General features: G+C 68.6%; 56 protein-coding genes and 2 pseudogenes (2 of these 58 cut by a window edge). 24 read left to right on the forward strand and 34 right to left on the reverse strand.

What is annotated here, in order from left to right; genetic code table 11:
- On the reverse strand, positions 1-939 hold the 5' portion of the coding sequence (locus ACQPYS_RS24990; protein WP_433490976.1) for a mechanosensitive ion channel family protein. Its footprint begins 84 nt before the window's first position; only the first 939 of its 1,023 coding nucleotides appear in the window; the start codon lies at positions 937-939; its stop codon lies beyond the left edge, outside the window.
- Positions 940-1,099: 160 nt separating this feature from the next.
- Positions 1,100-2,491 carry a cystathionine beta-synthase gene (locus ACQPYS_RS24995; RefSeq protein ID WP_063037222.1) on the reverse strand — a complete coding sequence of 464 codons (1,392 nt, stop codon included), beginning with the start codon at positions 2,489-2,491 and terminating at the stop codon, positions 1,100-1,102.
- Between the two features lie 102 nt (positions 2,492-2,593).
- Between ACQPYS_RS24995 and ACQPYS_RS25000 the strand changes: the two genes are divergently transcribed.
- The 3 genes and pseudogenes from ACQPYS_RS25000 (at position 2,594) to ACQPYS_RS25010 (ending at position 4,908) form a co-directional block, all read left to right on the forward strand.
- Positions 2,594-3,055, forward strand: a complete 462-nt coding sequence (locus ACQPYS_RS25000) for a hypothetical protein (protein WP_063037220.1) — start codon at positions 2,594-2,596, stop codon at positions 3,053-3,055.
- 69 nt (positions 3,056-3,124) lie between these two features.
- Positions 3,125-3,529 (forward strand): annotated as a pseudogene (locus ACQPYS_RS25005) (SGNH/GDSL hydrolase family protein); the annotation flags it as partial.
- A gap of 161 nt (positions 3,530-3,690) precedes the next feature.
- A complete protein-coding gene (locus ACQPYS_RS25010; RefSeq protein WP_433490977.1) occupies positions 3,691-4,908 on the forward strand; it encodes an acetyl-CoA C-acetyltransferase in 1,218 nt (405 codons plus the stop codon).
- Positions 4,909-5,022: 114 nt separating this feature from the next.
- Here ACQPYS_RS25010 and ACQPYS_RS25015 read toward each other — a convergent pair whose 3' ends face one another.
- Positions 5,023-5,475, reverse strand: a complete 453-nt coding sequence (locus ACQPYS_RS25015) for a hypothetical protein (protein WP_431940166.1) — start codon at positions 5,473-5,475, stop codon at positions 5,023-5,025.
- A 253-nt stretch (positions 5,476-5,728) separates the two neighbouring features.
- The gene (locus ACQPYS_RS25020; protein ID WP_433490978.1) at positions 5,729-6,415 is read right to left on the reverse strand and encodes a DNA alkylation repair protein; all 687 of its coding nucleotides are present in this window, start codon (positions 6,413-6,415) and stop codon (positions 5,729-5,731) included.
- Between the two features lie 273 nt (positions 6,416-6,688).
- On the opposite strand from ACQPYS_RS25020, the gene ACQPYS_RS25025 reads away from it, so the two are divergent.
- From ACQPYS_RS25025 to ACQPYS_RS25035, 3 genes and pseudogenes are all read left to right on the forward strand, one after another.
- On the forward strand, positions 6,689-6,832 hold the full coding sequence (locus tag ACQPYS_RS25025; protein ID WP_433490979.1) for a hypothetical protein: 144 nt from the start codon (positions 6,689-6,691) through the stop codon (positions 6,830-6,832).
- 94 nt (positions 6,833-6,926) lie between these two features.
- Positions 6,927-7,614: pseudogene (locus ACQPYS_RS25030) on the forward strand (GAP family protein).
- Between the two features lie 363 nt (positions 7,615-7,977).
- Entirely contained in the window at positions 7,978-8,601 is a 624-nt protein-coding gene (locus tag ACQPYS_RS25035) for a PAS and ANTAR domain-containing protein (protein WP_433493125.1), read from the forward strand.
- Between the two features lie 112 nt (positions 8,602-8,713).
- Here the strand turns inward: ACQPYS_RS25035 and ACQPYS_RS25040 are convergent, their stop codons facing one another.
- Complete coding sequence (locus ACQPYS_RS25040) at positions 8,714-9,568, reverse strand: Bax inhibitor-1/YccA family protein (RefSeq protein ID WP_063037212.1); 855 nt, start codon at positions 9,566-9,568, stop codon at positions 8,714-8,716.
- Between the two features lie 344 nt (positions 9,569-9,912).
- On the opposite strand from ACQPYS_RS25040, the gene ACQPYS_RS25045 reads away from it, so the two are divergent.
- A complete protein-coding gene (locus ACQPYS_RS25045) occupies positions 9,913-11,088 on the forward strand; it encodes a hypothetical protein (protein WP_433490980.1) in 1,176 nt (391 codons plus the stop codon).
- 66 nt (positions 11,089-11,154) lie between these two features.
- Positions 11,155-11,664: a MarR family winged helix-turn-helix transcriptional regulator gene (locus ACQPYS_RS25050; RefSeq protein WP_433490981.1), complete on the forward strand. Its 510-nt coding sequence runs from the start codon at positions 11,155-11,157 to the stop codon at positions 11,662-11,664.
- On the opposite strand, the gene ACQPYS_RS25055 is transcribed toward ACQPYS_RS25050, so the two are convergent.
- Entirely contained in the window at positions 11,626-12,750 is a 1,125-nt protein-coding gene (locus ACQPYS_RS25055; RefSeq protein ID WP_433490982.1) for a serine/threonine-protein kinase, read from the reverse strand. The two genes, ACQPYS_RS25050 and ACQPYS_RS25055, sit on opposite strands and share 39 nt — an antisense overlap.
- Before the next feature lie 235 nt (positions 12,751-12,985).
- Here ACQPYS_RS25055 and ACQPYS_RS25060 point away from each other — a divergent pair, with 235 nt between their 5' ends.
- Both ACQPYS_RS25060 and ACQPYS_RS25065 read left to right on the forward strand, forming a co-directional pair.
- A complete protein-coding gene (locus tag ACQPYS_RS25060) occupies positions 12,986-13,777 on the forward strand; it encodes a hypothetical protein (RefSeq protein ID WP_084481113.1) in 792 nt (263 codons plus the stop codon).
- Between the two features lie 40 nt (positions 13,778-13,817).
- Complete coding sequence (locus ACQPYS_RS25065; RefSeq protein WP_433493126.1) at positions 13,818-15,356, forward strand: DNA polymerase Y family protein; 1,539 nt, start codon at positions 13,818-13,820, stop codon at positions 15,354-15,356.
- Between the two features lie 60 nt (positions 15,357-15,416).
- Here the strand turns inward: ACQPYS_RS25065 and ACQPYS_RS25070 are convergent, their stop codons facing one another.
- Positions 15,417-15,947 (reverse strand): hypothetical protein, encoded by a 531-nt coding sequence (locus tag ACQPYS_RS25070; protein ID WP_063037202.1) that lies wholly within the window; start codon positions 15,945-15,947, stop codon positions 15,417-15,419.
- Positions 15,948-16,104: 157 nt separating this feature from the next.
- On the reverse strand, positions 16,105-16,728 hold the full coding sequence (locus ACQPYS_RS25075; RefSeq protein ID WP_063037200.1) for an AMIN-like domain-containing (lipo)protein: 624 nt from the start codon (positions 16,726-16,728) through the stop codon (positions 16,105-16,107).
- Positions 16,729-16,897: 169 nt separating this feature from the next.
- Between ACQPYS_RS25075 and ACQPYS_RS25080 the strand changes: the two genes are divergently transcribed.
- On the forward strand, positions 16,898-18,055 hold the full coding sequence (locus ACQPYS_RS25080; RefSeq protein WP_063037198.1) for a class I SAM-dependent methyltransferase: 1,158 nt from the start codon (positions 16,898-16,900) through the stop codon (positions 18,053-18,055).
- A gap of 6 nt (positions 18,056-18,061) precedes the next feature.
- Here ACQPYS_RS25080 and ACQPYS_RS25085 read toward each other — a convergent pair whose 3' ends face one another.
- Both ACQPYS_RS25085 and ACQPYS_RS25090 read right to left on the reverse strand, forming a co-directional pair.
- A complete protein-coding gene (locus ACQPYS_RS25085; RefSeq protein ID WP_063037533.1) occupies positions 18,062-18,697 on the reverse strand; it encodes a response regulator in 636 nt (211 codons plus the stop codon).
- A 486-nt stretch (positions 18,698-19,183) separates the two neighbouring features.
- Entirely contained in the window at positions 19,184-20,653 is a 1,470-nt protein-coding gene (locus ACQPYS_RS25090; protein WP_431940157.1) for an ATP-binding protein, read from the reverse strand.
- Positions 20,654-20,813: 160 nt separating this feature from the next.
- On the opposite strand from ACQPYS_RS25090, the gene ACQPYS_RS25095 reads away from it, so the two are divergent.
- Complete coding sequence (locus tag ACQPYS_RS25095) at positions 20,814-22,385, forward strand: PspC domain-containing protein (RefSeq protein WP_433490983.1); 1,572 nt, start codon at positions 20,814-20,816, stop codon at positions 22,383-22,385.
- Positions 22,378-22,620, forward strand: a complete 243-nt coding sequence (locus tag ACQPYS_RS25100) for a hypothetical protein (RefSeq protein ID WP_433490984.1) — start codon at positions 22,378-22,380, stop codon at positions 22,618-22,620. The genes ACQPYS_RS25095 and ACQPYS_RS25100 overlap by 8 nt, the downstream gene beginning before the upstream one ends.
- A 58-nt stretch (positions 22,621-22,678) precedes the next feature.
- On the opposite strand, the gene guaA is transcribed toward ACQPYS_RS25100, so the two are convergent.
- The 3 genes from guaA to guaB form a co-directional block, all read right to left on the reverse strand.
- Positions 22,679-24,256 carry a glutamine-hydrolyzing GMP synthase gene (gene guaA, locus ACQPYS_RS25105; RefSeq protein WP_433490985.1) on the reverse strand — a complete coding sequence of 526 codons (1,578 nt, stop codon included), beginning with the start codon at positions 24,254-24,256 and terminating at the stop codon, positions 22,679-22,681.
- A 203-nt stretch (positions 24,257-24,459) separates the two neighbouring features.
- A complete protein-coding gene (locus ACQPYS_RS25110; RefSeq protein ID WP_433490986.1) occupies positions 24,460-25,641 on the reverse strand; it encodes a GuaB3 family IMP dehydrogenase-related protein in 1,182 nt (393 codons plus the stop codon).
- A 553-nt stretch (positions 25,642-26,194) separates the two neighbouring features.
- Entirely contained in the window at positions 26,195-27,736 is a 1,542-nt protein-coding gene (gene guaB, locus ACQPYS_RS25115; protein ID WP_433490987.1) for an IMP dehydrogenase, read from the reverse strand.
- 246 nt (positions 27,737-27,982) lie between these two features.
- Here guaB and ACQPYS_RS25120 point away from each other — a divergent pair, with 246 nt between their 5' ends.
- Positions 27,983-28,396: a DUF5319 domain-containing protein gene (locus ACQPYS_RS25120; protein WP_030522220.1), complete on the forward strand. Its 414-nt coding sequence runs from the start codon at positions 27,983-27,985 to the stop codon at positions 28,394-28,396.
- Positions 28,397-28,554: 158 nt separating this feature from the next.
- Here the strand turns inward: ACQPYS_RS25120 and ACQPYS_RS25125 are convergent, their stop codons facing one another.
- The 3 genes from ACQPYS_RS25125 to ACQPYS_RS25135 form a co-directional block, all read right to left on the reverse strand.
- Complete coding sequence (locus tag ACQPYS_RS25125; protein WP_433490988.1) at positions 28,555-29,733, reverse strand: anti-sigma-D factor RsdA; 1,179 nt, start codon at positions 29,731-29,733, stop codon at positions 28,555-28,557.
- Entirely contained in the window at positions 29,726-30,304 is a 579-nt protein-coding gene (locus ACQPYS_RS25130; RefSeq protein ID WP_063037189.1) for a sigma-70 family RNA polymerase sigma factor, read from the reverse strand. Before ACQPYS_RS25130 ends, ACQPYS_RS25125 begins: the two co-directional genes overlap by 8 nt.
- Before the next feature lie 126 nt (positions 30,305-30,430).
- The gene (locus ACQPYS_RS25135; protein ID WP_433490989.1) at positions 30,431-31,423 is read right to left on the reverse strand and encodes a hypothetical protein; all 993 of its coding nucleotides are present in this window, start codon (positions 31,421-31,423) and stop codon (positions 30,431-30,433) included.
- Positions 31,424-32,079: 656 nt separating this feature from the next.
- Between ACQPYS_RS25135 and ACQPYS_RS25140 the strand changes: the two genes are divergently transcribed.
- Both ACQPYS_RS25140 and sigK read left to right on the forward strand, forming a co-directional pair.
- Positions 32,080-32,373, forward strand: a complete 294-nt coding sequence (locus ACQPYS_RS25140) for a WhiB family transcriptional regulator (RefSeq protein WP_030522224.1) — start codon at positions 32,080-32,082, stop codon at positions 32,371-32,373.
- 109 nt (positions 32,374-32,482) lie between these two features.
- Positions 32,483-33,097, forward strand: coding sequence for an ECF RNA polymerase sigma factor SigK (gene sigK, locus ACQPYS_RS25145; RefSeq protein WP_084481048.1), 615 nt, complete (start codon positions 32,483-32,485; stop codon positions 33,095-33,097).
- Positions 33,098-33,160: 63 nt separating this feature from the next.
- Here sigK and groL read toward each other — a convergent pair whose 3' ends face one another.
- On the reverse strand, positions 33,161-34,768 hold the full coding sequence (gene groL, locus ACQPYS_RS25150; RefSeq protein ID WP_063037185.1) for a chaperonin GroEL: 1,608 nt from the start codon (positions 34,766-34,768) through the stop codon (positions 33,161-33,163).
- Positions 34,769-34,873: 105 nt separating this feature from the next.
- A complete protein-coding gene (gene groES, locus ACQPYS_RS25155; protein WP_030522227.1) occupies positions 34,874-35,176 on the reverse strand; it encodes a co-chaperone GroES in 303 nt (100 codons plus the stop codon).
- A 506-nt stretch (positions 35,177-35,682) separates the two neighbouring features.
- Here groES and ACQPYS_RS25160 point away from each other — a divergent pair.
- Positions 35,683-37,239, forward strand: a complete 1,557-nt coding sequence (locus ACQPYS_RS25160; protein ID WP_433490990.1) for an Hsp70 family protein — start codon at positions 35,683-35,685, stop codon at positions 37,237-37,239.
- A gap of 310 nt (positions 37,240-37,549) precedes the next feature.
- On the opposite strand, the gene tsaD is transcribed toward ACQPYS_RS25160, so the two are convergent.
- From tsaD to ACQPYS_RS25195, 7 genes are all read right to left on the reverse strand, one after another.
- Positions 37,550-38,593: a tRNA (adenosine(37)-N6)-threonylcarbamoyltransferase complex transferase subunit TsaD gene (gene tsaD / locus ACQPYS_RS25165; protein WP_063037181.1), complete on the reverse strand. Its 1,044-nt coding sequence runs from the start codon at positions 38,591-38,593 to the stop codon at positions 37,550-37,552.
- Positions 38,590-39,117, reverse strand: coding sequence for a ribosomal protein S18-alanine N-acetyltransferase (rimI, locus tag ACQPYS_RS25170; RefSeq protein WP_431940150.1), 528 nt, complete (start codon positions 39,115-39,117; stop codon positions 38,590-38,592). The genes tsaD and rimI overlap by 4 nt, the downstream gene beginning before the upstream one ends.
- A gap of 2 nt (positions 39,118-39,119) precedes the next feature.
- A complete protein-coding gene (gene tsaB / locus ACQPYS_RS25175) occupies positions 39,120-39,824 on the reverse strand; it encodes a tRNA (adenosine(37)-N6)-threonylcarbamoyltransferase complex dimerization subunit type 1 TsaB (RefSeq protein WP_433490991.1) in 705 nt (234 codons plus the stop codon).
- A gap of 85 nt (positions 39,825-39,909) precedes the next feature.
- Positions 39,910-40,377, reverse strand: a complete 468-nt coding sequence (gene tsaE / locus ACQPYS_RS25180; protein ID WP_063037175.1) for a tRNA (adenosine(37)-N6)-threonylcarbamoyltransferase complex ATPase subunit type 1 TsaE — start codon at positions 40,375-40,377, stop codon at positions 39,910-39,912.
- Positions 40,370-41,449, reverse strand: coding sequence for an alpha/beta fold hydrolase (locus ACQPYS_RS25185; protein WP_431940148.1), 1,080 nt, complete (start codon positions 41,447-41,449; stop codon positions 40,370-40,372). The genes tsaE and ACQPYS_RS25185 overlap by 8 nt, the downstream gene beginning before the upstream one ends.
- The gene (gene alr, locus ACQPYS_RS25190; protein ID WP_433493127.1) at positions 41,446-42,636 is read right to left on the reverse strand and encodes an alanine racemase; all 1,191 of its coding nucleotides are present in this window, start codon (positions 42,634-42,636) and stop codon (positions 41,446-41,448) included. The genes ACQPYS_RS25185 and alr overlap by 4 nt, the downstream gene beginning before the upstream one ends.
- A gap of 12 nt (positions 42,637-42,648) precedes the next feature.
- Complete coding sequence (locus ACQPYS_RS25195; protein ID WP_433490992.1) at positions 42,649-44,112, reverse strand: NAD(P)H-hydrate dehydratase; 1,464 nt, start codon at positions 44,110-44,112, stop codon at positions 42,649-42,651.
- 57 nt (positions 44,113-44,169) lie between these two features.
- Here ACQPYS_RS25195 and ACQPYS_RS25200 point away from each other — a divergent pair, with 57 nt between their 5' ends.
- On the forward strand, positions 44,170-44,574 hold the full coding sequence (locus ACQPYS_RS25200) for a cupredoxin domain-containing protein (RefSeq protein ID WP_063037524.1): 405 nt from the start codon (positions 44,170-44,172) through the stop codon (positions 44,572-44,574).
- A gap of 33 nt (positions 44,575-44,607) precedes the next feature.
- Here the strand turns inward: ACQPYS_RS25200 and glmS are convergent, their stop codons facing one another.
- Positions 44,608-46,491 carry a glutamine--fructose-6-phosphate transaminase (isomerizing) gene (glmS, locus tag ACQPYS_RS25205; protein ID WP_063037167.1) on the reverse strand — a complete coding sequence of 628 codons (1,884 nt, stop codon included), beginning with the start codon at positions 46,489-46,491 and terminating at the stop codon, positions 44,608-44,610.
- A 36-nt stretch (positions 46,492-46,527) separates the two neighbouring features.
- Between glmS and ACQPYS_RS25210 the strand changes: the two genes are divergently transcribed.
- Positions 46,528-47,412: a hypothetical protein gene (locus ACQPYS_RS25210; RefSeq protein WP_433490993.1), complete on the forward strand. Its 885-nt coding sequence runs from the start codon at positions 46,528-46,530 to the stop codon at positions 47,410-47,412.
- Positions 47,413-47,483: 71 nt separating this feature from the next.
- Here ACQPYS_RS25210 and ACQPYS_RS25215 read toward each other — a convergent pair whose 3' ends face one another.
- Entirely contained in the window at positions 47,484-47,630 is a 147-nt protein-coding gene (locus tag ACQPYS_RS25215) for a DUF397 domain-containing protein (protein ID WP_433490994.1), read from the reverse strand.
- Positions 47,631-47,646: 16 nt separating this feature from the next.
- Here ACQPYS_RS25215 and ACQPYS_RS25220 point away from each other — a divergent pair, with 16 nt between their 5' ends.
- Positions 47,647-47,937, forward strand: coding sequence for a hypothetical protein (locus ACQPYS_RS25220; RefSeq protein ID WP_169811912.1), 291 nt, complete (start codon positions 47,647-47,649; stop codon positions 47,935-47,937).
- Between the two features lie 16 nt (positions 47,938-47,953).
- Here ACQPYS_RS25220 and ACQPYS_RS25225 read toward each other — a convergent pair whose 3' ends face one another.
- Positions 47,954-48,292: a hypothetical protein gene (locus ACQPYS_RS25225; RefSeq protein WP_063037161.1), complete on the reverse strand. Its 339-nt coding sequence runs from the start codon at positions 48,290-48,292 to the stop codon at positions 47,954-47,956.
- A gap of 271 nt (positions 48,293-48,563) precedes the next feature.
- On the opposite strand from ACQPYS_RS25225, the gene ACQPYS_RS25230 reads away from it, so the two are divergent.
- Genes ACQPYS_RS25230 through ACQPYS_RS25240 form a run of 3 tightly spaced genes read left to right on the forward strand, consistent with a single transcriptional unit; the run spans position 48,564 to position 50,440 of the window.
- Positions 48,564-49,223 (forward strand): YbaB/EbfC family nucleoid-associated protein, encoded by a 660-nt coding sequence (locus tag ACQPYS_RS25230; protein ID WP_433490995.1) that lies wholly within the window; start codon positions 48,564-48,566, stop codon positions 49,221-49,223.
- A 3-nt stretch (positions 49,224-49,226) separates the two neighbouring features.
- The gene (locus tag ACQPYS_RS25235) at positions 49,227-49,565 is read left to right on the forward strand and encodes a type VII secretion target (RefSeq protein WP_063037157.1); all 339 of its coding nucleotides are present in this window, start codon (positions 49,227-49,229) and stop codon (positions 49,563-49,565) included.
- A complete protein-coding gene (locus ACQPYS_RS25240) occupies positions 49,562-50,440 on the forward strand; it encodes a hypothetical protein (RefSeq protein WP_063037155.1) in 879 nt (292 codons plus the stop codon). Before ACQPYS_RS25235 ends, ACQPYS_RS25240 begins: the two co-directional genes overlap by 4 nt.
- Positions 50,441-50,554: 114 nt before the next feature.
- Here the strand turns inward: ACQPYS_RS25240 and ACQPYS_RS25245 are convergent, their stop codons facing one another.
- From ACQPYS_RS25245 to ACQPYS_RS25255, 3 genes are read right to left on the reverse strand one after another with little or no spacing between them, the layout of a single operon-like run.
- Positions 50,555-50,968, reverse strand: coding sequence for a hypothetical protein (locus ACQPYS_RS25245; protein ID WP_433490996.1), 414 nt, complete (start codon positions 50,966-50,968; stop codon positions 50,555-50,557).
- A 19-nt stretch (positions 50,969-50,987) separates the two neighbouring features.
- Positions 50,988-52,715, reverse strand: a complete 1,728-nt coding sequence (locus tag ACQPYS_RS25250; protein ID WP_433490997.1) for a hypothetical protein — start codon at positions 52,713-52,715, stop codon at positions 50,988-50,990.
- Between the two features lie 5 nt (positions 52,716-52,720).
- Entirely contained in the window at positions 52,721-53,038 is a 318-nt protein-coding gene (locus ACQPYS_RS25255) for a hypothetical protein (protein WP_433490998.1), read from the reverse strand.
- 375 nt (positions 53,039-53,413) lie between these two features.
- On the opposite strand from ACQPYS_RS25255, the gene ACQPYS_RS25260 reads away from it, so the two are divergent.
- The gene (locus ACQPYS_RS25260; RefSeq protein ID WP_433490999.1) at positions 53,414-53,539 is read left to right on the forward strand and encodes a hypothetical protein; all 126 of its coding nucleotides are present in this window, start codon (positions 53,414-53,416) and stop codon (positions 53,537-53,539) included.
- A gap of 4 nt (positions 53,540-53,543) precedes the next feature.
- Here ACQPYS_RS25260 and ACQPYS_RS25265 read toward each other — a convergent pair whose 3' ends face one another.
- The 3 genes in view from ACQPYS_RS25265 to ACQPYS_RS25275 are tightly spaced (at most 10 nt apart) and all read right to left on the reverse strand, a layout consistent with a single transcriptional unit that may run on beyond the window.
- Positions 53,544-54,398 (reverse strand): haloalkane dehalogenase, encoded by an 855-nt coding sequence (locus ACQPYS_RS25265; protein WP_433491000.1) that lies wholly within the window; start codon positions 54,396-54,398, stop codon positions 53,544-53,546.
- Between the two features lie 10 nt (positions 54,399-54,408).
- Positions 54,409-54,783, reverse strand: coding sequence for a pyridoxamine 5'-phosphate oxidase family protein (locus tag ACQPYS_RS25270; protein WP_433491001.1), 375 nt, complete (start codon positions 54,781-54,783; stop codon positions 54,409-54,411).
- Positions 54,780-55,459, reverse strand: partial view of an SDR family oxidoreductase gene (locus ACQPYS_RS25275; RefSeq protein ID WP_433491002.1) — the 3' portion only. The gene runs 136 nt beyond the window's last position; 680 of the gene's 816 nt are visible here — the last part of the coding sequence; its start codon lies beyond the right edge, outside the window; its stop codon occupies positions 54,780-54,782. The genes ACQPYS_RS25270 and ACQPYS_RS25275 overlap by 4 nt, the downstream gene beginning before the upstream one ends.

Here is a 55,459-nt window from a genome sequence, read left to right on the forward strand (position 1 = left end):
TCCGTAAGCCCCTTGGCCGCCGCCGTAAGGTGCCTGGCCGCCGCGGTAGGGATTGCCGTACTGCCGGTACTCGCCGCCGGACATCCGCTGCCCGTAGCCGGGCTCGTCCGGTTCCTGCCGGACACCGCCACCGTGCGCGGGCTGCGGTTCGTCCCACCGCTCCGGGTCGCGTCCGGCGGTCGTGGTTCCGCGACCCGCCTGCTGGGCACCCATCCGCTCCCGCTCCCGCGAGGCGTCCTCCCGGCCACGCTGATAGGCCTCGGCGTGACCGCGCACGGACGGCATCTCCTCTTCGAGCCCGCTCAGCCAGCCCTCCCAGCGCTGCTGCATCGGCCGCACCAGACCACCGCCGACACCGACGACGAGGATGCCGCCCAGGGTGGCGAGAACCGCGATCAGCACCGGTGTGGTGACCGTGGTGGCCACCCCGATCTGGTTCAGGGCGGCGACGATACCGATACCCCAGACGAACACCGCCGCGATCCGGCCGATCATCGGCCCGTAACTCAACCCGCCCAGCGCGTTGCGCACCAGATCGCTCACCGCGTGCGCGATGGCGCCCGCGACCACCACGATCAGAATGGCCACCGCCGCGCGGGGCAGCCAGGCGACGATCCCGTTGATCAGGTTGCTGACCGGGTTGGGTCCGAAGACCCCGAAACCCATCTGCAGGGCGATCAGCAGAATCGCGTAGAAGGCCAGCCTCCCGAGGAGATCCGAGGCGTCGTACTTACTCCGCGCCAGCATCCGCTGGATTCCGCCCCGCTCGACGAGCCGATCGAAACCGACCCGCTCGAGCACTTTGTCGACGATCTTCTCGACCACCTTGGCGATGATCCAGCCGACGACCAGGATGACCAGGAAGCCGATGAGCTTGGGTACGAATGTCGCGATCGAACTCCACGCGTCAGAGAAACCCTGCTGGAAATCGATTGCCAAACTTGAGGTTTGCACAAGCCCTTCCCTTCGCTCTCCGATCGGACGCGGCGTTTGCCACGAACGGCACTACGCCACGTTATACCCCGGTAGAGCAGGTTGAACCTGTGATTGCGGAATAATTGCCAACGCGTCACGCGATTGCCAGCGCGTCACGCGATCGCTAATGCACCACACGATCGGTGCTGACGAAGCCGAGTAGATCGTGGCGGGTGATCACGCCGACCGGTTTGCCGTCCTCGACCACCATCAGCGCATCGGTATCCGAGAGCGCCTTGGTGGCCGCGGAGATCGGCTCACCCGACCCGATCAACGGGAACGACGGACTCATGTGCTGGGCCACCGAATCGGTGAGGTTCGCACGACCGGTGAACACCGCCGAGAGCAGATCCCGTTCGGACACGCTGCCGGCCACCTCGCCGGCCATCACCGGCGGTTCCGCGCCGACGACCGGCATCTGCGACACGCCGTACTCCCGCAGGATCTCGATGGCGTCGCGCAGGGTTTCCGAGGGATGGGTGTGCACCAGATCCGGCAGTTCGCCGGACTTACCGCGCAGCACATCGCCGACCAGCGTTTCCGCGGTCGACCCGTCGAGCGGGGTGCGCAGGAACCCGTAGGAGCTCATCCAACGGTCGTTGAAGATCTTGGAAAGGTAGCCGCGCCCGCCGTCCGGGAGCAGCACCACCACGACTGCGTCCGGGTCGCGCCGGGCCACCTCGAGCGCCGCCACCACGGCCATCCCGCACGAACCACCGACCAGCAGCCCCTCCTCCCGGGCCAGGCGCCGGGTCATATCGAAGGAATCCGCGTCGGAGACGGCGATGATCTCGTCCGGGATCGCCGGGTCGTAGGCCGAGGGCCAGAAATCCTCGCCGACCCCTTCGACCAGATACGGACGCCCGGTACCGCCGGAATACACCGACCCCTCCGGATCGGCGCCGATGACCTTCACCTTGCCGCCCGATACTTCCTTGAGGTAGCGGCCGACACCGGTGATGGTGCCGCCGGTGCCGACACCGGCGACGAAATGGGTGACCGTGCCCTCGGTATCGCGCCAGATCTCCGGCCCGGTGGTCTCGTAATGGCTGTCCGGGCCGCCGGGATTGGAGTACTGGTTCGGTTTCCAGGCGCCCTCGATCTCCTCGACCAGGCGGTCGGAGACGCTGTAGTAGCTGTCGGGGTGCTCCGGCGGCACGGCGGTCGGGCAGACCACCACTTCGGCACCGTAGGCACGCAGCACATTGCGCTTGTCCTCGCTGACCTTGTCCGGGCAGACGAAGACACAGTGGTAGCCGCGCTGCTGGGCCACCAGCGCCAGGCCGACGCCGGTATTGCCCGAAGTCGGTTCGACGATGGTCCCGCCGGGACGCAGCTGCCCGGACTTCTCCGCAGCCTCGATCATCTTCACCGCGATCCGGTCCTTGGAGCTGCCACCCGGGTTCAGGTACTCGATCTTGGCGGCCACCAGCCCGGCACCCGAGGGCACCACCGAGTTCAACCGGACCAGCGGGGTGTTGCCGATGAGGTCCACGACATGATCCGCAATGCGCATACCCCCATCGTTGCAGAGACGTTGCCGGGGGGCTCCGTGTGGTCCGCCACCCACCGCGTAAATCCGACGGCGTAGCCATCGAGGCTCTAGGATCTGGGAGCTATGAGGCTGCCGAAGCTCGCACGTGCCACCGTGCTCCTGGCCGGGTCCGCCTTCGCGCTGGCGGCCGCGTCCGGGGCCACGGCAGGTGCCGCCATCATCGCGTTTCCCGACGTCCCGACGCTGACCTACGGCGGACTGTGCGGGACGAGCATCCGCACCTGGGCCGATACGAGCCCCCAGTGGCCGGGCCGCGCGGTACTGAACGTCCGGGCCAACCCGGTCGCCGGCATCGGGCCGGGCGCGTACCCGCTGGCGCCACTGTGTGAGGTACTGACCACGGTGACCTGGCGCAACCTCGACACCGGGGCCACCGGCACCTACGTCAACAATGTGGTGACCGGCATCTACGGCAGCATCCAGTACTCGCTGTTCCAGGACACCGGCCCCGGCCGGGTGGAGGTCGTGGTGACCACGAACCACGCGAGCATCCCGGCCTACGGCAGTTTCGTCGTCCCGGCCTGAATACCGCGCGCGACCGGTCCCGGTGCGCACGGTCGCACGAGATCATTCCCGCTCGTAAAATCCCGGCATATGAGCGAAACTCGGGTCGCATGGCGGACGGCCGCGGTGGCCGGCGCCGCCACGGTTCTGGTCGGCTCCGGGGCGGGTACCGCGTCCTGGGCGGCCTACCGGCTGCTCACCACCCAGGCGGGCACGGCACGCGGCATGATCGGCCGCGACACCTCCAAACCCCCGGAGGCCGACGGCATCTACTCACCGCTGGGGTACGAGCGCTGGCGCGCAGGTGAGCACGCCGACCTGCACCTGATGATCTTCGGCGACTCCACCGCCGCCGGTCTGGGCTGCCACAGCGCCGCCGAGGTGCCCGGGGCCCGCATCGCGCACGGACTGGCCGATGCCACCGGGCAGCGCATCCGGTTGAGCACCAAGGCGATCTCCGGCGCCACTTCCAAGGGGTTGGCCGGGCAGGTGGACGGCGCGGCCCGGAGCTGCCCGAGTTGATGAGAGCGCTCGCTGAACGGGATACGGCCGCGGCGGATATTTCCTAGTAGCCGGGCGCGACGTAGATTCGAGGGGATCGTACCCGCGAGTAGTGTCCGGCCCGGCCGTGCACACTCCCCGACAAAGGAGTCCTCATGCCAGAGGCCGTCATCGTTTCCGTTGCTCGATCCCCCATCGGCCGGGCCAACAAGGGGTCGCTGGTGAGCATGCGGCCCGACGACCTGGCCGCGCAGATGGTGCGCGCCGCGCTGGACAAGGTCCCCGCCCTGTCGCCTGCCGATATCGACGATCTGATGCTCGGCTGCGGCCAGCCCGCCGGCGAATCCGGGTTCAATATGGCCAAGGTCGTCGCCACCCAGCTGGGCTACGACTACATGCCCGGTACCACGGTGAACCGCTACTGTTCCTCCTCGCTGCAGACCACCCGGATGGCGTTCCACGCCATCAAGGCCGGCGAGGGCCACGCGTTCATCTCCGCCGGTGTGGAAACCGTGTCCCGGTTCCCGAAGGGCACCGCCGACGGCTGGCCCGACACCCATAACCCGCAGTTCGGCACCGCCGAGGAACGCACCGCCACCGCCGCGCAGGGCGGAGTGAGCTGGCGTGACCCGCGCGAGGACGACAATATCCCCGATATCTACATCGCCATGGGCCAGACCGCGGAGAACGTCGCCTCGTTCACCGGGATCTCCCGGGAAGACCAGGACCACTGGGGCGTGCGGTCGCAGAACCGGGCCGAAGAGGCCATCGAGTCCGGTTTCTTCGAACGCGAGATCACCCCGGTGACCCTGCCCGACGGCACCGTCGTCTCCACCGACGACGGCCCCCGCGCCGGCACCACCTACGAGAAGATCTCTCAGCTCAAGCCGGTCTTCCGCCCGGACGGCACGGTCACCGCAGGTAATGCCTGCCCGCTCAACGACGGCGCCGCTGCCCTGGTCGTCATGAGCGACACCAAGGCAAAGGAACTGGGCCTGACCCCGCTGGCCCGGATCGTGTCCACCGGTGTCTCCGGCCTCTCCCCCGAGATCATGGGCCTGGGCCCGATCGAAGCGGTACGCAAGGCGCTGAAGCTGGCCGACAAGACCATCGGCGATATCGATCTCTACGAGATCAACGAGGCGTTCGCGGTGCAGGTCCTCGGGTCGGCCCGGGAACTGGGTATGGACCTGGACAAACTGAACGTCTCCGGCGGCGCCATCGCGCTGGGCCACCCGTTCGGTATGACCGGGGCCCGCATCACCGCCACCCTCATCAACAACCTCCAGACCCACGACAAGCAATTCGGTCTGGAGACCATGTGTGTCGGCGGCGGCCAGGGCATGGCGATGATCATCGAACGCCTGAGCTGATTGCTTCCGGGGCGAGGGCGCGGAATCGTACGGTCCAGGCTCCGTCTCGCAAGTGCCGGCAACCGGGGATCGCCGCTGTGCGGCGATCCCCGGAATCTGCCACTCTCATACTGTCTAGCTCACGGTGTACTCGGCGCTGCAATCACCGTTGGTGTAGTTCTGATCCGATCCGTGATTGCTGGCATGAAGAGTAAAGGCGATACGTCCGGGCTCGGTCTGCACACCGGGGATCGACAGCACATTGTCGGGACCTTGGACCCGGGCGATCACCTCACCATGCCCGCTTCGGCCGGTGTCGAGGTTGGCCCAGATCACCCAGAACTTCTGCTCGTAGTCCACGTCGGATTGGGCATCGGTGAGCATGGTGAGGTCGACCGTGCCCGGTCCGGCCGCCGCGGCGAAGGTCGCGCTGGAGGCCGTGACACCGAAATCGTCCGGAGTCGGATAGGTGATCTTGCACAGTGCATCGCCCGGATCGCCCGGATCAGCAGATACAGCGGGGGCCCCGCCGGCAGCCAGGAACACGGCGGCGAGGCCGAGCACGGTCGAGAAAGTTCGTGTTGTCACAGTCCGTCCTTCGTATGCGTTCCAGAGAGCAATAGCCGAACTCCGCACCGGGTAGGTCGGCGAATCCCATTTCCCAGTGGGGTATAGGCCGGCGCGTCGGCGCGTGTACGTGGCGCGGAAGAACTGTATCCACTCGATCCGGCACGCAATCCCCACATCTGGTGAGCCACCGGGCCCGCCGGCCAGGGGCCGGCCCGTCACACCAGGTACGCGGCCAGGCGTTCGGCGGGGACGAGGAACTCGGTCGCGCGCACTACTTCTCGCCCCGCCGTCGAACCATCTCGGTGATCCAAACGGGTGCGAACGGGGAGGTGCAGCCCGGGGCCGTCGGGTAGTCCTCGAGCACCTTCAGCCGCTCACCGATCTCGATCGCCCGGGCGCGGTATTCGGAGTGCTCGATCCCGATCCGGGCCAGGCAGGTGTTCATCGCCCATTGCAGAGGCTCCGGAGCGTCTTTCATCCTCGCTTCGATGATGTCGAGCAGTCCGGGCAGGTCGAGACCGGCGGGCTTCTTGACCACTCGGTCGGCGGTCAATTCCCATCCGGCACCGGCCACCTCGGGGTCGGGATCGTCGAACCAGGTCACGCGGAGTTCTTCGGCGTGCGGGTTCTTCTTCACCACATAGTTCACGAGCCAGTCGTGCACTTTGGGGGCCCGCGCGTCCCGCAGCATGGCGTCCAACTCGTCGCGTGCGAAGGCTTTCGGGCGGCAGATCAGCAGCGCCAGCAGACGCGCCGAGGTGTCACCGGACTCCCACAGTTCGCGCGCGAGGTCCTGCTGGGTTTTCAGCCGTTTCGCGACCGCACGCAACCGGGTGAGGTTCACGTCGTGATCGTCGCCGTGCTTCTCGTTCACCGCGCGGATCTTCGGGTCCGCGAGGTCGGCCAGCTCGGCCAGCACCTCGGCCACGGTCGTCTCGGTCGGCTTCGTCGGGGCCACCTCGGTCTCCTGCCTGTCGGGTGCGGGATACAAGAAGCCTAGGGCCGGAGGAGCCCGGTTCCTCGTCTTACGGCTCAGGGTCGCCACACCGAAATCGGCACGCACTGCACCGGAAACCATCCGGTACAACGGTTATGCCCGGCAGATGCTGCACACGCTGATGGCGAACCCACCGTCGGGTATGCGCGCAGACGTGAAGGATCTGTGCGAACGGGTTGGGGTTGCCCCGGCCGCGTGAGAACGACCGGCGCCGGACATCCGCGTGGACGGTGGATGAATTCGGTGCACCCGGAGGAATCGATCGAGATCCTGCGCGAAGGGATGGCCGGCTACAAGATGATGGCCCAGACGGTTTTCCTCGCCCGGGAGTTACCGGACGCCGCCACCTGCACCGACCTCACGCCCGGCGAATCCTGAGTGGGTTCCGGAACCAACGTCGGCCCTGACCGCCGTACCCGCGCGATCTCGGGACTCCGCGCCTCCGATGTGGTGCCGTATGTTCGGTCGGGATATGACCACTCTTCTGCTGGCGATGGCGGGGCTGGCGTTCCTGGACTCTCTCGACGTGTTGCTGATCGGAGTAACCACCGCCGTCATCATCGACAGCCGGCTCGCCCGGCGCTCCCCACTACCGGGTGGACTGGCCTTCCTCGGCGGTGTGTTCGTTCTCACCACCACCTTCGGTCTGGCCACGGTCCTGGGACTGAACTGGCTCACCGAACTCCTCGACTTCCGGCTCACCCCCCACCCTGCGCTTCTGGGGTGAACTCGCCGCCGGCACTGTGCTGCTCGCCCTGGCCTGTGTGCGCACCACCGGCACAGCCGACCCACCGGCGTGGACGGTCACGCTGCGCCGGCGTCCGGCAATGCTCGCGCTGGCCGGAATGGCGATCGGTTTCGCCCAGGCCCCGACCGCCATTCCCTATCTGACCGCGCTGGCGATGCTGTCCTCGCACCGGCCGCCCCCCTCGGGCTGGCCGGTCATCGTGCTCGTCTACTGCGCGCTGGCCCTGCTTCCACCCCTGCTGGTGCTCGCGCTGGCCTTGCGGCGCACGCCGCGGGCCCAGCGGATCTACCGGTGGGTGGTACGTGTGCTGGCCCGATTCGGCCCCGTCACCGTCCGGGTCCTGTTCGCCGCGCTCGGCGCCGCACTGATCGTCTACGCCCTCGTGTACGCCAGGGCGGAACTGCCGCACTGAGTTCGGCGCATCGCGCGGGCGTACGCCGATCACGAGGTCCCGCAGGGATACGACCGCTCCGGGATGGCGCCGCCGGATCCGCGCGATCGCCGCTTCGCTCTTGCGCCGGTTGCGGACGGGCGTGACGACCTCGGCTCCGGCAGCGGCGGCCAGCGGATCGTCCCGGGCCGGCTCCGGTCGAGTCACCGCCGGGAACCGGCGGGTGCGCAGTGTCCATCGGCAGCTCGGTTTCGTGTTCTGTACAGAAACCGCAGCAGGCGGATGTTGTCGGCGGACAGCTCGTGGATCGTGTTCTCATCCCGCGCAGGGATACAGGAGAATGAGCGGGTGAGGAAGGAAAGTGTTTCACAGGGCCCGGGTCCGATGGTTCCGGTGCCGCGGCGCACGGGCAGCTTCCGGTTCTGGCTGGCCGAACAGCGCTGGGAGTGGTCCGACGAGGTCGCGGCCCTCCACGGCTACGCCCCCGGCGAGGTCGAACCGACCACCGAGTTGCTGCTGGCGCACAAACATCCCGAGGACCGCGGTGAGGTCGCCGACACATTGGCGATGGTGGTGAGCACGGGTGCGCCGTTCAGCAGCCGCCACCGACTCATCGATACCGCCGACCAGGTGCACCACGTACTGGTCGTCGGGGATCAGATGTTCGACGACACCGGCGCGGTGATCGGCACCACCGGCTACTACATCGATATCACCGACACCCTCGGCGAAGAGCGCCAGGACGCCCTCGATGCCGCGATACCCGGGATGGTCGCGGCACGGGAGCTGATCGAGCAGGCCAAGGGCGCCGTCATGGTGATCTACGGAATTTCGGCCGAACAGGCCTTCCGGGTGCTGATCTGGCGGTCGCAGGAGACCAACACGAAACTCCGCGATCTGGCCGCCGAATTGGTCGCCGCGGTGGGCGAGTTCGGCGGGGCCGAAACCCTCACCCGCACCCGCTTCGACCATCTCCTGCTCACCGTCCACGAACGGCCCGGGCCCTGACCACGGAGGAATTCTCGCCGGGGTCCGGCACCGGAACCCCATCCGATCGGCGCCCGGACGCGAAAACGGCCCCCACCGAGGTGGGAGCCGTTTCACTCGGTCGCGGTCGCTACTAGTCGCTCTGGAAGTAGCTCAGCAGGCGCAGGATCTCCACGTACAGCCAGACCAGGGTGACGGTGAGGCCCAGAGCCACACCCCAGGCGGCCTTCGGCGGGGCCTGGGCGCGGATGAGCTGATCGGCGGCATCGAAGTCCAGCAGGAAGCTGAACGCCGCGATGGCGATGACCACCAGGCTGAAGATGATGGCGATGGGACCGCCGTCACGCAGGCCGAAGCCGCCGTCGGTGAAGAAGCTCGCGATCAGGTTGCCGACCACCAGGACCAGGATGCCGATCATGGCGCCGATCAGCATGCGGGTGAAACGCGGGGTGACCCGGATGGCGCCGGTCTTGTAGACGACGAGCATGCCGGCGAACACACCGAAGGTGCCCAGGATGGCCTGGCCGATCATGCCCGCGCCGCCCGCACCACCGAAGCTGATATCGGTGAACATGAACGACAGGGCGCCGACGAAGACGCCTTCGGCGACCGCGTAGGAGAGCACCAGCGCCGGGTTGTCGGCCTTGTTGCCGAAGGTGGCGACCAGCACCAGAACCAGGCCGATGATGCCACCGCCGATGACGAACAGCGGCGCGAGGCCGTTGTTGGCGCTGGTCAGCAGGTAGGTGACCAGCGCGGACAGCGCGAGAACACCCAGCGTGATACCGGTCTTGGTGACCACGTCGTCGATGGTCAGCGCCCGGGTCGGCGCCTGCGGGTAGGGCTGCTGATACTGCTGCGGGTACTGCTGCTGGTTGCCGTACTGGTAGCCCAGCTGTCCCGCGCCGGCGGCAGCCGAGCCGAAGCTCGCGTAGCCGGTTTCCTGCCGCGGCAAATTCTTGAATACCGGATTGCTTGTGGCGCGCACCGCAAATCCCTTTCTCGGAGTTCGTTGGCCATACCGGAGCACGACCGTCGGCTCGAGCTGTTACTCGATATCCAACTGTCCGTCCAACGACTACGACCCCCGGTGGAGTTCCCGGGCCAGACGACAAGACAGACAAACCGGACCTTACCGCCGGTCGGGCCCGGATGGACCATGGACCGGAATACCGGCCGACGGCTCGATGCCGCGCGCGACCTCGCCCGATCCCGATACGGGCCGCGCACAGGGTGTCGAATCCAATTACGCAAGGGCCTTGCCTATAATCGGTGGCGCCGTGTCGGCGGCACACATCACTCGATAGCGGCAGAACAGGGAAACGAGACGATATGTTCACCAGGGCTCTCCTACATCGGTACACCGCCCGGGCGCTTGCGCTGACCGTGGCCGCCGGCTGCGCCGCCGCGTTCCCCACCCCGGCCCCTTCCGCCACCGCAGCACCACCGGAGTTAACCTGCGGGTGGAGCCCGCGGATCGGCGCGGACACATTCAACGTCGCCTACCCGGATACCTTCGCCAATTACTGGATGATGTTCGTGCCCGCGGCCCCCGGAACGAGCGTCACGTTGCGCGGCGAGTTCCCGCACGCGCGGTACATGTCGTTCGTCTCGTATTCGTCCGGATCGGCCACGGGCGTACTGACCGATACGGCGATCACTCGGGACCCCGGTTCGGTGAACCCCTTCCGCACCGGCGCCGACCGGCAGCGCGAAGGTCGCTCCTACACGATCCGGGTGGTCGTCGGTGACCGGCCGGAGAATCCCGAACCCAATACCCTCTACGCCCAGGCCACCGACGGCGTGGTTCCGGTGATCTTCCGGGTGTACCGGCCCGATGCCGGGCGCGACTCGATGGGCGGAACCGGACTACCGCGGATCACGGTGCGTACGACCGGCGGCGGTGCCGTCGAACTCGCCGACTGCGCGGCGAGCACCAGCGACTCCGACCCGCACGGCATCTTCCCCAAGGATCGCCCACGGCCGGGCCGCGGGCAGGCCACGCCGCTGCCACACGCACCGCAATGGGCCGGACGTGAAGGCGGTGGACTGTTCCCCAACCCCGACAACAGATACCTCGCCACCCTGCTCGATTCCGGCCGTACCGCAGTGGTCCGCGGTCGGCTGCCCGAAACCCCCGATACCTTCCCCGGCGCCGCGCGGATGGCGCCCGGTCAGCTGCGATACTGGTCGATGTGCAGCGGCGACGGCCCGTCGACCAGCACGCTGAGCTGTCTGGTCGACGATGAGATTCCGGTCGACGAGAACGGTGAGTTCACCATCGTGGTATCCGCTCCGGAACATCGGCCGGACCCGAGTTGCGGTGTCGCCTGGCTACCCGCGAATTCCGGCGAGACGCTGCTGATCATGCGGAACATGCTGCCCGCCGCGGACTTTTCCGGTTCGGTTCAGAGCGCCGACCCGCAAGACCCGGAACCGGTGCTCGGCCCCTACTATCCGAAGCTCACCTACCAGGCGGATACCGGCGAGACGACCGGGCCCTGCTGATCCGTCCCCCACCGGGGCCACCGGTGGCGGTATCGACGGACAACCGGCTCGGCGAGAATCGTCACTATGCCCGAGTCCCCCGCCGCGGCGTCGTCGTCGGCCGTACTGCTGTACCGGCTGGCCCGTGCCACCAGTGTCCGATTGGCCACAGCGTTCGCCGCCGCGGGGACGCCCGATCTCCATCCGCGACACGCTCTGCAGTTCTTTCCCCCGCCGCTCGCGGGCGGGCAGCGGGTTTCGGAACTGGCGCCGCGGATCGGGGTCACCAGGCAGGCCACCGCGCGGGTCGTGGGCACGCTGGAACGTGGCGGCTATCTCGTTCGCGTCGCGGACCCCACCGACCGGCGGGCCAAACTGGTCCGCCTCACCGACCGGGGCCGGGCGGCGTCGGCTGTACTGCGCGACAGCATGGGCTCGGTGGAGCGGGATTGGACGCGGGCCCTGGGGCCCGAGCGCGCGGGCGATTTCCGGGAAATTCTGACACTGCTGCTCGGCGAATCCGGTGGCGGCGGATCGGGCCGGCCGCGTAACGGCACGCTACATCACCATAACGAGGATCACGATGATGATGAGTAGCCCGATCAGCAGCCCGATGGTGACGGCCACGGTCGGGGGGATCTGCCGCGGAGCGGGCCGCGGGACGGGAGCCGCGACGGCGGCGGGACGGGGCGGCTGCGGCTGCGCGCGCCGCGGCAGGGGGCCGGAGCGGGGGCTGCGGAGGCCGGCGGCGGAGTTGCGGGCCGCCCAGGCGGGGATGGTGCCGTCCTCGGTCCGCACCGGGGCACCGAGGATATTGCTCGCGGCGCCGGGACCGAATGCGGCGGCGAGAATCTCATCGCGCGCCTCGGCCATGGTCGGACGGCGCTGCGGGGCCGGTTCCATCATGTGCAGCAGCGCCCGGGTGAGCACGCCGCTGCGACTCGGCGGAATGATCTGCGCCATGGCGGCGCGCTCCACGATGGCGCCGGTGTCGTCGTCCATGCCGAACGGCGGCTGCCCCTCGATGGCGGTGTAGAGGGTGGCACCGAGGGAGAACACATCGCTGGCCGCGGTGGGCCGGGCGCCCCGCGCTACCTCCGGCGGCAGATAGGCGGGCGTACCGGTGATCATTCCGTCCGGTTCGTCGGCGGCTTCGGTGATATTGCGGGAGATACCGAAATCGCTCAGCTTCGCCATCCCGACCCCGGGGCCCCGATCGGCGACAAGGATATTGCCCGGTTTGATATCGCGGTGCACGATCCCGACATGGTGCGCGGCGGCCAGCGCGTCGGCGACCTGGGCGCCGACCTGGGCCACCTCGATCACCGGAAGGGCGTTGACCAGGGCGAGCGCGCGGGCCACACTGCGCGAGGGCAGATGCTCCATCACCAGCCAGGGCTCACCGGCCTCGATCACCACGTCGTAGACGGCGATGGCGTGCTCATGGGACAGCTTCGCCGCGACCCGGCCCTCGTGCACGATCTGATCGCGGACCCGCCGGGCCTGGGCCTCGTCCATACCGGCGGTGGACAGCACCTGCTTGATGGCGACCTCGCGGTCCAGCAGCCGGTCGCGGGCCTCCCAGACGGCTCCCATACCGCCACCGCCCAGCTTGGACTGCAGGCGGTATCGGCCGGCCACCAGATAGTCGGGGCCGACGATGGGACGGGGGCGATCGATCATGGGTGTGAGACTAGCCGAATTCGGTGGTAGCTGGCCGGATTCGGAGCCGGAGCGCGCCACACGTGACTTCGTTCACCACCGCGTCCCGCCACTGCGCCGGAGGTACTTCCGGGGGCGGGTTTCAGCCGATAGTCTGTCGAATGTATGTTCGAACCAGAGGTTAGCTGGATCGGTGCCGGCCACTTCGGTGCGACCGGCCGTTCGTCCGGCGTCCGTCGCGGAAGTGGGTGAAAGTATGACGGCACGGCCACCGAAGGCGAGCGGCGCCCAATTGCGGCAACTGGCCCGGTTGCGGCGCGCCCGGGCGGCGAGCGGCGGTTGCGTACCCGGACCCCCGGCCGCGCCACGCGGCGAGAACGGCCTGCCCGCACCGGTGGCACCGGCGACGGGCCTGCGGCGGGAGATCCTGCCCGTACCTCCGGCCCTGGCACCCCTGCTACCCGAAGGCGGCTTGGTCAAGGGCAGTGTCGTGGCCTACACCGGCGCCGGATCGTTACTGGCCGGATTGCTCGCCGCCGTCACCGGACGGGGTGGGCACGCGGCCACCGTCGGGCTGCCCGGGCTCGGTCTGCTCGCCGCCGCGGAAATGGGGGCCCGGCTGGATCGGATCGCGGTGGTCGCCGATGCCGGCCGGGACCCGGCGGAGGTGGCGGCGGTGTTGCTCGACGGTATGGAACTGGTGGTGCTTGGCCTCGGCGACGCCGCGGTTCCCCCGGCCCGCGCCCGGGTGCTCACCGCGAAAGCCCGCGGAAAGAACGCCACCCTGATCGTCACCGGCGGCTCCTGGCCGGCTCCGGACCTGAACCTGGAAGCGAAGGTATCCGGCTACACCGGGCTCGGGACGGGCAGCGGGCGTATCCGTTCCATCAGCCTCGACGTCGAAGCCCGCGCCAAAGGCGGTGTACCGCACCGCGGCCGGTTGGCCGCCCGCCCACTCGCCGGCCGGGTGGAGTGGATCGCGCCGGCTGTCGCGGAAGCCGGCGAGGGCAGCGCACCGGAACGGCAGGAGCGGTCGGTTGCCTCCTGACCGGTCCGCACCGGGCACCGCCCGCGGCGGCCCCCGGGTCATGGCGGTGTGGTGCCCGGACTGGCCGGCGGTCGCGGCGGCGGCGAGCGCGGGGTTACCGCCGGAACAACCGGTGGCGGTACTCCACGCGAACCGGGTGGTCACCTGCTCGGCCACCGCCCGCGAGGCGGGGGTGCGCCGCGGTATGCGCAAACGTGAAGCCCAGGGCCGCTGCCCGGAACTCGTCGTGGCGCAACAGGACCCGGACCGTGATGCCCGGCTGTTCGAACCCGTCGCCGCGACCGTGGACACCCTCGCCTCCGGCGTGGAAGTGCTGCGGCCCGGTCTGCTCGCCCTGTCCGCCCGCGGCGTCGTCCGCTATTTCGGTTCCGCCGAGGCCGCGACCCGCCGGGTACTCACCGCGCTGGCCACCGCCGGCGTGGAGGCACGGGTGGGCATCGCCGACGAACTATCCACCGCGATCATCGCTGCCCGGCACGGGACCCTCGTGGCCCCCGGGGGTGACGCCCGGTTCCTGGCCCCGCTGCCTATCGCGGAGCTGGCGGCCGAACCGGGTCCCGCGGCCGCGGAACGGGCCGCGCTCATAGATCTGCTGCACCGCCTGGGCCTGCGCCGGATCGGGGATTTCGCCGAGCTGACACCGGCCCAGGTGACCTCCCGGTTCGGTACGGACGCGATCCTCGCGCACCGCACCGCCCGCGCCCTACCGGAACGCCCGCCGGCGCCGAGCCGGCCCGCACCGGATCTGGAGGTCCGGCTCCCCTGCGATCCGCCCATCGACCGGGTCGACCGGGCCGCGTTCGCCGGTCGGTTACTCGCCACCCGCCTCACCGCGGCGCTGTCGGCCGCCGCGCTGGCCTGCACCCGGCTCGAGATCCGCGCCGAAACCGAAACGGGCGAGAACCTGTCCCGGGTCTGGCGCTGCGCCGAACCGCTGACCGCCGACGGCGTCGCCGACCGGGTGCGCTGGCAGCTGGACGGCTGGCTGACCCGGCCCCCGGACGGCCGCGCCGGCGGTCCGATCATCCTGCTGCACCTGGTACCGGTGGAGGTGGTGCCGGCCGGCGCCCTGCAACTGGGGCTGTGGGGCGATACGGGATCAGGGGACGAACGCGCGCTGCGCGCCCTGGTCCGCGTCCAGGGCCTGCTCGGTGGAGACGCGGTGCAGGTGGGTGTGCTCAGCGGCGGACGCGGGCCGGCCGAACGGGTCACCATGGTCGCGTTCGGCGACGAACGCGCCCCGCACACCGATCCGGCGCCACCCTGGCCGGGCCGGATCCCCGAACCCGCCCCCGCCGTGATCATGCTCGACCGCCCACCGGTCACCCTGGAAACCGCCGACGGCGTACCGGTACGGATCACCGAGCGCGGCGGTTTCAGCGGCCCCCCGGCACGGCTGCGCTGGGGACGATCCCGCTGGCGGCTCACCGCCTGGGCCGGCCCCTGGCTACTGGACGAACTGTGGTGGTCACCCGGATCGGCACCCAGCGCCCGCGCGCAAGTCGAACTACCCGGTCCGCACAGTCTGCTGCTGTTCGCCGAGAACGACCGGTGGTATGTGGAAGGGCTCTACGATTGACTTCCTCCCGGCCCTGCAGGACGCGGCTTCCACGCTACGGAGATTCGGTGACCGCCGCGCTCAGTACCCGCCGCAGGCGTCGAACGCCGCGTCCTTGTCCGCGTTGAACGTATCGATCTGCCCGTTCACCTCGTCGACCGAGGCATTGCGTTCCAGCAGGTCGGCCAGTGATTTCAGATTGTCGCGGTAGGTGCGCATCGGAGTGGAGACATCGCCCGGCACATCCGGGTTCAGGTTCTGATCGATCTTGTTGGCGGTATCGCGCAGCGCGGTGATCGCGGCCCGCTTCTTGGGTTCGAGATCGGGCGCCTTGGCGTCACTGGCGTCGATATAAGCGTTGAACGCGTCGACCGCGGGATTGTTGTTGTCGCGCAGCGCCTCGCACACATCGGTGGCGGCGGCCGCCGCCGCGGCGGCGCGCGACGAGGAGGCCGCGGCCGACGACGATCTGACTTCGGAGGTGTACAGCTGCAACTCGGACTGGTTCACCTGGGCGGTACCGGTCACCGTATTCGAGCAGGCAGCGATGAAACCACCCGCGATGAGCGCGGTCACAGCGGTGGCGAGACCGGCTCGTTCGAGTCGTCGCATAGGTGTTGCACTCCCCTCGGATGCCCACGACCCCGTATTCTCGCCCCGGCGCGCCGGACATCTGAGCCGCCGGTGCTGTCAACCGTACTGCGTCGGGTCGTATTTCGACCGCCCAGCCTCGTCATTGATCGTCAACCGATACCGGGCGCAGCACACGCTACCCGGTGGCGATATCGATCACCAGGCGATTCGGCATGGTGGCGGTGGATACCGTGAAGCCCGGCCGGTCACCGGCAACCCCGATGAACGATTGCGTGACCCCCTCGAAAACCGTGGTCCGGTACACCCCGGCGATTCCCGGCACCGCCGGGTCGGTGGCCGGGTCGGGACCGGAATAGGGCGCCACCCGGCTGTCGAAGGGATAGGCCGACCCGGTGATCCGCACCTCGAGCACCGATTCGCCCGCCACCTCCAGCTCCCGGCCGCTGCCGTCCTGGACCGCCCGGCCGGTGTACCACACGCTCCAACCCGGAGTGCCCTCCCCACCGAGGTCGTATTCCACCCGATCGAACCCCGCATGCCTGCTCAGCCGGATATCGGTCACGGTCAGCGCCGCCCCCGGCGAGGCCGCGGCCTGTTTGGGGACCGTATCGTCGGGCGCGGGCACCGGCTCCCCCGGCAACGGCACGGGTGGCGCCGGCAGACCGGGGGTGTCCACCTCCGAACTCGGCACCGCCGGTACCAGCTCCGGAGAGCTAACCGGTGGTGCGGAGCCGGAGTGGGCACATCCCGCGAGAAAACCCAGCATGGCCACCACCACCAGAACACGCCCGGTACGCATGCGGCCGATGCTAACCGGCGTAACCGCTGTCCTGCGGGAACATGCCCTTTCCCGGTGTGCCACGACCGACGGGCGCCCTGGCCGGGCCGCGGGGGCGCACGCAGCGGAAACGCCGACCATTCGACGGGGCGGCCGCCGGTCCGCGGCAACGATCTAGCACACTTGACCTGTGCGAGATGTGGAGGACCTACTGGAACGGTTGCGCCGCTATCCGGATGTGGAGGCCGCCAACCTGTACGCCGTCGATGCCGCCGACCGCCTGATTCTCGACGTGGCCGCGGAAGCGCTCGCCGAAGCCGCCACCGCCCGGGAAACGGTCGCGGTGATCGGTGACGGTTACGGTGCCCTCACCCTCGGCGCCGCCGCCGCCCACGACCTGCATCGAATCCGGGTCCACCAGGACCTGCTCACCGGTGAACTCGCCCTCGCCGCCAATGCCCGGACCCTCGGTCTCGCCGACCGCTACACCGCCCATCCGCTGGACGAGAGTCTGCTCCGTGGGGCGACCGTCGTCCTGCTGCGGCTACCGCGCGTCCTGGCCGGTCTGGCCGAAATCGCCGAGGCCATCGCCCGTTACGCCCACCCCGCGGTCCGCGTCTTCGCCGGCGGCCGCGACAAATACCTGACCAAGGCCATGAACGAGGTGCTGGCCGAATCATTCTCCGAGGTGCGGGCCAGCCGCGGCCGGCAGAAATCGCGCACCCTGCTGGTCCGCGGCCCGAAACCGGTGGGCGCGCCCCGATTCCCGGTGCACGAGCACATCGGCGAGATCGGAATCGAGGTGGTCGCGCACGGCGCCGCGTTCTCCGGCGCCCGCCTCGATATCGGCACCCGGTTTCTGCTCGAACATCTGCGCGCGATGAAACCCGACGCCCGCGACGCCGTCGACCTCGGCTGCGGCACCGGGATACTGGCGGTGGCACTGGCCAGGTCCCGCCCCGGACTCGCCGTGGTCGGCACCGACCAATCCGCCGCCGCCGTGGCCTCCGCCACCGCCACCGCCGCGGCCAACCAGCTCACCGACCAGGTCCGGGTGGTCCGCGACGACGCCATGACCGGCGCCCCCGACAACAGCGCCGACCTGGTCGTATGCAATCCGCCGTTCCATGTGGGCGCCGCCGTGCACACCGGATCGGCCATCAAGATGTTCGCCCAGACCGGCCGGGTCCTACGTCCCGGCGGGGAGCTGTGGACGGTCTACAACAACCATCTCAACCACCGCACGGTGGTCGAACGCATGGTGGGACGCACCGAGGTGATGGGCCGCAACCGGAAATTCACCGTCACCCGCTCGGTACGCGGTCTGCACGACCCCACCCGCCCCTGACGCCGCTCAGTCGATACGCCGCCGATGCGCCCACCGAGTGAGCGCGTTCCGGTTGGACTGCTGCGTTTTACGCAGCACATTCGACGCATGGGTCTCCACCGTCTTCACCGAGATGAACAGTTTCTCGGCGATCTCCCGATAGGTGTAACCACGCGCGAGCAGACGCAAAACCTCCAGCTCACGCGGGGTCAGCGAATCCAGCTCCGGATCCAGCGGCGGCTCGGGTACCGGAGACTTCCCCGTGAACGAATCCAGAACGAAACCCGCCAGCCGCGGGCTGAACACCGCATCACCGCCGGCCACCCGGCGGATCCCGTCGGCCAGTTCGGCACCGGAAATCGTCTTGGTCACATACCCCCGGGCACCGGCCCGGATCACCGCGATCACATCCTCGGCGGCATCGGACACACTCAACGCCAGACACACCGGGCCACTGTCGATACCGTGCAACACCGCCACGCCGCCCCCATCGGGCATATGCACATCCAGCAGCACCACATCGGGTTTCGCACTGTTGATCCCCGCCACGGCCTCGGCCACCCCACCGGCCTCCCCGACCACCTCCATATCCCTCTCCCGGCTCAACTCGGCCCGCACTCCGGAACGGAAAACGGCGTGATCATCCACCAGAAAAACCCGCACACCCACCCTCTCTGTGTTTATTTGCGGCGCCTTCGGCGCCGCGGGGTCGAGGCCCCCTCGGTCCCGCCGTTCAGCGCCCGAGACTCGCGCCTGCGGCGCATGCGCTTCGGACGCTGAACGGCGGGACGGGCCTCGACCGTTGTGGGCCTCGCTGGACTCGGCGCCGGGTGAGGCGGCCGGGTTGGGCGGGGCGCCACCGCTGATCATCGTGCGATACATGGTTTCAGGTGGATGGAGAGGAAGGGATTCGGGGGCTGTCGGCCCGGCTTGTGGTGTTGTCGGGCGCGATGTGGTTCCCGGGCACACCGGCCCTCCGTCGATGGAGGTTCCGGCCGCGGCCCCGGGTGGTCGTCCATGTGTTTCCTGGTCCGCACCGCGGACCCGGACCGGGTGCACAAGCGCCACGCTGCGGGGGACGGGTCCGTGGGGACGGTGCGGATGCGGTCGGGCCCGGACCCGTGCGCAGGCCCGTTACCGTGGAGTCCATCAGCGGTGTCCGTTCGAGCGGGCCGGGTCGGCAGTGGCCCGGTGCGGCCGGGTGATGGCGGCGGTGACGACCTCGGTGGAGGCCATCCGGGGCCGATCCTGCGGTTCGGGGGCCGGGGTGGGCGCGGCGGCCCGGCGGAAGGCTTCCGCGGGGTCGGACCCCACCGTTTCGTCCCGGACTTCGTTCACTTGCTCTTCCGCTTCCGAAGACCCGGAATCGGTTCGCGGCATGATGATGCGGACCTCGGTGCCCCGGCCGGGCTCCGAGACGATCTCCACGGTGCCCCCGCGGCGCTCCACCCGGGCGCGGATCGAACGGGCCAGGCCGTGGCGGTCCTCGGGGATCGAATCAGGGTCGAAACCGGTCCCGCGGTCGCGGACGAACACGCTGACCTGGTGCGGTTCGGCCTCGGCGAACAGGTCGATATCGGCGACCCCGGCATGTTTGGCGGCGTTCACCAGGGCTTCGCGGGTGGCGCCCAGCACCGCGGTGAAATGCTCCTTCGGCAGGCCGGAGCCGCTCTCCGTACCGTCCATCGCCACATCGCCCACCGTCACGGGAGTGACCTTCACTCCGTGCTGGTCCTCCACTTCGCCGGCGATGGTGCGCAGTGCGGCGGCGAGGCTGGATTCGGCCGGACCCGAATCGGCGAACAACCAGCGGCGCAACTCCCGCTCCTGACTACGTGCCAGCCGCAGCACCTCATGGGGGTCGTCGGCCTGCCGCTGGATCAGGGCGAGCGTCTGCAGTACCGAATCGTGCAGGTGGGAGGCGATCTCCTCGCGTTCCTCGTTACGAATGCGCGCGGCACGCTCGGCATTCAGCGAATGCATGAGCCGCAGGCCGAGTGGAACGGTCAGCAGACCCACCCCGATCAGGGTCGCGGCCACGGCCAGCAGCGCCGAGCCGAGGGAACCCCAGTCCAGCTGGGACAGCACCACCACCGCCAGCCCGGTGACCACCAACGTCACGCCCGCGATAATGCGCGACCAGGTCACCACCGACGGTTTCGCCGGTATACCGACCAGCGACCGCGGACCGTCGGCGTCGTATTCGCGCCACACCAGTGCCGCGCCCACCGCGATCACCACGATCGGCGCGATGACCCGCGCCGCCGCGCCACTGAACGCCCACGACACCGCCACCGACAAACCCAGCCCGAGCAGGGCCAGCCCGATCGCCTGCCGGCGCTCGGTACCCGACGGGCGACCGGAGTCGGTGCCGTCGGGCGTGAAGATCCACAGCAGGCTGTAGGCGACTATCCCGGCCCCCGCCAGCGCGGAGAGCAGGACGAAGACCATCCGTACCTTGAGGACGTCGATACCGAGATGGTCGGCGACACCGCCGGCCACCCCGCCGACGATCCGGCCGCCGGAGCGGCGCACCAGACGTGGGGTATCGGCCTCGGGAACCGCCCCGGGCCCGGCAGCGGCCCCCCGCGTGTAGAAGGCAGGTCCGAACGGGCACATACCCTCGATACTGGCACGGGAACCGCACCGGCAGCCATGGGGAAACACCCTGATATCGGTCTCGGGTCGCCCCAGTCGACGGTGCTCAGGAGGTTTTCCGGTCCAACTTCAGGGTTCACCCCGATGTGCGCGTGGGCGCCCCGAGCGGACCATGGGATCCATGACGAGAACGAGCTTCGGCGATCAGCTGCAGCAGATGTGGCAGACCCGGCCGGTTCGGCTGCCCCGGCGAGGCCCGATCGCCGGAGTCGCGGCGGGTTTCGGCCATCGCTACGGTGTCGATCCGGTACTGGTCCGGGTGGCGTTCGTGGTGTCCACCATTTTCGGCGGTGCCGGAATCGTGCTCTACCTGGCGGGATGGCTACTGTTCCCGGAACCCGGGGGGCGCGGTTCCATGGCGGAGTCGCTCACCCGCAGGGATCAGGAATCACCGAACCAGACCAAGACCATCGTGCTGATCGTGGCGCTGGCGATCGCGGTGAGCACGATGGGCCCGGTGGGGATCGGGCTGGGCGGCTCCGGGGTCATCGCGCTGGCGCTGATGCTCGCGGGCTGGTGGATGCTACACATGCGTTCCCCCGAACCACCGCCGCTGCCACCTGGCACCGTCGAGCCGGAGTCGCTGGGCAACCCCGGTACCACCGGTTATCCCGGCGCCATGTTCCCGCAGGGCGGGGGCGACCCCTACGCACCCCCGACGGATGTGTACACGCCGTACACGAGGCTGCCGGAACGCTACGTCCCCGACCCGCCCGCCGACATCCCGCAGGCCCCGACGGCCTCGGACGGCACCGCCGGCGATCCCCCGCAACCGGCACGCCCACTGCTCACCAAGAGCGGTGACGCGGCCCCCGGCCCTGCGCGGGTCACAGGAACCGAGCAGAGCGGCGGGATCGGCGATTCCGGGACGGCCGATCCCGCACCGGCCGAGAGCTCACCCGGCGGGCCCACGGCTTCGGCCGACCCGGCCGGGGACCGGCCGGGCGCGGGTACGGGTACCTTCCGAGCCGCCCGCCCCACTATCGATATGAACAAGTCCGGCACCGCGGCGTTCGAACATCGCACCCCGCCCTCCTGGGACCCGCTGGGTGTCGCGCCACTGGCCTGGGATCTGCCCGAACCCGCGCCGGCCCGCACGATGGTCGTACCGGCCGTCGAGCCACGGCCACGTTCCCGCTTCACCCCGGTCGTTCTCGGCCTCGCGGTCCTGGCGGCGGCAGCCGCCGGTGCCACCGCCGTAGCGGGTAACGAATGGATGACCCCGGGGCGGATCGGCGCGATCGCCCTGGCGGTGATCGGGCTGGGTCTGGTGTTCGGATCGTTGCGGCGCCGCGGCCACGGCCTGCTGCTGGTCACCGCTCCCCTGGCGGCCTTCGTGCTGCTCACCGCGGTGATCGGACCGGTGGACCTGCAGAGCCCTACCATGGGCGATCGCACCTGGGCGCCGGCCTCGGCCACCGAGGTACGGCCGGAGTACAAGGTCACCATGGGGTCGGGCACGCTCGATCTGCGCGGTATCGACCTCACCGCGGACAAGACCGTCGATGTCGATGTGCAGATGGGTCAGGCGATGGTCCTGCTACCCGAGAACATGAACGTCCGCACCGAATGCACCGTCCGGATGGGCGAGGCGACCTGCCCGGATGGGCTGACCGGGCCCGGCGGGGACGCGCCGGTGCTGAACTTGAACGTGCACGTGCGGATGGGCGATGCGGAGGTGCGCCGTGGCTGAACAGCAGACAGGTAAAAGAAACGATGACGCGGCCTGCGGGCAGGTCCGGCGCGGCGGTTTCTCCCCCGGCTTGTTCTTCGTGGGCCTGCTGGCGCTCGGCCTGAGCGTCTGGGCTTTGGCCGGCCCCACCCAGTGGGGACTCACCACAATCGTCCCGATCGGCTGGATCGTCGTCGCGGTGGCGATAGTCGCCGGTCTGCTCCTGGTTGTATCCCCCCGGCGACGCCGCCGCTGAGCGCTGACCTCCTGTGAACGGAACCGGCCGGACCTGCACAGGTCCGGCCGGTTCGTCGTCACTCCCACTCGATGGTGCCTGGGGGCTTACTCGTCACATCCAGTACCACCCGGTTGACCTCGGCCACCTCGTTGGTGATCCGGGTGGAGATACGTTCCAGTACCTCGTAGGGCAACCGGGTCCAGTCCGCGGTCATCGCGTCCTCGCTCGATACCGGCCGCAGCACGATGGGATGCCCGTAGGTGCGGCCGTCGCCCTGCACACCGACACTGCGCACATCCGCGAGCAGCACCACCGGGCACTGCCAGATCTGCCCGTCCAGACCGGCCGCGGTCAGTTCCTCGCGCGCGATGGCGTCGGCCTGGCGCAGGGTGCGCAACCGGTCCTCGGTGACCTCACCGATGATCCGGATGGCCAGCCCCGGCCCGGGGAACGGCTGGCGACCCACGATCTCCTCCGGCAGCCCGAGCTCCCGGCCGACCGCCCGGACCTCGTCCTTGAACAGCAGCCGCAGCGGTTCGACCAGTTCGAACTCCAGGTCTTCGGGCAGCCCGCCCACATTGTGATGCGATTTGATGTTCGCGGTGCCGCTGCCCCCGCCGGACTCCACCACGTCCGGGTACAGCGTCCCCTGGACCAGGAACTCCACCGTCGGGGCCGCATCGCCGGCCACCTGTTCGCCCACGACCTCACCCACCGCGTCCTCGAAGGACCGGATGAACTCGCGGCCGATGATCTTGCGCTTCTCCTCCGGGTCGGTGACGCCCTTCAGCTCGCCCAGGAACTTGTCCACCGCGTCCACGGTGACCAGCCGGGCCCCGGTGGCCGCCACGAAGTCCCGCTGCACCTGCTCGCGTTCCCCCGCGCGCAACAGTCCGTGATCGACGAATACGCAGGTCAGCCTGTCGCCGATGGCGCGCTGTACAAGAGCGCCCGCCACCGCGCTGTCCACCCCGCCGGAAAGCGCGCAGATCGCATGCCCGTCGCCGATCTGCTCCCGCACCTGTTCGATCATGACCTCGGCGATATTGGCCGCTGTCCAGGTCGGCGAGATACCGGCCATCTCGTGCAGGAAGCGGCTCAGCACCTGCTGGCCGTGCGGCGAGTGCAGCACCTCGGGGTGGTACTGCACACCCGCCAGCCGGCGCGCCCGATCCTCGAACGCCGCGACCGGCGCGCCTACCGTCGTACCGGTGACCGTGAAGCCCTCCGGGGCGTCGGTGACCGCGTCGCCGTGACTCATCCACACCGGCTGTACGCCCGGCAGGCCCTCGTGCAGCACACCGCCGTCGATATCGAGTTCGGTGCGCCCGTACTCACGGGTCCCGGTATTGGTCACGGTGCCGCCCAGCGCCTGCGCCATCGCCTGGAATCCGTAACAGATCCCGAAAACCGGCACGTCGAGATCGAACAGCCGCGGATCGAGCGAGGGCGCGCCCTCGGCGTACACACTGGCCGGGCCGCCCGACAGGATCACCGCGAGCGGCTTCTTGTCAGCGATCTCGGCGACCGTGGCGGTATGCGGCACCACCTCGGAGTACACCTTCGCCTCCCGGACCCGGCGGGCGATCAACTGCGCGTACTGCGCACCGAAGTCGACAACGAGTACGGGTCTCTGGGAATGCGTCACCCGCATGATTCTAGTGATGGCTCCGCGGGCCCTCGAGGTCGGTCACCGCGGGGCCCACGCAGCGCCGACCTGCCGTTTGACGGAGGCCGTCGGAGAACTCACCGGCCCGGGCGACAAGCGCCCCCCGGCGGCCGTCGCGGCGGATCGAGATCACGGGCCCGGGCGGGCGGGACGGCCGTCCGCCCCGCTCGAAGCCCGAGACGCACCGCTCAGGCGCGGACGCTCAACCCGACCTTCTGGAACTCCTTGAGATCGGAGTAACCGGCCTTGGCCATGGACCGGCGCAGGCCGCCGACCAGGTTGAGCGAGCCGAACGGATCGTCGGAAGGCCCGGTGAGAACCTGTTCGAGGCTGGGCCGCACCGAGGCGGGGCGGGCCGTGTGGCCACTGAGCAGCTCGTCGGCGAGGTCCCACGGTTCGTCCAGCGACAGCAACGAGCCGCGCGGCACCGACGGGTGAGCGGCCGCGGACGGCCAGTACCAGCCCCGCCCCGGAGCCTCGGTGGCCAGCGCCAGCGGCGCGCCGAGCATGGCGGCGTCCGCACCGCAGGCGATGGCCTTGGCCAGATCGCCGGAGGTGTGGATATCGCCGTCGGCGATGACGTGCACGTAGCGGCCACCGGTTTCGTCGAGATAGTCCCGGCGGGCCGCGGCCGCATCGGCGATGGCGGTGGCCATCGGCACCCCGATTCCCAGGACCTCGCCCGTGGTGGTCGCGCCCTCCTGCGAGCCGTAACCGACGATCACGCCCGCGGCACCGGTCCGCATGAGGTGCAGCGCGGTGCGGTGATCGCTCACCCCGCCGGCCACCACCGGCACATCGAGTTCGGCGATGAACGTTTTCAGGTTCAGCGGTTCGCCGTCACCGACGTGTTCGGCGGAGATGATGGTGCCCTGCACGACCAGGAGGTCGATTCCGGCCTGCAGCAGACCCGGGGTCAGGCTCTGGGCGTTCTGCGGGCTGACCCGCACCGCGACGGTGACCCCGCCCGCCCGGACCTGCGCCACCGCGGCGGCCAGGAGGTCGGGTTGCATGGGGGCGGCGTGCAGTTCCTGGAGGAAGGCCACGGCCCGCTGATAGCTCCCCTTGTCCGCGAGCTCCAGTAGCTGCTCGATCTTGGCGGCCACATCCGCGTGCCGCGCCCACAGGCCCTCGCCGTTGATGACGCCCAGTCCACCGCGCCGACCCATCTCGATGGCGAATTCCGGGGAGACCAGGGCGTCGGTGGGGTGGGTGAGGAACGGGATATCGAACCGGTACGCGTCGAGCTGCCAGGCCAGCGACACCTGGCTCGCCGAACGGGTCCGGCGCGACGGAACGATATCGACATCGTCCAGTTCGTAGGTCCGGCGAGCCGTCCTACCCATTCCGATCTCGACCATATCGCGCACGAAAATAACTCCTGTGTCGGTGGCGCGCTGCCGCGCGTGGGTTCTCGGCCCCCTCGCCCCACGTTCCCCGCTCGCGAGACCACGCCTGCCGCGCCTACGTTTCGAGAGCGAAAACGCGGAACGGGCAGCGACCCGGTGTGGGCCTCGGGAAACGAGGCGCCGATGTCATGGTTTCACCTGGTGAACCGCGTAATTACACGTAGACCTTACAGTGTTGTCCGCTCCGCCTGCGGCGCGCGGGGGCCGAGTCGCCCGCGGTCCCGCCGTTCAGGCCCCGGGACTCGCCCCCGGCCCGAGTAGGTTCCCTATGGCCGAGGGTGCTCAACAGCCGGCAATCCCGCGAACGGCCTTCCGCACGTCGCATGCGATGTACGGACGGCCGTGCACGGATATGACCGTTCGGCGCCTTCGGTCGAGCGGGACGGGGCTCGCCTCTCCGGTGCTTCCTCGAACTCGGCGCAGGTCGTACGCCTGCCCCTTCGGAGAAACCGGTTGAGGCCGGGGCGGTATACGCCGGCGCCCGAGGCGCCGGCGCGCGGCCCCGGCCCCGCCCTCACCTACCGGTGTAGTTGGGAGCCTCGACGGTCATCGTGATGTCGTGCGGGTGGCTTTCCTTCAGCCCCGCGGCGGTGATCTGTACGAACTGCGCTTCCTGCAGATCGGTGATCGACTGGGCACCGGTGTAGCCCATCGCCGCACGCAGGCCCCCGACCAGCTGATGGATCACCTGGTTGACCGGGCCGCGGAAGGGCACCCGTCCTTCGATGCCCTCCGGGACGAGTTTGTCCTCGGCCAGGACGTCGTCCTGGAAGTAGCGGTCCTTGGAGAAGGATTTCGCCTGTCCGCGACCTTGCATGGCGCCCAGCGAGCCCATGCCGCGGTAGCTCTTGAACTGTTTACCGCCGACGAGGATCAGCTCGCCCGGGGATTCGGCGGTACCGGCCAGCAGCGAGCCGAGCATCACGGTGGAGGCACCCGCGGCGAGGGCCTTGGCGATATCACCGGAGAACTGGATACCACCGTCCGCGATGACCGGGACCCCGGCCGGTTTGCAGACGGAGACGGCTTCGAGGATGGCGGTGATCTGCGGGGCACCGACACCGGCGACCACGCGGGTGGTGCAGATGGAGCCCGGTCCGACGCCGACCTTCACCGCGTCGGCGCCCGCTTCGACCAGTGCCGCGGCACCGGCCCGGGTAGCGATATTGCCACCCACGACCTGGATACGGTCACCGACCTCGGCCTTCACCTTGCTCACCATGCTGAGCACCTGACGCTGGTGACCGTGCGCGGTATCGACCACGAGGACATCGGCGCCGGCGTCGGCCAGGGTCATGGCACGCGACCAGGCGTCGTCTCCGACACCGACCGCGGCACCCACCAGCAGCCGGCCGTCGCGGTCCTTGGTGGCATCGGGGAACTGATCGGTCTTGACGAAATCCTTCACGGTGATGAGCCCGCGCAGCCGGCCCTCGCCGTCCACGATCGGCAGCTTCTCCACCTTGTGCCGGCGCAGCAGGCCGAGCGCGGCCTCGGCGGTGACACCCTCCTGGGCGGTGATGAGCGGTACCTTGGTCATCACATCGGCGACGCGCCGGTTCTGGTCGACCTCGAAGCGCATATCCCGGTTGGTGATGATGCCCACCAGCGCGCCGGTCTCGTCCACCACCGGCAGCCCCGAGATCCGGAACCGGGCGCACATGGCGTCGACCTCGGCGAGGGTGTCGGTCGGGCGGCAGGTCACCGGATCGGTGACCATCCCCGCTTCGGAACGTTTGACGGTTTCCACCTGGCTCGCCTGGTCGGCGACCGACAGATTGCGATGCAGAACACCCATACCGCCGGCCCGGGCCATGGCGATGGCCATCCGGGCTTCGGTGACGGTGTCCATGGCGGAGCTCACCAGCGGGGTCCGCAGGCGGACTTCCCGGGTCAGCTGACTGGATGTCTCGACCGAGCTGGGGATCAGATCCGAAGCGGCGGGGAGCAGCAGTACATCGTCGAAGGTGAGGCCGAGCATGGCGATCTTGTTCGGATCGTCACCACCCGTATGAGGGCGGACTACGGTGCGCTCGCCCGGTACGGGATTACTCATTCGGATCGACCCCTCCTGGACGTCGGCAGAGCTACCGGGGTGCGGCGACCCGATAGCGAACTGTTACTGGGATTGGACTACGGCACCGGTTCGGTTCTGGCCGGTGGTGGCCGGGTTATCGGTACTCGTCGGCGCCGTGTCACCATGGTATCGGTCCCCCTGGACCGCGGATCAACTGAGGGCATCGGCGAAACTGGCGGCGCGGACGGCTGGCGCAGACCACCCTGTTCTGCGTACCGTGGGGATGTGCGTGACCATCTACCACCTGGCTTGCCGCCGGATCCGTTCGCCGGAGACCCCGCCGACCCGTCCGCCGCGCTCGATGCCATCGAGCCGGGGGAGCCGCTGGATCCTCACGAGCGCCTTGCGGTCGAGGAGGATCTCGCCGATCTCGCAGTCTACGAAGCGCTACTGGCGCACCGCGGTATCCGCGGGTTGGTGGTGAGCTGCGAGGACTGTCGGCAGGATCACTATCACGACTGGGACATGCTGCGCGCGAATCTATTACAGCTCCTCGTCGACGGCACGGTCCGCCCGCATGAGCCCGCCTACGACCCGACTCCGGAAGCCTACGTCACCTGGGATTACTGTCGCGGATACGCGGATGCCTCGATGAACGAGGCCTTCCACGGCGACGGGTTCGACGCCTTCGACAGCTGACTCGGAGTAGCCGGCCCGCCCGGCAGGATCGGTCGCACCAGGCGGCCGATCGACTTTTCATGGCTACGTCCGGTTCCCCGGCACTCACACCGACTGTGGCCCGAACACACCGATGGCCATCCACCTCTCCAGGTGGATGGCCATCGGTGTGTCGGCGTTCAGTTGGTGGCGCCTCCCGGCAGCGGCAACGGCAACGTGGTCGGAGCCTGCTGGGGAACCGACGGGGCCGGCACGACGGTCTGCGGGACCGGCGGGGTGGACGGCTCGGCCGGGCCGGGCGTGCTGATCGTGGACGGCGGCGCCTGAGTGGGCTCCACCGAGTCCACACCTGGTCCGTTCGGAGTGGTGGTGCCCGGAACGCCCGGGACGGTGGTGCCGTCCGGGGCGATATCGGGGGCATGCGTTTCCGGTGCCGGGGTGTCCGGAGTGTGGGTGCCGGGTGCCTGGGTGTCCGGACGATCGGGCGCGTGGACGTCCGGAGCGCCCGGCTTGTCACCGCCGCCGGGGCCGCTCGGCCGGTCGGACGGCGTTTCTTTGCCCGGTCCCGGTGTGGTGGTCACCGTGCTACCCGGTCGTTCCGTGGTCCCACCGGGAGGCGGCGGCACCGGTGCGCTCGGATCGGGCGTGGGAGCGATCTGTTGCAGGTGCGCGGCGACGTCCGGCGGTATCACTTTCCGGACCGCCTCGAACAGCTGATTCCAGCGTTCGACCAGTTCGTTGCGCTTGGTCGGGTCGTCGACCTGGGTCGTACTGGCCGAGGCCTGCTCAAGCCGTTCCCGTGCCTCGTCCGGCTTGCCCTGTTCGAGCAGGGTCTGCGCGGCGGCCAGATCGTCACCGGCGTACTGCACGACGGTGCTCTGGGCCTGTTCGCTGAACACCACCTCTTTGACGCGCCACAGCGCGTCGCCGGGTTCGGCCTGATACGAGAACGCGGAGAGCCCACCGAATACGAGCGCCAGCGCGGCAGCGGTGGTCGCGATCGGGCGGAGCAGCCGCAGGCGGCCTCCCGATTGCGCGCCGATCCGCGCCTGCCGGGCACCGATCTCCTGATTGACGGCCGCGACCACGGTATCGAGGTCGGGCGCGTCGGGTAGCGGCGGTGCCACGATCTCGGCCCGCCAATCCGCCAGCAATGTCGCCAGCTGGAGTTCCTCGGTGCTCTCGGTGGGGACGGGTCCGCCACGGGCGATCGCGTCGATCAGTTCGTCATCACGACGAACCGCGACGATATCCACCGGTTCGGATCCGGTACCGGAGCCCTCGGCGTAGGGATCGGTGTTCCGCGATGCACGCCGCGCCCATTTGTCGCCCCGACCGCGCCCGCCATCCCTAGCCATACATTTCACCTGCCCTCGCCACTTGTGCCTTCAATTTTGCGAGCGCCCTGTGCTGGGCTACCCGAATCGCGCCCGCCGTACTGCCCACGGCGGTTGCGGTTTCTTCTGCCGACAGACCCATGACCAGGCGCAGGATCAAGATCTCTCGATGTTTCTCCGGAAGGGTGGCCAGCAGGGCGTTCATCTGCCGGCTCGTTTCCGATTCGAGAGCTCGTTGCTCCGGGCCGTGGTCGGTGGATATGACATCTGGTACTTCGGCCATCGCCTCCGCCTTGTTACGGGAGGCGTTGCGATGGGCGTCGGCAACCTTGTGGGATGCGATTCCGTATACGAAGGCCATGAAGGGTCTACCCTGGTCCTGATACCTGGGTAGCGCGGTCATGACCGCTAGACAGACCTCCTGCGCGACATCGTCCGCGGAGAGTTGTCCACGCTCCGCGACACCGACCCGCGCGCGGCAATAGCGCATCACCAGCGGGCGGACCATTTCCAGTACCTGAGCTAAAGCAGACCTGTCGCCCTGCGCAGCGGCGGCGACGGCGCGGTCCAACTCTTCGCCCGTGTGCGTCATCGTCAGCGGAATTCCTGGCGTTACAAAGTGGCACGGTCGGTGATGACCGGTGCTTCCGCCGGTCCAGCGGAACGGGTCCACAATAGGACACCGGCGGCGGTACGGGTCGAGACGGTAGAACTCGGGTTACCCACGCCCATCGCGAAATCGCCCGCCACGCCGGGAGATGAGTGCCCGACACGCGGCCGCGTCGGCGACCGCCGTGTCGCGGTCGCCGGGTTCGGCGGCCAGGCCGCCGCGCAGCATGGCGCACGCCCAGCGCAGGGGAACCGAGCCGGAGACACGGCATTCCTCATCGATACGGTCCGCCAGCGCGACGGCGCGGGCCGTCTGCCCGGTGGCACTCGCGGCCGCGGCGACCAGCAATCGCGATTTGATCCGATGCCGGACCGAGGGTCCCTGTTCGGCCAGCGCGAGCGCGGCCTCCGCCGCCGCGAGCGCCGGTGCGCCGAGACCGTCGGCCAGCGCGGTTTCCGCGCGAACCCAGTGCAGCCGCACCCGGCCCCGCGCCCGCGCGGGCGCGCCGACAGCGCGCGCACCGCATTCGGGCGCCGGGCGCTCCAGCAGGGCGACGCAGCGGTCCAGCAGCCGGGTGGACAGGGCAGTCCGGCCCACGCCCAGGGCGTCGGCCGCCAGACCGATCAGCGCGTCGGCCACGGCATCGATCGAATCGGGCCGGCGGCCGTAGTCGCCCAGCGCCGCCGCGGCTCCGCCGGGAGGCGCAGTCCGGGGATCCGGGCCGGATCCCCGGACGGCCGCCGATACCGTCGGCGGTGACGCGGCCGGAAGGGTGGCCAGCGCCGGAAGAACGAGCGCGGCGGCCCGGCCGTCGCACTCGGCGGCCCGCCGGTGCCAGCCGAGCTGACGCAATAGCGACCCCTGCGTCGACGCGGCGAGTGAGAGCAACACCGGATCGACGGTCGCCGCGGACAGGCGGCGCAGCGCGGTATGGGCGGCGGCGTAGTGGCCCGCGCCACCCAGAGCGACCGCTCGCCACCACATTTCGAGGGGATCCGCCGGTTCCGGCAACTCGGCAGCGGTACGACCCGTCCGCGCGCCGAACGCGGCGTCGGCGGCTGAGCGGGAATCGGATTCGGGGCGGGTGCCGGGGACGACCATCGACGCACTGTACCGAGCACCGGATCCGCCGCCGGACGGAACGGACGGGACGCCGCGGATTTCGGCGGTACAGCTATCTTTCAGCATTAATCCGAACGAGCAGTGTTTCCATCAGGTTAATCTCGCCCATCAATCCATGAGCGATCGCGCATCGAATTCGAGGACGTTTCGCTTAATTAACCTCACAGCTCCCCATCGGCCATCTGTGATCGTATCGAGATCTGGGCACCTTAACCCACCGAGCCGGCCCGCGGGGCAGAATTCGGTCCGGACCTATCGAGAATCCCCGAAAGAGTCGCGCCCACCTGCGGATACACCGACCAGCACGGACACGCGGAGCGGGCCGGCAACAAGCCAACCTCACAGTATCGCCGGGCGATTAGCGAAAGTAAACAGCCTACGAGGTTAAATTCAGCGCGCAAAAGAGCCGATAATTCAGGGCGCCAAACTGTTGACGGAATTTCCTCGGTGCCCCTAACGTAACTCATCGCCACGGACGGCGCCGGGCGAAAACGCAACGGATGCCGACGGCAGCGGTGCACATCGGCCGACGCATGTGGCCCCGCGCGCTCGCCGAACGCCGGGCACCGCCGGAAAGCTGTATTCATCACTCGCTCGACAATGCCGACGAGCTCGCGTCTACGAGGAGTTCCCCCATGCCCATGCCCACCCACCTTCCCGGACCGAACGCCGATGTCTGGGACTGGCAGATGCGCGGTTCCTGCCGGGGTGTGGACTCGGCGGTGTTCTTCCATCCCGATGGTGAACGCGGCAGAGCACGGGCGGCACGCGAGTTGCGCGCGAAGGAGATCTGCCGGTCCTGCCCCGTGCTCATGCAGTGCCGTTCGCACGCGCTGAAGGTCAGTGAGCCCTACGGAATCTGGGGCGGAATGTCGGAAACCGAACGGGAGATGCACGCCCGGCGCAACCGGCGCCGGATGGCGGTTTGATGGGTCGTCGCAGGTAGCGGCTCCGCGCCGGATTCCGTCGGCGCGACACCGCGTGTTCCACGGGGCCGCATACGCTCTCGGTTATAGCTTGTGGTTATTGTTATGACCGATGACACAGGAGAGTATCGAGCTCTCAGCGCTCTTGCAGCGCTGCGGCCACTCGGATGCCGAGGCTTTCGCCGAACTCTATGACCGGACCCGCACCCGGGTCTTCGGTCTGGTGTTGCGTGTCCTCCAGGATTCCGGGTTCGCCGAGGAGACCACCCAAGAGGTCTACCTGCAAACTTGGCGCACGGCGGCGAGTTTCGATCCGGCGCGCGGCTCGGCGGTGACCTGGCTGATGACGCTGGCCCATCGCCGCGCGGTCGACCGGGTGCGCGCCGAGCAGGCGCACACCCAGCGCGAGATCGCCTACGGCGCCCGGGTCCTCGGGCACGAGTACGACGAGGTCATCGAGGAGGTCGAGCGCAAACTCGACCACCAGGCGGTGGTCGTCGGCCTACGCGCTCTGACCGAGACGCAGCGCGAGGCGATCTCACTCGCCTATTACGACGGCCGGACCTACGCCGAGGTGGCCCGGCACCTGGATATCGGGCTACCGACCGTCAAATCCCGTATCCGCGACGGTCTGATGAGGCTGAAGAAGAGCATGGGAGGGCCGGCCTCCCTGGGCGATCGGCGACCGATACGAGAACGGGCCGTTCACATTCCACAGCGGATGTGAACGGCCCGTTCCGGTTCGGCGGCCGGTTCCCACCGGGGCGGGAACCGGCGGACCGGACTGCGATCAGTGGGCGTGACCGTGCCCGTGGTCGTCTTCCGCCTCGACGGGCTTGTCCACCACGGCGCTCTCGGTGGTCAGCACCATCCGCGCCACCGACGCCGCGTTGATCACGGCCGACCGGGTCACCTTGACCGGGTCCACGACGCCGTCGGTCAGCAGATCGCCGTAGGTGAGGGTGGCGGCGTTGAAGCCTTCCTTGCCCTCGCCGACCTTGCTGACGACGACGGCACCATCGACACCGGCGTTGGTGGCGATCCAGTACAGCGGGGCCCGCAGCGCGCCGCGCAGCACCTCCGCACCGATGGCCTCGTCCCCGGACAGGCCGGAGATCAGTCCGTCGAGCTTGGTGCCCGCCTGGACCAGCGCGGTACCACCGCCCGGGACGATACCCTCCTCGACGGCGGCCTTGGCCGCGCTGACCGCGTCCTCGACCCGGTACTTGCGCTCCTTGAGCGCGGTCTCGGTGGCCGCGCCGACCTGGATGACCGCGACACCACCGGCCAGTTTGGCCAGCCGCTCTTCCAGCTTCTCCCGATCCCAGTCGGAATCGGTGGCCTCGATCTCGCGGCGCAGCTGGGCGCTGCGGGCGGCGATATCGTCGCCGCTGCCCGCGCCGTCGATGATGGTGGTGGTGTCCTTGGTGACCACCACGCGCCGCGCCGAACCCAGCACGTCCAGACCGGAGTCGCGCAGGTTGATGCCCAGGTCCGGATTGACGACCGTGCCCGCGGTGACCACGGCCAGATCGTCGAGGAACGCCTTGCGGCGGTCTCCGAAGAACGGCGCCTTGACCGCTACGGCCTTGAGGGTCTTACGGATCGAGTTGACCACCAGGGTGGACAGCGCCTCGCCCTCGACGTCCTCGGCGATGATCAGGACCGGCTTACCGGATTCGGCGATCTTCTCCAGCAGCGGCAGCAGGTCCGGCAGCGAGCTGATCTTCTCGCGGTGCAGCAGCACCAGCGTGTCCTCCAGCACGGCTTCCTGGCTGTCGCCGTCGGTGATGAAATACGGCGACAGGTAGCCCTTGTCGAACTGCACGCCCTCGGTGACCACGAGTTCGGTCTGCAGGGTCGAGGATTCCTCGACGGTGACCACGCCGTCCTTGCCGACCGTGGTCAGCGCCTTGCCGACCATTTCGCCGATGACCTCGTCCCGCGAGGAGACGGTGGCGACCTGGGCGATGGCCTGTTCACCGCTGACCGGGGTGGCCGCGGCCAGCAGGGCCTCCGATACCGCGTCGGCGGCCTTGGCCAGGCCCGCGCCGATCGCGATCGGGTTGGCGCCCGCCGCGATGTTCTTCAGTCCGCCGCGCACCAGGGCCTGGGCCAGCACGGTCGCGGTGGTGGTGCCGTCACCGGCGACATCGTTGGTCTTGGTGGCGACGCTCTTGACCAGCTGGGCGCCGAGATTCTCGAACGGGTCCTCGAGATCGATATCACGCGCGATGGTGACACCGTCGTTGGTGACGGTGGGGCCGCCGAACGATTTGGCCAGCACCACATGCCGGCCCCGCGGGCCGAGAGTGACCTTGACCGCATCGGCGAGCTTGTCGACACCGCGCTCCAGTGCCCGGCGAGCCTGCTCGTCGAACTGGATCTGCTTTGCCATATGTCTTCGCTCCTGTATCTGGTGCGCTTCGAATGTGTGGCACAACGCACTCCGCCCCGGGTCGGATATTCGACACCGGGGCGGAACGCATGCGCGGCAGTCGAATTACTTGCCGACGACAGCCAGCACGTCGCGCGCGGACAGGATCAGGTATTCCTCACCCTGGTACTTGATCTCGGTACCGCCGTACTTGCTGTAGATGACGGTGTCGCCCTCCTGGACATCCAGCGGGATGCGCTTCTCACCTTCGTCGTCCCAGCGGCCGGGGCCGACGGCGACAACGGTGCCCTCCTGCGGCTTCTCCTTGGCCGTATCGGGAATGACCAGGCCGGAGGCGGTCGTCGTCTCGGCCTCGTTGGCCTGGACGAGGATCTTGTCCTCGAGCGGCTTGATGTTCACGCTCGCCACGTTGAGCCCTCCACTTTCAGGGGATAACGGTCGTCCGGAACTGTTGTCCCGGACCATCGATTCGGTCACGATGCTGACCCTGCGCACAGCCCCGTCGTCGCGGGTGCCGGGACCGCCTGCTCAGTAGTCAAGCCTGGCACCGGGCAACGATCGGTGCCGACTAGCACTCTATACATGAGAGTGCCAGCGCTCAAGGGCAGGCGCTGCCAATGCGGTATCGATCGGAAACGATTCGGTCTCGCTGTCACCAAGACGCCATCCGCCGCGCCCGCTGGTCGCCGGGGTTAGGAGCACGAAAGCCGGGTAGACCAAAGGGAAAGAGGGCTTCCCAATAATTCTCCGACTCTGTAACGTTCGGATAACAGATCGTGACACCATGTGTGATGGTTGTTCGCGAAGCCACCGTTCACCGCAGACGACGGCGGTTTCGCGAACACCTTTAGGCATGTCCGGACCTCACCATCCGGCACGGCCGCCGCGTCCACTCGAAGGGAGGTGAAGAGAGTATGCGCACATCGCTCGGCATCTCCGCCGGGAACGAGGTGGTGTGCTCCGCCCTGGTCACCACCGCGGCCAACGGCGCCCGCACCTTCGACTACCGGGTGGTCTCCGCGGACGCGCATTCCGATCTGGGGGATCTGGTCGCCTCCTCCATCGAGCTGATGACCACTCAGCTGCCGGCGAGCCATTCCCACGAGGCGGTTTTCGGCACCCAGCTGCCCGCGCCCCAGGCCTCCGGGCTCGACGTGATGGCCGACCGCCCGCCCACCGGTGTCGCGGTCGCCTACCGGAGCAAGGAGCAGGCGCACGCGATCCGGCTCGCCACCGGCAAACAGCGCGAACCGCAACTGGTTCCGGAGACCACCGCGGCGCTCACCTTCCTACGCGACACCGGCCTGCTGGACCGCTACGGCACGGTGGCCGTAGTGGACCTGGGCGCCTCCGGCTGTACCGTCTCGGTGGCCGACCCGGCCGACGGCGCCGTGCTCCACACCGCGCGGTCCACCGCGGTCAGCGGCCGCGCGATCGACGATCTGCTGTACCGGCATCTGGTCGATCAGCACTACGCCCGGCGCGGTACCCGGCCCAATCGCAGTGTCCTGGTGAACCGTGCCCGCACCGCCAAGGAACACCTGTCGGTGACCCAGGCCGTCACCATCGACCACATCGCGGGCAAACCGCTCAAACTCACCCGCGCCGATTTCGAATCGCTCACCGCCGGCGTGTGGCGCGAGATGACGCGGTTCGCGGCGATGACCTTCGGCTTGGCCGACCGCGCCCCGGAAGCGGTGGTGGTGATCGGTGGCGGCGGGAATATCCCGGCGGTACTGGAAACCCTGCGCGGTGAACTCGGGCTTCCGGTGCTCACGGTGCCGGACCCGGACGCGGTGATCGCCAAAGGCGCTGCGCTACTCGCCGATACCGCCCGCTCCAGCGCGCCGATCGGCGCGCTGACATCGGACAAGTCCGGCAACACCCTGCTCAAGGCATTCGGGACGGTGGCCGGCGCCATCGTTGTGGTGGGGTTGATCGTCGGGTACGGGGTGAACACCATGGCCCCGAGTTCGGACGAAGAGGTCTCCCCCGCCGGTACCACCAGCAGCGCCCAGCTGCCGACCACCGCCACCATCGCGCCGACGACCACCACTGTGGTCCCCGATACGACCGAGGAGATTCCCCAGCCCGTCGAGGAGCCCGCCGGCGCCGGTGAGCCGAATACGACGTTCGCCGAGCCCCCGGTGACCGGCGACCCAGGCACGGGCGAATACCCGTCGACGAACGAGATCCCCTCCACCTCGGGCGAACCGTCTCCGAGTACCACGCCGAGCACCGCGCCGTCCCCGCCCACCCTGCGGCCGGATCCGAACCTGCCCCATATCCCGTTCCCGGAGGGAATCGGCCCGGGCACGCCGATCCCCCAGTCCTCCCCGGAGGAATTGCCGACGGATCAGCCGTCCACCTCGGACGTGCCGCCGCCCTCCGGATCGCGCCAAACCCAGACGACCCTGGAGGTTCCACCGCCACAACCCCCTCGATTGCCCAATTCGGGTTCGGCGGGATAGCCGTCCACGGCGGCACAGTGCCCACAGGTACGCGAGAGCACCGGCCTGACCGACGCCCCGGGCAGAGCCCGGCAAGGCGGCAAGTGGTCCCCGATACGTACGACGGGGTGTCCTTCCGGAAGCCGACGGTCTCTGCGTGGCACCGGCGCGCTCGCCGACGGCATTGGGATGGACCGCGGGATACGAACGTACCGAGAAGAGCGTGGGGTCGCGGTCCGTCGTCGCGGTAACGTCCTCGGCGCGGCCTGCCGGCAGGCTCCCATTCACCTCGGCCGTCGGTCGTGGTTACCGGGGCGGGCCGGTGGCCGGGTCAGCCCACCTGGCTGACCGAGACGGGCAGCCCGGGATCGGAGGCCACCGACAGCGGTGACGGTGCCGCGCCGCCGCCGATCACATGCGCGCCCAGCGCCGCGATCATCACGCCGTTATCGGTGCAGAGCCGGGGTTTCGGGATTCGTAGCGTCAATCCGGCCGCCGCGCACCGTTCCTCGGCCAGCGAGCGGATCCGCGTATTGGCGGTCGCGCCGCCACCCAGTACCAGGGTGTCCACGCCCACGTCCTGCGCCGCGCGCACCGCCTTCATGGTGAGCACATCGGCGACCGCCTCCTGGAAGGAGGCCGCGATATCGGGAATCGGCAGCTGTTCCGGTTCGACGCCCTGGCGGGCCCGCGCTTCCACATAGCGCGCGACCGCGGTCTTCAATCCGGAGAACGAGAAGTCGTAGCGCGGGTCCCGCGGTCCGGTCATACCCCGCGGGAAGGCGATCGCCGCCGGGTCACCGGTGACCGCGGCCGCGTCCAGCGCGGGACCTCCCGGATAGCCGAGACCCAGTAGCCGAGCGACCTTGTCGAACGCCTCACCGGCGGCATCGTCGACCGTGCTGCCCAATTCGATCAGCGGCTTCGACAGATCCTCGACATGTAGTAGATGGGTATGACCGCCGGAGACCAGCAGCGCCACACTCGGCGGCATCGGACCGTGTTCGAGAGTGTCCACCGCCACATGCCCGCCGAGATGGTTCAGCGCGTAGAATGGGATATCCCAGGCCGCCGCATAGGCTTTGGCGGCCGCGACACCCACCAGCAGCGCTCCCGCCAAACCCGGACCGATCGTCACCGCCAAGGCATCGGGGGCGGCGATCCCGGCCGCGGCCAGAGCGCGCCGCATGGCGGGCACGATCGCCTCGAGATGGGCCCGCGAGGCGATCTCGGGCACCACACCGCCGAAACGAGCGTGCTCGGCCACACTCGAGGCGACCTCGTCGGCCAGGAGTTCACAGCTGCCGTCGGGACGACGGCGCACGATGCCCACCCCCGTCTCGTCACAGGAGCTCTCGATGCCCATGACGATCACGACAGCACCCCGTCCGGGGTCCGGGCACCGAAGACCACCGGGACGTCCTCCAGGGCCGGACGGCGCATGGTGTACGCGTCCGCGCCGCTGGGGTGGTAGTAGTTCTTGCGTAGACCGATGATGTGAAAGCCGTGCTTGGCGTACATGGAGATCGCGGCGGTGTTGTCGGTGCGCACCTCGAGGAACACCGGCCCTCCTCGCCGCCCGGCCTCGGTGAGCAGCGCCTCCAGCAGCAGCGTGCCGATACCGGCACGGTGACAGGCCGGGTCCACCCCGATGGTGTGCACCTCGGCCTCCGGGTGCTCGGCGTCACCGAGCAGCGCGATTCCCGCGTAACCCACCATATTCCCGGCATCGTCGCGGGCGGTGATATAGCGGTTGTATCCCGCGGCCAGCTCGGAGCGGAATGCCACGGCCTGCCACGGATCGTCTTCCGGGAACAGCAACTGTTCCAGTTCCACGCAGCCCGCGATATCGGTCGGCTCCATGGGTTCGATACGAATTCCCGTGGTACGAACTCCCATTGTCACGCTCCCATCCGGTCGAGAGTGCGGTAGCTGCGTTCGACCGCGTCGGGGCGGCGCAAATACAGCGGGATCAGCGGTTCGGGGGTCACGCCCGACCACAGCGCGCCCGCCGCCACCTGCACGAGCGCCGCCGGCGAAGGTGTCTGCACGGACAGCGCGGGAAGTGCGAAGAGCGCGGTGTGCGCGGCCGATCCGGCGATCTTGGTCGCACCGGCCACCGGCAGGTCGCCGGGTTCGCACACCTCGGGTCCGGCGACCCGGATGCGGCCGCGGTCGCGATAGCGCGCGGCGTAGACCTCACGGCGGCGCGCATCGGTGACCACCAGCAGTTCGTCGTCGGGCCCCAGTTCGGGCGCGCATTCGACGGCGACGGCGTCCAGACTGCACACACCGTGCACCGGGATGCCCAGCGCATCACCGAACGCGGCGGCGGTGGCCATCCCGACCCGCAGCCCGGTGAACGGCCCCGGGCCGATCCCGGTGACGACCGCCCCGATCTCGGCGCGCGACACCCCGGCTTCGGCCAGGCATTCCAGGATCTGCGGGGTGAGCGCCTCGGCGTGCGCGCGGGCGTCGACGAGTACCCGGGCGGCGAGAATACGTGGGGCGGCGTCCGAGATGTTCGCACCGGCGGCCGCCTGCTCCAGTTCGACGAGGCCCGCCGTGACGGCGGGCGTCGCGGTGTCGACAGCAAGTGCAAGCATGGTCTGGTCAACGATACCGGGTGACCCGCTTCACACGGCGGTGGCGCACGGCGCCCCAGCAGCCGGGTTGCCGATCTCGTGCGGTCTAGTGCGCCGCCCCGGTGTGCACCCACTCCCAAGATGCCGTGCGGACTTCGGATTCCGGCTCCCGTGACATTCGCACCAGCAGATGCCGGCCGGTCAACCGCTCCGCCATTCCACTGCCCCACTCGACCACCACGACCGCGTCGTCGAGTTCGGTGTCCAGATCGAGGGCGTCGAGTTCGTCGAGGCTACCGCCGAGCCGGTAGGCGTCGACATGGACCAGCGCCACCGGCGGGCCGTCGGCGCGTTCGCCCGCCGGATGACGGCGCGCGATGACGAAGGTCGGCGAACTCACCCGCCCGCCGACCCCGAGACCGGCCGCGATTCCACGGGTCAGAGCCGTTTTACCGGCACCCAAAGGTCCGTCGAGCACCACCAGATCACCCGCTCGCAGCCCGACGGCCAGTTCCCGTCCGAGCGCCTCGGTATCGGTGACCTCCGGCAGCAGGCGTTCACCGCGGTCAGCCACCGGTGGCCTCCCACCGGTCGTCCTCGTCGACCACACCAGCACGCATCAGCAGCCGGTCCAGCGCGGCATTGGTCTCCTCCGGGTACTGCAACTGCGGCATATGTGCCGCCTCGGGAAGCCGGACGAGTTCGCAATCGGCCAATTCGCGTGCCAGCACACGGGAATTGCGGAATGGAATGACCAGGTCCCGGGTGCCGCCGAGGACCAGCGTCGGAGTATCGCGCAACACCGGCAGGGCCGCCGCCTCGTCGTGTAGCTCGATGGCCTTCAGGAACTTCACCACGGTTTCCACCGGGGTGCGGTCGATCATCATGGTGGTGAACCGCGACAGCGTCGGACTGACCGCTCCGTGGAAGGAACTCACGTGCAGGATCGGGGTGATCACGTGGCGGGCGGTGGCCCGTCCGGCCTGTACCAGCGCCGGAGCGGTATGCACGGCCAGCCGGAATCCGTCGATCGCGGGATTGCGCAGCAACTGCCCGATACCGGAGGAGGCGACCTCGGCGGCCGCGGTGGACAGCAATGCGACACCGCGCACCCGCTGTGCGAAGAGACCGCCGGCATGGGCGGCTGCGGCGAGTACCGCCATCCCGCCCAGCGAATGCCCGACCAGGATCAACGGCCCGCGTGGCGCGCGGGCGTCGATCACCGTGAGCAGGTCGCGGCCGAGCTGGGACACCGTACAGCTGTCGGTTTCCGGTGTTCCCGAGCGGCCGTGGCCGCGTAGATCGAACAGCACCAGCCGTACCCGCGAACCCCAGCGCTGCGCCAGGTGGCGACGCTGGAAATGGAACGATTCCATGCTGTTGCAGAAACCGTGCACGAAAACGACTGTGGCGTCGGCGTCGCCGGAACCCCACTCCCGGGTGGCCAGGCACACACCGTCGTCGGCGATCACCTCACCGGCACGGTCGAGATCGATCAGGGCGAAATTCTCGTCCCGGTACTCGTCGCGAACGGGCGGCCACAGTACTCTCGCGCCGGCCCGGCGCAGCGCGTGTACACCGGCCATCGCGCCGACCACCCCGGCGGTGGCCAGCCCACCACGCAACAGGGTCGTTCCTCGTTTCATCTGGTACCCCCTCGATACCGCCGGTGTACCCGGCCACGGGGCGCACACACCACTTCGTAGTGGATCGTGCCGAGCAGATCGGCCCAATCCTGGGCCCGCGGCTCACCGCGGGAACCCGGGCCGAACAAGATCGCGGTATCGCCTTCGGCCACGCCCTCGGCATTGGCACCCAGATCCACCACCAGCTGGTCCATGCACACCCGGCCGCGATTGGGACGGTTGCGTCCGCCGACCCACACCTGCATCCGCCCACCCAGGGGACGGAATACGCCGTCGGCGTATCCGGCGGGGATCAACGCGACGGTGGTGTCGGCCGGGGCGATCCATTCGTGCCCGTAGGACACCCCTTCACCCTTCGGCACGTGTTTGACCAGCGCCACTTCGGCCTGGAAGGTCATCGCGGGCCGCAGCTCGAATTCGCCGATATCGGGGACCGGGGTAAGCCCGTACACGGCGATACCGGGGCGGACCATATCGAAGGCCAGGTCGGGCCGGGTCAGTGTGGCCGCGGAATTGGCCAGGTGCACGAGTTCGGGTTCCAGGCCGTATTCCTTGGCCGCCGCGATGGCGTCGAGGAACCGGTCGCGTTGCAGGTCGATGGTCGGGTGATAGGGCTCGTCGGCGTGCGCGAGATGGGAGAAGATGGCCCGGAAGCGCACCACCCCCTCGTCGACGAGTTTCCGCAGGGCCGCGAGAACCACGGGATAGACCCCCTGCTCGATCCCGTTCCGATTGAGCCCGGTGTCGACCTTGAGACTTACGACAGCCTGTTCACCCAGTTCACGGGCGGCCGCGGCGACGGCATCCAACTGCTCCGCCGAGGAGATGCCGATTTCGATATCGGCGGCGACAGCCGCGGCGTAATCCGCGTCACAGATATTGAGCCAGCACAGGATCGGCGCCTCGATTCCGGCCTCGCGTAGCGTGACCGCCTCGGCGACCGTAGTGACCCCTAGTTCGGCCGCGCCCGCGGCCAGCGCCGCCCGGGCGACCTCGACGGCGCCGTGGTTGTAGCCGTCCGCCTTGACGACCACCATCACCGCGGCGTCGCCTGCGTGCGCACGCAGTACTCCGACATTGTGTGCGATGGCGTCCAGGTCGACGACTGCTTCCACTTGACCGTTCACACCTGCCGATACTGCCATCCCGGGGCACGCGGGCGCGACGGCGGTCACCCGCGGGCCCAGGCGGTGCGTACCTCAGGCGGACAGCGCCCGCAGTGTCGCGATGGCGGCGGGGATATGCCGCAGCAGCGGCGTGGCCGAGACGGGGGCGGCGGTCCCGCCGGGGGTGTCATGGGCGGCGAGCCCCGCGGCGAGTGCGTGCACGCGGGCCGCGGCGGCCGCGGCCGAGACCGGATCGCGGCCCGCGGCGAGCAGCGCCCCGATCACCCCGGAGAGCACGTCGCCGGCACCGGCGGTCGCGGCCCAGGAACCACCGGCCTCGTTGACCAGCACCTGCCGGCCGGGGGCGGCGACCAGCGTCGCCCGGCCTTTCAGCAGCACCGTGACCTGCCACGATTCGGCGAGCTCCCGAACCGCGGCCACCCGGTCGGGTGCCGGCTCCGCACCGGTGAGCCGGCGGAACTCACCGGCGTGCGGGGTCAGCACAGTGGGGGCCCGGCGACCCCGGACCAGCTCCGGTTCACCTGCCAGCAAGGTCAGCCCGTCGGCATCGACCACGACGGGGAGGTCGGTGGCCAGGATCTCGGCGAGACGGTCGCGGGCGGCGCCGTCGGTCCCGGAGCCCGGCCCGAAGACCCAGGACTGCACCCGGCCCGCGTCCGCCGGATCGCAGACCGCGATCACCTCCGGATACTGCGCGAGCACCGCGGACGCGGCGGAACCCACGTAGCGCACCATCCCGGAGGTCGCGGCCACCGCCGCGCCCGTACAGAGCACGGCCGCGCCAGGGTAGGTCGCGCTCCCGGCCTGCACCCCGGTGACCCCTTGCGTGTATTTGTCGTCCGCGGCTCCCGGCACCGGCCAGGCCGCGCCCACCGCAGCGGGATCCAATGCCGCCAGGCCGGGTTCGGGCAGCCGTAAACCGATGGGTACCAGTTCGATCCGGCCGCACCGGTCCGCAGCCAGCGCGTGTACCGGTTTACGGGCGCCGAAGGTGACGGTGACCGCCGCCCGGACCGCGGGCCCGGACACCGCACCGGTATCCGGGTCGACACCACTGGGCAGATCGGCCGCGATAATCGGGACTTCCACATTCGCAACGATTCTCGCCGCGTCCGGGCGCAGCGGGCCGTGGCCGGAGATACCGACGATCCCGTCGATCACCAGATCGGCGCCGGCGATTTCCCGCACCGCCGCAACCGGATCGGCGCACACCCGTCCGCGGGCGCGGCGCAGCGCGGTCAGCCCGGCCGCATGCGCGCGTGCCGGATTCAGCAGTACCGCGGTCACCGCGACACCCCGCCGCCGTAACGTCACCCCCGCCCACAGCGCGTCACCGCCGTTGTCACCCGAACCCACCAGCAGCGCCACCGTCCGTCCCGCGACCCCGCCGCTGCGCGCGCGCAATTCGGCCGCGGCCACCGTGGCCAGCCCGTACGCGGCGCGGCGCATGGGCACTCCGTCGGGAACTCTGGTGAACAGTTCGGCCTCGGCGAGGCGCACCTCGTCGGCGGTGTAATAGCCGAGCGGCTGGGTCACCGAACACACCTCCGTGATCGGACGGGCAGCGATGCCAGCAGACTACGCTTGACCTCCATGTCCAGAGTTCACCGCGCCGTACTCGTTCCGGCCGCCGGATTCGCCCTCGTCACGGCATTGCTGTCCGGCTGCGGCGCCGGTGATTCAACGGACGAGGCGACGAAAACCGATACCTCCGGCGCGCAAGTACGGCCCGACCGGGAGGCCACCGTCACCGTCGAGGTCGAAGACGATCAGTTCTCACCGGCCGATATCACCATCTCCGCCGGCGATACGGTGTCCTGGCATTTCGACGGCGACCTGCCACACGGCGTCCAGGGCATCGGCGACAAGGCGATGAGCATCAACAGCCCGTTGTTCGAGGTGGGCGATTGGAGTCACACCTTCACCCAGCCGGGCGAATACCGCTACCTGTGCCCGATCCACCCGGATATGCGCGGCACCATCACGGTCGAGGAGTAGACGGGGTAACCGGAGCACCGGCTACCCCGTCAGCTATTCCACGGTGACGGATTTCGCCAGGTTGCGGGGTTTGTCCACGTCGTAACCGCGGGTCTGCGCCACCTCGGCGGCGAAGATCTGCAACGGGACCGTCGACAGCAGCGGCTGGTAGAGGGTCGGGGCGGACGGGATCTCGATCAGGTCGTCGGCGAACGGCCGCACCAGATCGTCACCCTCCTCGGCGATCACGATCGTGCGTGCCCCGCGGGCCTGGATCTCCCGGATATTGCTCAGCAGTTTGGAGTGCAGCACCCCGCGCCCCTTGGGCGAGGGCATGACCACGATCACCGGCAACCCGCCCTCGATCAGCGCGATCGGGCCGTGCTTGAGCTCACCCGCGGCGAAACCCTCCGCGTGCATGTACGCCAGCTCCTTGAGCTTGAGCGCACCCTCGAGCGCCACCGGATATCCGACATGGCGACCGAGGAACAGGATGGTGCGCTCGCGCGCGAGTTCCCGGGCGATCGCCCGCACCTGCGGCGCCGTCTCCAGCACCCGGTCCACCAGCTTGGGCATTGCCTCCAGCTCGGCGAACTCACGTGCAACCTCATCGGGGTACTTGGTACCGCGCGCCTGCGCCAGCGCCAGCCCGACCAGCAGGTTCGCCGTCACCTGCGCGAGGAACGCCTTGGTGGAGGCGACCCCGATCTCCGGCCCGGCCCGGGTGTAGAGCACCGCGTCGGATTCGCGTGGGATCTGCGCGCCGTTGGTATTGCAGACCGCCAGCACCCGGGCCTTCTGGCTCTTGGCGTGCCGGACGGCCTCCAGTGTGTCGGCCGTCTCACCGGACTGGGAGACCGCCACCACCAGGGTCGAGCGGTCCAGCACCGGGTCCCGGTAGCGGAACTCGCTGGCCAGCTCCACTTCCACCGGCAGCCGGGTCCAGTGTTCGATGGCGTACTTGGCGACCAGACCGGAGTGGTAGGCGCTGCCGCAGGCCACCACGAAAACCTTCTCCACATCGCGCAACTCCTGATCGGAGAGGCGCTGCTCGTCCAGCACGATCCGGCCGTCGCGGCCGGGGGTCTGATCGAAGTGACCGATAAGCGTATCGGCGACCGCGCCGGGCTGCTCGTCGATCTCCTTGAGCATGAAGTAGTCGTGACCGCCCTTCTCGGCGGCGGCCAGATCCCAGTCGATGGTGAACGGCCGGGTACTCACCCCGTCGGTGGAGCCGTCGAAGTCGGTGACGCGGTAGCCGTCGGCGGTGATCACCACGGCCTGACCCTCGCCGAGTTCGACCGCCTCGCGGGTGTGTTCGATGAACGCGGTCACATCGGAGGCGATGAACATCTCGTTCTCGCCCACCCCGACGACCAGCGGCGTCGAATGACGCGCCGCGATGATCTTTCCCGGATGGTCGGCGTGCGTGAACACCAGCGTGAACGCACCCTCGAGCCGCCGGAGTACCGAAAGCGTGCTGGCCTCGAAATCGCCCGCGGTCGGCCCCGCGGCGTAGGCCCGGGCGACCAGGTGCACGGCGACCTCGGTATCGGTCTCACTGCGCAGTTCCACGCCGGCGTCCTCGAGCTCCCGCCGCAGCTGGGCGAAATTCTCGATGATGCCGTTGTGCACGACCGCGAGCTTGCCGCTCGCATCCCGGTGCGGGTGGGCGTTGCGGTCGGTCGGCGCGCCGTGGGTGGCCCACCGCGTATGCCCCATACCGGTGCTGCCGGCGAACTCGCCCGGGTTCGCGATATCCAGTGCCGCTTCCAGGTTGCTCAGCCGCCCGGCGCGCCGCTCGACCGCCACGCCACCGGCGCCGTCGAGAATCGCCACACCCGCCGAGTCGTAACCTCGGTACTCCATGCGGCGCAAGGCAGCGACGACGACGCCCAACGCGTCCCGGTACCCGACGTACCCCACGATTCCGCACATGGCTCCCCAGCCTACTTATCGGCTAACGTTCTCGTCGTGTCGGCGTCTGTGAAATCACTTCTGAGCACTCTGACCAGCCGCGGCCCGCATCGGGTGCTCCGCGGCAATCTTGCCATCGCGGGTCAGCCCGGGGTGGTGTACACGCCCGAGACCGGCCGCGATCTACCCGCGGTCGCGTTCGGCCACGGCTGGCTGCACGGCGCCGGCAACTACCGCACGCTGCTCGAACACCTCGCGTCCTGGGGCATTGTCGCGGCCGCCCCCGATACCGAGCGCGGCCCGCTGCCCTCCCACCTGAACCTCGCCACCGACCTGCTCACCACCCTCGATATCTGCACCGGCGTCCGGCTCGGCGACGGCACCCTTACCGTGCATCCCGAACGCTTGGCCCTGGCCGGCCACGGAATGGGCGCGGGCGCGGCCGTACTCGCCGCCGCCCAGCGCCCGGTGGCCGCGGTGGCTCCCCTCTTCCCGGCACCCACCGCCCCCGCCGCCACCTCGGTGGCCGGTGAACTCACCGCCCCGGCACTGATCCTGGCCGGGGTGAGCGATATCGATGCGCCGATCTCCGACGCGGTCCCCCTCGCCGCCGCCTGGGGTGGTCCGGTGATCCTGCGCACTCTGGACGGCGCGGGCCACAACGGACTCGCCGAGGGCCGCCGCCTACTGGCCGCGCTCGGTGGCGGTAAGCACGAGGAGAAGACGTCCCGCGCCACCCGCGCCCTGCTCACCGGGTACCTGCTGCACACCCTGCTCGGCGACAAGACCTACAAGCCGCTCGCCGACCCGGAGACCTCGATCAAGCACACCCATGTGATCGATCCGTCGGCCGCGCTGCTGGAACAGGGCGAGAACCGGCGGGCCGCAGCGACACCGGACCCGGCGGCGGTGGGCAAACTGGTCCGGTCGCTGCGCAAGTAACACCGCTCCGAAACCGAGCCGTCCGTGCGGCTTCTGTCAGCTATTCCGATGATCAGCTGAAATCAGGGACTTCAGAACCCGAGGTCGTCGAACTCGCCGGCTTTGCAACCTTTGAGCCATGCCGAGAACTCGTCACGGGTGAACGTGATATGGTCGGCAGCCCGGTTGTTCGAGTTACGCACCAGAATCTCGCCGGTCGGTGCGGCCGCGACCTCCACGCACGTGTGCTTATCGGTGTATGACGACACCCGCCAGTCGAGATGGTCAGTCATCGCCCTGTCTCCATTCATCAGCCAATCGACGAATCACGGCCTCGAAGTCGTCTACACGGTGTTCACCGATACCGAATCCGCCCAGCTCACCGCACTGATCGCCATACACCACATCATCGAGAACAGCGCGGAAGTACTGATGATCCCACACCTGACCGGGCCGTGGATCGCAGGCAGCCGGCAATGGACGGCTATCCGCAGTGCAGTGCAGATCATCGGCTCCGAGGGTCCGCTAGCGGAATGCACACGATGAGCTGTCCCGGCGTCACCTATCGTGCCGATGCGCGACCGCGACTCCGGATATCGCGGCGACGAACTTTCACGATATGCGGCACACCATCGTGCCCCGGCGCGTATCCCGACCACAGGTCCCCCCAACCGGGCCACGCGCCGTCCCGACCGCGAATCTCCACCAGCCCGAAGACCAAGCCCCCGACAGTGGCATGCACCCACTTCCGCAGCAGAATCCAGTTCCCGCCGATGATGGCAAAGGGTATCGGCAGCAGCAGGTAGCTGTAGGTTCTCGGCATGTCCACTGCCACTACCAACAGGCCCACCGCGAAAGCAGGGCCGAACAGCATGACGATATCGATCAACGTGGCACCCATCGACCGCAGCTTGCGCGGTGACGGATACCGTCTATCTCCTTCGGACCCGTGGTATCCCGGCAAGAACTGTGTACTCGTCAACCCGAAGGCATCCCCCGAACTCATCGGACGATGATGGCACACGATGCGGAGCTGCGTCCGGCGGGATGACCGGCCGCACCGGAATTGATCGGTTCCGACAACCCGACGTAGGATGCCGAAGCGTTTCGCGCTCGGGTTCTTTCGTCGATGGATCCCGCGAGCTGGGATGTTCTGCAGGGGAAGGGTGTCGATGGCCGCCGAGATGGATCTGGACCGCGCGATAGCCGGATTCGCGCAGTTGTCCGCCGATGCGGAGCGGAGAGCCCAGCGTTTCGCCGAGTTACAGGAGCGGATGACAGCGCTGACGGCGACCGAATCGGGCGTCGGCGGACGAGTCAGCGTCACCGTGGACAGTAGCGGGGTGCCGACAGCGATCGATCTGGCACCGGGTGTGCGGCAGATGGATTCGCGCGCGCTCTCCGCCGAGATCCTGTCGTGTATGCGCCGGGCGCAGGGCAAACTGCGTCCGGGCATTGCCGGGCTGGTGCACGATATCGTCGGCGAGGATCCGGCCGGTGCCGCACTCGTCGACAGTTTCGACCGGCGCTTCCCGGAAGCGGAGACGACTGCGACGCCGGCACAGGATTCCGATGTGCCGCAGACCGGCCGTGCCACGCCTCCGGCCGCCGACCCGTTTTACCCTCAGCAACGTCCGGCGCCACCCACCTGGGGCTCCGAGCCTCCCCAGCAGATCACCGACCCGTATCCCTCCGAGCAACGTCCGACGCCCCCCGCGTGGGGCTCCGCACCACCTTCGGCCCCACGCACATCCGGCAGGGATCAGGTCGTCACTCCGGACGAGCCCGACGAAGAGACCGAGTACTACCGCCGCAAATCGTGGTTGGAGTGATCGATGACCAACAATCCTGATGCCGTCTCGGTCGATCCCGAAGAAGTGCGGAAGCACGCGGACAGCGTCGAAGCGCTCATGGGCAGCCTGGACAGATGCCTCGAAGCCGCCAACTATCTCATGTCGGCAGATGACGGGTACGGGAGTTGGCTACGGCCGGTGATAAAAGGGCTGTTCGACGATAACCATCGATCGACCGTCGAGGTGATTCGCGCAGCCGGTGAACGCACCGCCCAGGTACCGGAGAAGCTGAAGGCGACTGCCGCATCCTTCGAAGACGCGGACGGGTCGTTCGCCACGACACTGCAGGGACTGCAGGCGGAGATAGGGAAATCCGGATGAGCTTCGACGACGCCGCGCCACCCGACAACGATCTCATCGACGACGAGTCCCAGCACAGCAATGCCTACTTCCAGGAGGATGTCTCCTGGCTGTCCAATGTCGGGCTCGAAGGCGACGAAGAGACCGGCGGCCTGGGTGTACTCAAAGGCACCGTCGCGGGTGACGCGTGGGATATCTACGGGAATCTGCGGAGCGACAATACCGGTGAGGCAGTCTTCGGTGCAGCCGGAGTCGTGGGGACCGCGGTCGAGGCGGTCAAGGATCCGTTCGGTTTCGCGGGCACCCAGGTCGCCAAATGGATGTTGGAGCATATCGAGCCACTCAGGCAGGCCTACGAGGAACTCAGCGGCAACCCGACGATCGTGGAGGCGTATTCCTCTTCCTGGCAAGCGATTTCGACCGAACTGTCTACGACCAAGGCCGAATGGCAGCGCACCATGGAGACGGATATCAACACCTGGTCCGGCAGCGCGGGCGACGCGTACCGCAATCATGCCGCAGAGGTACTCACCGCAATCGACACCGCCGCGGCCGCAGCGGCCGCACTCGGCGAGTTGATGGACAAAGCGTCCAAAATTATTGCCATAGTCCGGGATCTGGTGCGCGATATCATCGCAGCCCTGCTCGGCGCGGCCATCGGATACACGATCGAGCTCGCCGTGACCGCAGGCGCGGCGGCCGGGCACGTCATCGCCTCGTTCCTGGCGAAACTCGCGAAGAGCAGCCTGGACACGATGACCTATCTGAAGAAACTCAATGACGTGATCCTGTCATGGGGAACGTATACCGAACCACTCGCGAGAATCTTGCAGAACTGGTGGAGTTGGCGGAACTCCGGTGAAGCGGCGCCCGGGCAACCCACGGTGGCGACGTAGTCGGGTTTCACCCGCACGGTGAGATCCACCCAACTGTTCGTTACGCAGCCCATCCAGCACCCCGGGCCGATGCATATCGAGGTCGCGCGAACAGCTCGCACAGCTCCGACTTTTTCAGACCAGCCAGCTGTTGCGCCGGTAGTATTCGGCTTCGTCGTCACCGTCGTCGTCGATGGGCGTCACGACGTTCCGGTTCTGACGGTTGGCGGCCGCGCGCGCGACCGCCTCCCGCTGTTGCCGTAGTTCTTCCAGCTGCTCCGGCTGTGCCCGGTGATCGGGCTGCGACGTAGAAGACTCTTGTTCCCGGCCGGTCCACGGCTCCTGCTGATCGGTCTTCGATACCTGCGCCGCCTCGTGGTTTCGCGCTTCGGCCTGTTGCAGACGCGTCCGGATACGTTGAGCCGAGTGTTCGATCAGCGCCCGATTCTCCGCGGCGACCCGTTGATTCGCGGCACGTAATTCCTCGATCCTGGCCGCGCTGCGCCGGTACACCGTGTCGGCTATCTCATCGAGATCCCGGAAACTCATTGCCTCGATCCTCCTCGGGTCACAGCGGGCCCGCCTCGGCCAGTTGCGCCCCGGTATCGACCGGTGCTGCGGGGGGCGGTGCCGGTGCGTCTTCTTCCGGTGCGACGACGACATCGTCTTCCGGCGCCGTGGTACCCGCCTCCGGTGGGGCGGTCTCGTCCTCGGCGGGGGCCGGATAATCTCGCGGCTGGTGTTCACCGTCCTCGGCTCGCCGACCGCCGGGCAAGCCGGGGGTACCGGACGGCCGACCGGCGTTCTGCTGGTCTTCGGCGCTCGGGTCGCCGGTTCCCGGGGCCTGCTCACCTTCGGGTACGTCGGCGGCAATAGCCGGTTTTCCGTCCGGACCGATCTCTATCCGATAATTCTGCGGCTCGCCGTCCGCACCGGTCACTACGAGGTGCAGCCGACCGTCGGGGCCGAGTTCGAGCTTGTATTCTTTCCCGTCCAGCTCAATACCGGTATCCGCACCTGTTTCTTCGTCCGTTCCGGCAGGGTCGTCTTCGGCGTTTCCGGTGGGATCGTCCGGTTGACCGTCACCGTCTTCGTCTACATCCGGCTGCCCGTCACCGTCGAGGTCGACTTCTTGTTCGGCTTCCTCGAGCAGCTGTTCGAGAGTGCCCGAGATCTGCTCGGCGGCGGAACTCGCCAGTTCGCTCAGTCCCGTGACCAATTGGGTTCCGAGCCCCGAGGAAGCGAGTTGGGTACCGAGCTCTGTCAACGCCGACAACGGATTGTCCTCGTCGGTGGTCCCCGGATCCTCGGTCTCCGCGCCCGGGATGTCGGTCGTGCTGGGGGTTCCGGTCCCGGTGGGCGTACCCGATGGGGTACCGGAGGGCGATCCGGTCGGCACCTGGGTCGTCGGGGTCTCACTACCGGGCGTGCCCGGGGTCTGCGCGACACCCTGCGGACACGGGTACGGGGTCTCCGACAGTTTGCCCAGGCGGTCGATGAGTGTGCCGTACTGGGCTCTCACCCCATCGTTGATATCCGTGCAGGTCTGAACGAATTCGGTCACTTTCTTTTCGTAGTGATCTTTGAACTTGTTCAGCCAGTCACGGCAATGATCCTCGATATCGTCCGTATTGCCGCTACCGGGAACGGTGATGAATACATACTCGTCCAAGTTCGGGAGATCCGGGAAAATCCTATGGATCTTCCCCAGCAGGTGGTCGTCGGCACCTGTACTCCAGCCGATGCCCTGGGCAGCCGAGATGATGGAGTCGACATCCTCCGGGGACTTCCCGTCGTAGGTGACCTGGTACATGTCCTCGAGGAACACCTGAACCATCTCCGCCTTGGGTTTGACGGTTTTCCGGAGAGCGGCGGGAGCCATGTCGAACTGCTCGTGGATCTTTCGTACCGCGTCGATATCGCCGGCGGACAGGGATAATTGTGTCGCGATCATATCCGCTGCATTGGCAGCAGCCTGGCCCGACCATATGGACGGTAGATTCTGCGCATACTGGTTCAGCGCGGCGTGCTGGGCGTCCGCATTGCTCAATACACCGGCCAGCGCGGCCGCCAGATCGCGAAATCTCTGCTCGTCGAGTCCGTTCTGGGCGTAGAACACGGTGTGCAGAGCCTGGTAGCCGAGAATATTCGCGGGGGGATTCGATACCCACCGCTGATAGCGCGGTTCGAACTTCTCGAAGAAGAGCAGCGATTTCGAACCTTCTTCGAGGATTCGAGAAACGGTCCAATCATCGCCGATCGGCGGGTACCCGACACACTCTCCGATATCCGCCATCGGAGTCAGCTCGCCGCCTTCTGGGTCTGGTCGGAGTTCTCCTTGTCCACATTGGACATGGTGACAACATCGCGCCCGATGGCCTCACCGGTGAGGTCGGTGGCCTCCGCCCAATCCTTCAGCCACGATTCCACCTCTCGGAGCCCGGCCTCGATCTTCACGCCCTCGCTCTCGTAGGCAGCACCGACGTGCGCCTTTCCGATGATATTGTCGGCCACTCTCGTGGCCTGGCCTCCGATGACCCCCGCGCTGGTACAGAAATCGGCGCCCATCTTCTCCAACGCGTCGGCCTGCATTCCGACCGGCTGATCACCCGTACTCATGGGCCGCTCCCCTCCTCATGGCCGCCGCGGCGGGACCACCCCGTTCTCGGCCGAGCTGTGCTGTTACTGATTCCGACGCACCCGCGGGCCGATCGGTTCCATCGCGCGTGGAACAGGACCGGAGGCGAGGCTACGACCGCGGGAATGTCCGGTCCATCTTTCCATCCCCGACGGTACAGCGCAGCCCCGTTCCCCCATTGCCGTACCGCCTTCGCGGGTTTCCGCGGCCGGGGTCGAATGCGTGTCGGAGGATTCGAGGAGCAGTGCAGCGAGCGCGGTGAGCTCACCTGATTCCGGAACGCTCACGGTCTGTGGATGTTCCGAGGTTCGTGTGGTTCGTTTCTGTTGTGTCCGGCTCTGTTTCGGGAGGTTGTCGTGCGTGTCGGTCGATTGGGATCGGTTGTTGCCGCGGTGATGCTCGCCGCGCTTGTCACCGGCGGGGGCCCTGCCGCCGGACAGAGCGACTACGCGCAGACCGGGCTCACGACCGGGGTGGCGTGATGGGTCAGCGGAGGTTGTTGCGGTCCAGCCAGTCGGAGATGGCGGTAGCGAGCAAGTCCGGCTGGTCCTCGGGGGTGTGGTGGCCGGCGGCCTCGTCGTATCGCCGGATATCCAGGGCAGCCATGGTTTTCGCACACCAGTCGACGACGGCGGGTTCGGTCATCGTTCCGTACGTCGGTGTGAAGGTGACCATGAGTTTCGGTACGTCTGGGCTGGACGCCAGCCATTCGTCGTACGCTTCGGCGCGCGCGACGACGTCGGTCGGTGTCCCGTCCAGCGGCATCGAACGTGCCCAGCGCAGCAGCGGGATCCGGCTGTCCCGTGTCGGATACGGCCGCTGGTAAACCTCCAGGTCGGCGGGGTCGAGTTTGTCCGATATCGCCCGTAACCCGTCCTTGACGAAGGAATCGTCGAGGAACATGGACTCGCCGACGCCGTCGGTGCGGATGGCGCGCCACAGGTCTCGACCGGCCTCGGGGAACTCGTCCCAGCTCATCGGTTTTACGATGGTCTCGGTGAATGCGATCCCGCGTACCCGGTCCGGATGTCGGGCCGCCCAGTCGAACGCGAGCGCGCCGCCCCAGTCGTGGCCGACGAGCACCACGCGGTCCAACCTCATCGCGTCGAACCAGGCATCCAGATATCGCGCGTGGTCGGCGAACGTGTAATCGATCGGTGGTTTGCCCGAGTCCCCCATGCCGATCAGGTCCGGAGCGAACAGCCGGCCGGGGCCGACGCCGGGCAGGACATTGCGCCACAGGTACGACGAGGTCGGGTTCCCGTGCAGGAATACGATCGGCGCGCCGGTGCCGGTTTCGCGGTGGTGGATAGTCGAGTCGAGTACACGGGTGTCGGGCATGGATGTCCTTTCAGAGGTTGAGAGCGAGGATGCGATCGACCGCGATCTCGATGACGACGCGACCGGTGGGGGCGGGTGGAGTAGATCCGTAGCGGCGTTGGTAGCGGCGGGCGGCGAGGGCCACCCGATCGGCGATGCCGGACAGGGTGGCGACACCTTCGAGCGTCACCCAGCGAAAACCGTCCGGCTGGCAGAGGGCCACGCGCCCGCCGGTGCCCACGTTCCGTGCCTTACCAGAGGTGGCTACCGTCAGGACGCGAACCGTGCTCGTCACGGCGTCCCAGGTGAACCGCACCGGTGCGACATGCGGTGTCCCGTCCGACCGGATCGTGGTGAGGGTCGCGATCCGCGGCTCGGCGAGGAATGCCTCGATCTCGGGCTTCACCGGAAAGCGCCGGCAGTGCGGGTAGCCCAGTCGGCGAAGGTGCGCGGTGCACGACCGAGGACATGCGCCACGTCGGGGCTGATGCGCTGCTCGGCGGGCAGCGGGGCGCCGAGGATGGCGAGGGTACCGTCGACGACCGGTTCGGGCATGAACGTGAGCATCTGGGCACGCGCCTCGTCGCGGGTCTGTTCGACGTAGCGCACCGCGGCGCCGAGTGCGGCGCCGATGGCTGCGGCCCGGTCACGCGGGGTTACCAGCTCCGGGCCGGTCAGCTCGTATGTCCGGCCGACGTGCCCGTCCTCGCGCAGCGTCACTGCGGCGACCTCCGCAACGTCGGCCGGGTCTACGGTCGGCAGCCCGACACTGCCGAACGGTGCTGCGGCAGTGCGGGTGGCGCGGATGGACTCGACCCACGCGAACGCGTTGGAGTCGAGGCCACCGGAACGCAGGATAGTCCAGTCCAACCCGCTGCCACGCAGCGCGACCTCGAACCTCGCTGCGTGCCCGTATGCCGCCGGTCGTGTACCGACACCCTGGGACGACATCAGCACGACCCGCCGGATTCCCTTCTCCTTGGCGATGCCAAGGATCGCATCCGGGTCGTCGCCGGCGACGAGCAGGAACAACGCGTCGGCTCCGTCGAACGCGTCCCGCAGGCCGTCCGAGTCACCGAGAT

This window comes from Nocardia grenadensis, assembly GCF_050942415.1.
In the GTDB taxonomy this organism is placed as follows: Bacteria; Actinomycetota; Actinomycetes; order Mycobacteriales; family Mycobacteriaceae; genus Nocardia; species Nocardia grenadensis.

Coding starts and splice junctions, on each gene's coding strand:
- ACQPYS_RS25075 (WP_063037200.1), bottom strand. CDS start 16,728: ATGCGTACCGGGCGTGTTCTGGTGGTGGTGGCCATGCTGGGTTTTCTC.
- ACQPYS_RS25000 (WP_063037220.1), top strand. CDS start 2,594: ATGAGGCTGCCGAAGCTCGCACGTGCCACCGTGCTCCTGGCCGGGTCC.
- ACQPYS_RS25135 (WP_433490989.1), bottom strand. CDS start 31,423: ATGGTCGTCCCCGGCACCCGCCCCGAATCCGATTCCCGCTCAGCCGCC.
- ACQPYS_RS25255 (WP_433490998.1), bottom strand. CDS start 53,038: ATGAGTACGGGTGATCAGCCGGTCGGAATGCAGGCCGACGCGTTGGAG.
- ACQPYS_RS25095 (WP_433490983.1), top strand. CDS start 20,814: ATGACGAGAACGAGCTTCGGCGATCAGCTGCAGCAGATGTGGCAGACC.
- ACQPYS_RS24995 (WP_063037222.1), bottom strand. CDS start 2,491: ATGCGCATTGCGGATCATGTCGTGGACCTCATCGGCAACACCCCGCTG.
- ACQPYS_RS25225 (WP_063037161.1), bottom strand. CDS start 48,292: ATGGGTGCCACGTTGATCGATATCGTCATGCTGTTCGGCCCTGCTTTC.
- ACQPYS_RS25070 (WP_063037202.1), bottom strand. CDS start 15,947: ATGCGACGACTCGAACGAGCCGGTCTCGCCACCGCTGTGACCGCGCTC.
- groL (WP_063037185.1), bottom strand. CDS start 34,768: ATGGCAAAGCAGATCCAGTTCGACGAGCAGGCTCGCCGGGCACTGGAG.
- ACQPYS_RS25160 (WP_433490990.1), top strand. CDS start 35,683: ATGCGCACATCGCTCGGCATCTCCGCCGGGAACGAGGTGGTGTGCTCC.
- rimI (WP_431940150.1), bottom strand. CDS start 39,117: ATGGGAGTTCGTACCACGGGAATTCGTATCGAACCCATGGAGCCGACC.
- ACQPYS_RS25090 (WP_431940157.1), bottom strand. CDS start 20,653: ATGTGCCCGTTCGGACCTGCCTTCTACACGCGGGGGGCCGCTGCCGGG.
- glmS (WP_063037167.1), bottom strand. CDS start 46,491: ATGTGCGGAATCGTGGGGTACGTCGGGTACCGGGACGCGTTGGGCGTC.
- ACQPYS_RS25060 (WP_084481113.1), top strand. CDS start 12,986: ATGACGGCACGGCCACCGAAGGCGAGCGGCGCCCAATTGCGGCAACTG.
- ACQPYS_RS25185 (WP_431940148.1), bottom strand. CDS start 41,449: ATGAAACGAGGAACGACCCTGTTGCGTGGTGGGCTGGCCACCGCCGGG.
- ACQPYS_RS25230 (WP_433490995.1), top strand. CDS start 48,564: ATGGCCGCCGAGATGGATCTGGACCGCGCGATAGCCGGATTCGCGCAG.
- ACQPYS_RS25245 (WP_433490996.1), bottom strand. CDS start 50,968: ATGAGTTTCCGGGATCTCGATGAGATAGCCGACACGGTGTACCGGCGC.
- ACQPYS_RS25125 (WP_433490988.1), bottom strand. CDS start 29,733: ATGGCTAGGGATGGCGGGCGCGGTCGGGGCGACAAATGGGCGCGGCGT.
- ACQPYS_RS25035 (WP_433493125.1), top strand. CDS start 7,978: ATGGTTCCGGTGCCGCGGCGCACGGGCAGCTTCCGGTTCTGGCTGGCC.
- guaA (WP_433490985.1), bottom strand. CDS start 24,256: ATGCGGGTGACGCATTCCCAGAGACCCGTACTCGTTGTCGACTTCGGT.
- ACQPYS_RS25045 (WP_433490980.1), top strand. CDS start 9,913: ATGTTCACCAGGGCTCTCCTACATCGGTACACCGCCCGGGCGCTTGCG.
- ACQPYS_RS25130 (WP_063037189.1), bottom strand. CDS start 30,304: ATGACGCACACGGGCGAAGAGTTGGACCGCGCCGTCGCCGCCGCTGCG.
- ACQPYS_RS25200 (WP_063037524.1), top strand. CDS start 44,170: ATGTCCAGAGTTCACCGCGCCGTACTCGTTCCGGCCGCCGGATTCGCC.
- ACQPYS_RS25050 (WP_433490981.1), top strand. CDS start 11,155: ATGCCCGAGTCCCCCGCCGCGGCGTCGTCGTCGGCCGTACTGCTGTAC.
- tsaB (WP_433490991.1), bottom strand. CDS start 39,824: ATGCTTGCACTTGCTGTCGACACCGCGACGCCCGCCGTCACGGCGGGC.
- ACQPYS_RS25265 (WP_433491000.1), bottom strand. CDS start 54,398: ATGCCCGACACCCGTGTACTCGACTCGACTATCCACCACCGCGAAACC.
- ACQPYS_RS25240 (WP_063037155.1), top strand. CDS start 49,562: ATGAGCTTCGACGACGCCGCGCCACCCGACAACGATCTCATCGACGAC.
- ACQPYS_RS25025 (WP_433490979.1), top strand. CDS start 6,689: ATGAATTCGGTGCACCCGGAGGAATCGATCGAGATCCTGCGCGAAGGG.
- ACQPYS_RS25065 (WP_433493126.1), top strand. CDS start 13,818: ATGGCGGTGTGGTGCCCGGACTGGCCGGCGGTCGCGGCGGCGGCGAGC.
- ACQPYS_RS25235 (WP_063037157.1), top strand. CDS start 49,227: ATGACCAACAATCCTGATGCCGTCTCGGTCGATCCCGAAGAAGTGCGG.
- guaB (WP_433490987.1), bottom strand. CDS start 27,736: ATGAGTAATCCCGTACCGGGCGAGCGCACCGTAGTCCGCCCTCATACG.
- sigK (WP_084481048.1), top strand. CDS start 32,483: ATGACACAGGAGAGTATCGAGCTCTCAGCGCTCTTGCAGCGCTGCGGC.
- ACQPYS_RS25055 (WP_433490982.1), bottom strand. CDS start 12,750: ATGATCGATCGCCCCCGTCCCATCGTCGGCCCCGACTATCTGGTGGCC.
- ACQPYS_RS25250 (WP_433490997.1), bottom strand. CDS start 52,715: ATGGCGGATATCGGAGAGTGTGTCGGGTACCCGCCGATCGGCGATGAT.
- ACQPYS_RS25140 (WP_030522224.1), top strand. CDS start 32,080: ATGCCCATGCCCACCCACCTTCCCGGACCGAACGCCGATGTCTGGGAC.
- ACQPYS_RS25010 (WP_433490977.1), top strand. CDS start 3,691: ATGCCAGAGGCCGTCATCGTTTCCGTTGCTCGATCCCCCATCGGCCGG.